This window comes from Cloacibacillus evryensis DSM 19522 (genome assembly GCF_000585335.1).
Taxonomy (GTDB): domain Bacteria; phylum Synergistota; class Synergistia; order Synergistales; family Synergistaceae; genus Cloacibacillus; species Cloacibacillus evryensis.
Genome location: NZ_KK073872.1, coordinates 890,687 through 948,357 on the forward strand (window position 1 = coordinate 890,687; position 57,671 = coordinate 948,357).

The 57,671-nt window shown below is 56.6% G+C and carries 51 protein-coding genes (2 of these 51 running past the window's edge); 27 read left to right on the forward strand and 24 right to left on the reverse strand.

Annotated elements, in window-relative coordinates; all coding sequences use genetic code 11:
* The 4 genes from CLOEV_RS03865 to CLOEV_RS03880 all read left to right on the forward strand — a co-directional run.
* Positions 1–442, forward strand: partial view of a 4Fe-4S dicluster domain-containing protein gene (locus CLOEV_RS03865; protein ID WP_008710680.1) — the 3' portion only. The gene continues 905 nt to the left of window position 1, outside the view; only the last 442 of its 1,347 coding nucleotides appear in the window; its start codon lies off the left edge, out of view; it ends in the stop codon at positions 440–442.
* Positions 443–988 carry a BMC domain-containing protein gene (locus CLOEV_RS03870; RefSeq protein WP_198006154.1) on the forward strand — a complete coding sequence of 182 codons (546 nt, stop codon included), beginning with the start codon at positions 443–445 and terminating at the stop codon, positions 986–988. It begins immediately after the preceding gene.
* 69 nt (positions 989–1,057) lie between these two features.
* The gene (locus tag CLOEV_RS03875; RefSeq protein WP_034442026.1) at positions 1,058–2,281 is read left to right on the forward strand and encodes an ethanolamine utilization protein EutH; all 1,224 of its coding nucleotides are present in this window, start codon (positions 1,058–1,060) and stop codon (positions 2,279–2,281) included.
* A gap of 67 nt (positions 2,282–2,348) precedes the next feature.
* Positions 2,349–2,804 carry a cupin domain-containing protein gene (locus CLOEV_RS03880; RefSeq protein WP_245591104.1) on the forward strand — a complete coding sequence of 152 codons (456 nt, stop codon included), beginning with the start codon at positions 2,349–2,351 and terminating at the stop codon, positions 2,802–2,804.
* 708 nt (positions 2,805–3,512) lie between these two features.
* Here CLOEV_RS03880 and CLOEV_RS03885 read toward each other — a convergent pair.
* Positions 3,513–4,289, reverse strand: a complete 777-nt coding sequence (locus CLOEV_RS03885) for a MetQ/NlpA family ABC transporter substrate-binding protein (protein WP_008710685.1) — start codon at positions 4,287–4,289, stop codon at positions 3,513–3,515.
* 460 nt (positions 4,290–4,749) lie between these two features.
* On the opposite strand from CLOEV_RS03885, the gene CLOEV_RS03890 reads away from it, so the two are divergent.
* Both CLOEV_RS03890 and CLOEV_RS03895 read left to right on the forward strand, forming a co-directional pair.
* The gene (locus CLOEV_RS03890) at positions 4,750–5,286 is read left to right on the forward strand and encodes a L,D-transpeptidase (RefSeq protein ID WP_008710687.1); all 537 of its coding nucleotides are present in this window, start codon (positions 4,750–4,752) and stop codon (positions 5,284–5,286) included.
* A 57-nt stretch (positions 5,287–5,343) separates the two neighbouring features.
* Positions 5,344–5,568, forward strand: a complete 225-nt coding sequence (locus CLOEV_RS03895) for a hypothetical protein (RefSeq protein ID WP_008710688.1) — start codon at positions 5,344–5,346, stop codon at positions 5,566–5,568.
* 251 nt (positions 5,569–5,819) lie between these two features.
* Here CLOEV_RS03895 and CLOEV_RS03900 read toward each other — a convergent pair whose 3' ends face one another.
* Positions 5,820–7,250: an FAD-binding oxidoreductase gene (locus CLOEV_RS03900; RefSeq protein WP_034442028.1), complete on the reverse strand. Its 1,431-nt coding sequence runs from the start codon at positions 7,248–7,250 to the stop codon at positions 5,820–5,822.
* Positions 7,251–7,312: 62 nt separating this feature from the next.
* Between CLOEV_RS03900 and glgB the strand changes: the two genes are divergently transcribed.
* The 7 genes from glgB (at position 7,313) to CLOEV_RS03935 (ending at position 18,012) form a co-directional block, all read left to right on the forward strand.
* A complete protein-coding gene (gene glgB, locus CLOEV_RS03905) occupies positions 7,313–9,229 on the forward strand; it encodes a 1,4-alpha-glucan branching protein GlgB (protein WP_008710692.1) in 1,917 nt (638 codons plus the stop codon).
* Positions 9,230–9,300: 71 nt separating this feature from the next.
* Positions 9,301–10,857, forward strand: a complete 1,557-nt coding sequence (malQ, locus tag CLOEV_RS03910) for a 4-alpha-glucanotransferase (RefSeq protein WP_034442029.1) — start codon at positions 9,301–9,303, stop codon at positions 10,855–10,857.
* The gene (locus tag CLOEV_RS03915) at positions 10,858–12,762 is read left to right on the forward strand and encodes an LTA synthase family protein (RefSeq protein WP_034442031.1); all 1,905 of its coding nucleotides are present in this window, start codon (positions 10,858–10,860) and stop codon (positions 12,760–12,762) included.
* A 14-nt stretch (positions 12,763–12,776) separates the two neighbouring features.
* Positions 12,777–14,693: an LTA synthase family protein gene (locus tag CLOEV_RS03920; RefSeq protein ID WP_051484870.1), complete on the forward strand. Its 1,917-nt coding sequence runs from the start codon at positions 12,777–12,779 to the stop codon at positions 14,691–14,693.
* 75 nt (positions 14,694–14,768) lie between these two features.
* A complete protein-coding gene (locus CLOEV_RS03925) occupies positions 14,769–16,082 on the forward strand; it encodes a glycosyltransferase family 2 protein (RefSeq protein WP_008710702.1) in 1,314 nt (437 codons plus the stop codon).
* Between the two features lie 9 nt (positions 16,083–16,091).
* Positions 16,092–17,378 carry an MFS transporter gene (locus CLOEV_RS03930; RefSeq protein WP_051484871.1) on the forward strand — a complete coding sequence of 429 codons (1,287 nt, stop codon included), beginning with the start codon at positions 16,092–16,094 and terminating at the stop codon, positions 17,376–17,378.
* Positions 17,371–18,012 carry a class II aldolase/adducin family protein gene (locus tag CLOEV_RS03935; RefSeq protein ID WP_034442032.1) on the forward strand — a complete coding sequence of 214 codons (642 nt, stop codon included), beginning with the start codon at positions 17,371–17,373 and terminating at the stop codon, positions 18,010–18,012. The genes CLOEV_RS03930 and CLOEV_RS03935 overlap by 8 nt, the downstream gene beginning before the upstream one ends.
* 92 nt (positions 18,013–18,104) lie before the next feature.
* Here the strand turns inward: CLOEV_RS03935 and CLOEV_RS16365 are convergent, their stop codons facing one another.
* Entirely contained in the window at positions 18,105–18,278 is a 174-nt protein-coding gene (locus CLOEV_RS16365) for a DUF362 domain-containing protein (protein WP_008710708.1), read from the reverse strand.
* 383 nt (positions 18,279–18,661) lie between these two features.
* On the opposite strand from CLOEV_RS16365, the gene nhaC reads away from it, so the two are divergent.
* Entirely contained in the window at positions 18,662–20,209 is a 1,548-nt protein-coding gene (gene nhaC / locus CLOEV_RS03940; RefSeq protein WP_008710710.1) for a Na+/H+ antiporter NhaC, read from the forward strand.
* 48 nt (positions 20,210–20,257) lie between these two features.
* Positions 20,258–20,722, forward strand: coding sequence for a hypothetical protein (locus CLOEV_RS15760; protein ID WP_051484872.1), 465 nt, complete (start codon positions 20,258–20,260; stop codon positions 20,720–20,722).
* A gap of 97 nt (positions 20,723–20,819) precedes the next feature.
* Here CLOEV_RS15760 and CLOEV_RS03950 read toward each other — a convergent pair whose 3' ends face one another.
* Complete coding sequence (locus CLOEV_RS03950) at positions 20,820–21,539, reverse strand: DUF3298 and DUF4163 domain-containing protein (RefSeq protein WP_008710714.1); 720 nt, start codon at positions 21,537–21,539, stop codon at positions 20,820–20,822.
* Between the two features lie 9 nt (positions 21,540–21,548).
* Positions 21,549–22,760: an FprA family A-type flavoprotein gene (locus CLOEV_RS03955; protein WP_156938360.1), complete on the reverse strand. Its 1,212-nt coding sequence runs from the start codon at positions 22,758–22,760 to the stop codon at positions 21,549–21,551.
* A gap of 280 nt (positions 22,761–23,040) precedes the next feature.
* Here CLOEV_RS03955 and CLOEV_RS03960 point away from each other — a divergent pair, with 280 nt between their 5' ends.
* The 7 genes from CLOEV_RS03960 to CLOEV_RS03990 all read left to right on the forward strand — a co-directional run bounded on the left by CLOEV_RS03960 (position 23,041) and on the right by CLOEV_RS03990 (position 29,299).
* Positions 23,041–24,720 (forward strand): acyl-CoA mutase large subunit family protein, encoded by a 1,680-nt coding sequence (locus tag CLOEV_RS03960; protein WP_008710719.1) that lies wholly within the window; start codon positions 23,041–23,043, stop codon positions 24,718–24,720.
* 32 nt (positions 24,721–24,752) lie between these two features.
* Positions 24,753–25,166: a cobalamin B12-binding domain-containing protein gene (locus tag CLOEV_RS03965; protein WP_008710722.1), complete on the forward strand. Its 414-nt coding sequence runs from the start codon at positions 24,753–24,755 to the stop codon at positions 25,164–25,166.
* Between the two features lie 7 nt (positions 25,167–25,173).
* Positions 25,174–25,578, forward strand: a complete 405-nt coding sequence (mce, locus tag CLOEV_RS03970) for a methylmalonyl-CoA epimerase (protein ID WP_008710724.1) — start codon at positions 25,174–25,176, stop codon at positions 25,576–25,578.
* Between the two features lie 155 nt (positions 25,579–25,733).
* Entirely contained in the window at positions 25,734–27,293 is a 1,560-nt protein-coding gene (locus CLOEV_RS03975) for an acyl-CoA carboxylase subunit beta (RefSeq protein WP_008710726.1), read from the forward strand.
* A gap of 18 nt (positions 27,294–27,311) precedes the next feature.
* Positions 27,312–27,704: an OadG family protein gene (locus CLOEV_RS03980; RefSeq protein WP_008710728.1), complete on the forward strand. Its 393-nt coding sequence runs from the start codon at positions 27,312–27,314 to the stop codon at positions 27,702–27,704.
* 38 nt (positions 27,705–27,742) lie between these two features.
* Positions 27,743–28,135 carry a biotin/lipoyl-containing protein gene (locus tag CLOEV_RS03985; RefSeq protein WP_008710731.1) on the forward strand — a complete coding sequence of 131 codons (393 nt, stop codon included), beginning with the start codon at positions 27,743–27,745 and terminating at the stop codon, positions 28,133–28,135.
* A gap of 39 nt (positions 28,136–28,174) precedes the next feature.
* A complete protein-coding gene (locus tag CLOEV_RS03990; protein WP_008710733.1) occupies positions 28,175–29,299 on the forward strand; it encodes a sodium ion-translocating decarboxylase subunit beta in 1,125 nt (374 codons plus the stop codon).
* Between the two features lie 410 nt (positions 29,300–29,709).
* Here CLOEV_RS03990 and CLOEV_RS03995 read toward each other — a convergent pair whose 3' ends face one another.
* From CLOEV_RS03995 to CLOEV_RS04055, 13 genes are all read right to left on the reverse strand, one after another.
* The gene (locus tag CLOEV_RS03995) at positions 29,710–30,249 is read right to left on the reverse strand and encodes a GNAT family N-acetyltransferase (RefSeq protein ID WP_051484873.1); all 540 of its coding nucleotides are present in this window, start codon (positions 30,247–30,249) and stop codon (positions 29,710–29,712) included.
* A gap of 200 nt (positions 30,250–30,449) precedes the next feature.
* Positions 30,450–31,268 carry a pyrroline-5-carboxylate reductase family protein gene (locus tag CLOEV_RS04000; protein WP_034442035.1) on the reverse strand — a complete coding sequence of 273 codons (819 nt, stop codon included), beginning with the start codon at positions 31,266–31,268 and terminating at the stop codon, positions 30,450–30,452.
* Positions 31,269–31,271: 3 nt separating this feature from the next.
* Positions 31,272–32,477 carry an MFS transporter gene (locus CLOEV_RS04005; protein ID WP_034442036.1) on the reverse strand — a complete coding sequence of 402 codons (1,206 nt, stop codon included), beginning with the start codon at positions 32,475–32,477 and terminating at the stop codon, positions 31,272–31,274.
* Positions 32,474–33,880, reverse strand: a complete 1,407-nt coding sequence (locus CLOEV_RS04010; protein ID WP_008710741.1) for a Sapep family Mn(2+)-dependent dipeptidase — start codon at positions 33,878–33,880, stop codon at positions 32,474–32,476. The genes CLOEV_RS04005 and CLOEV_RS04010 overlap by 4 nt, the downstream gene beginning before the upstream one ends.
* Before the next feature lie 9 nt (positions 33,881–33,889).
* Complete coding sequence (gene ppnP, locus CLOEV_RS04015) at positions 33,890–34,204, reverse strand: pyrimidine/purine nucleoside phosphorylase (protein WP_008710742.1); 315 nt, start codon at positions 34,202–34,204, stop codon at positions 33,890–33,892.
* A 69-nt stretch (positions 34,205–34,273) separates the two neighbouring features.
* Positions 34,274–35,776, reverse strand: coding sequence for an alanine/glycine:cation symporter family protein (locus tag CLOEV_RS04020; RefSeq protein ID WP_051484874.1), 1,503 nt, complete (start codon positions 35,774–35,776; stop codon positions 34,274–34,276).
* Between the two features lie 172 nt (positions 35,777–35,948).
* Positions 35,949–37,127, reverse strand: coding sequence for a saccharopine dehydrogenase family protein (locus CLOEV_RS04025; protein WP_008710745.1), 1,179 nt, complete (start codon positions 37,125–37,127; stop codon positions 35,949–35,951).
* Between the two features lie 411 nt (positions 37,128–37,538).
* On the reverse strand, positions 37,539–39,221 hold the full coding sequence (locus CLOEV_RS04030; RefSeq protein ID WP_034442038.1) for a peptide ABC transporter substrate-binding protein: 1,683 nt from the start codon (positions 39,219–39,221) through the stop codon (positions 37,539–37,541).
* A 130-nt stretch (positions 39,222–39,351) separates the two neighbouring features.
* On the reverse strand, positions 39,352–40,320 hold the full coding sequence (locus CLOEV_RS04035) for an ABC transporter ATP-binding protein (protein ID WP_034442040.1): 969 nt from the start codon (positions 40,318–40,320) through the stop codon (positions 39,352–39,354).
* Positions 40,310–41,347, reverse strand: a complete 1,038-nt coding sequence (locus CLOEV_RS04040) for an ABC transporter ATP-binding protein (RefSeq protein ID WP_034442041.1) — start codon at positions 41,345–41,347, stop codon at positions 40,310–40,312. Before CLOEV_RS04040 ends, CLOEV_RS04035 begins: the two co-directional genes overlap by 11 nt.
* An 8-nt stretch (positions 41,348–41,355) precedes the next feature.
* Positions 41,356–42,639 (reverse strand): ABC transporter permease, encoded by a 1,284-nt coding sequence (locus CLOEV_RS04045; protein WP_034442042.1) that lies wholly within the window; start codon positions 42,637–42,639, stop codon positions 41,356–41,358.
* A gap of 14 nt (positions 42,640–42,653) precedes the next feature.
* Entirely contained in the window at positions 42,654–43,571 is a 918-nt protein-coding gene (locus CLOEV_RS04050; protein ID WP_034442044.1) for an ABC transporter permease, read from the reverse strand.
* Positions 43,572–44,026: 455 nt separating this feature from the next.
* Positions 44,027–44,797: a FadR/GntR family transcriptional regulator gene (locus CLOEV_RS04055; protein WP_051484875.1), complete on the reverse strand. Its 771-nt coding sequence runs from the start codon at positions 44,795–44,797 to the stop codon at positions 44,027–44,029.
* Between the two features lie 170 nt (positions 44,798–44,967).
* Between CLOEV_RS04055 and CLOEV_RS04060 the strand changes: the two genes are divergently transcribed.
* The 5 genes from CLOEV_RS04060 (at position 44,968) to CLOEV_RS17125 (ending at position 52,446) form a co-directional block, all read left to right on the forward strand.
* A complete protein-coding gene (locus CLOEV_RS04060) occupies positions 44,968–45,804 on the forward strand; it encodes a DMT family transporter (protein ID WP_245591150.1) in 837 nt (278 codons plus the stop codon).
* Between the two features lie 138 nt (positions 45,805–45,942).
* Positions 45,943–46,704 carry a glycyl-radical enzyme activating protein gene (locus CLOEV_RS04065; RefSeq protein ID WP_034442048.1) on the forward strand — a complete coding sequence of 254 codons (762 nt, stop codon included), beginning with the start codon at positions 45,943–45,945 and terminating at the stop codon, positions 46,702–46,704.
* A gap of 19 nt (positions 46,705–46,723) precedes the next feature.
* Positions 46,724–49,096, forward strand: coding sequence for a glycyl radical protein (locus tag CLOEV_RS04070; protein WP_034442049.1), 2,373 nt, complete (start codon positions 46,724–46,726; stop codon positions 49,094–49,096).
* Between the two features lie 13 nt (positions 49,097–49,109).
* Positions 49,110–51,503 (forward strand): glycyl radical protein, encoded by a 2,394-nt coding sequence (locus tag CLOEV_RS04075; protein WP_034442050.1) that lies wholly within the window; start codon positions 49,110–49,112, stop codon positions 51,501–51,503.
* Positions 51,504–51,507: 4 nt separating this feature from the next.
* Positions 51,508–52,446 (forward strand): glycyl-radical enzyme activating protein, encoded by a 939-nt coding sequence (locus tag CLOEV_RS17125; RefSeq protein ID WP_034442052.1) that lies wholly within the window; start codon positions 51,508–51,510, stop codon positions 52,444–52,446.
* Positions 52,447–52,509: 63 nt separating this feature from the next.
* Here CLOEV_RS17125 and CLOEV_RS04085 read toward each other — a convergent pair whose 3' ends face one another.
* The 6 genes from CLOEV_RS04085 to CLOEV_RS17275 form a co-directional block, all read right to left on the reverse strand.
* Positions 52,510–53,679, reverse strand: a complete 1,170-nt coding sequence (locus tag CLOEV_RS04085) for an aminotransferase class I/II-fold pyridoxal phosphate-dependent enzyme (RefSeq protein ID WP_008710763.1) — start codon at positions 53,677–53,679, stop codon at positions 52,510–52,512.
* A complete protein-coding gene (locus tag CLOEV_RS04090) occupies positions 53,676–54,170 on the reverse strand; it encodes an Lrp/AsnC family transcriptional regulator (RefSeq protein ID WP_008710765.1) in 495 nt (164 codons plus the stop codon). The genes CLOEV_RS04085 and CLOEV_RS04090 overlap by 4 nt, the downstream gene beginning before the upstream one ends.
* A gap of 196 nt (positions 54,171–54,366) precedes the next feature.
* Positions 54,367–55,671: an amidohydrolase gene (locus CLOEV_RS04095; protein ID WP_034442053.1), complete on the reverse strand. Its 1,305-nt coding sequence runs from the start codon at positions 55,669–55,671 to the stop codon at positions 54,367–54,369.
* 7 nt (positions 55,672–55,678) lie between these two features.
* Complete coding sequence (locus tag CLOEV_RS04100; protein WP_034442054.1) at positions 55,679–56,032, reverse strand: arsenate reductase family protein; 354 nt, start codon at positions 56,030–56,032, stop codon at positions 55,679–55,681.
* 168 nt (positions 56,033–56,200) lie between these two features.
* Entirely contained in the window at positions 56,201–57,031 is an 831-nt protein-coding gene (locus CLOEV_RS04105; protein ID WP_008710769.1) for an Mrp/NBP35 family ATP-binding protein, read from the reverse strand.
* A gap of 247 nt (positions 57,032–57,278) precedes the next feature.
* A protein-coding gene (locus CLOEV_RS17275; protein WP_008710771.1) for a TOBE domain-containing protein crosses the window boundary here: on the reverse strand, positions 57,279–57,671 show its 3' portion. The gene runs 36 nt beyond the window's last position; the window shows 393 of its 429 coding nt (coding positions 37–429); its start codon lies beyond the right edge, outside the window; the stop codon is at positions 57,279–57,281.

The following is a 57,671-nucleotide window of genomic DNA, read 5'->3' on the forward strand; positions in this document are numbered from 1 at the left end:
GATGAACTGCTGCAGCTGCGGGATATGCGAACTCTACGCCTGTCCGATGAACCTCTCGCCGCGCCGCGTCAACGAATACTTCAAAGGAGTATTGCGCTCGCGCGGCCTTGAATCCAAAGTCGAGCCGCATCCGGCGGCGCGCGGCTCGTTCGGCGACAGGCTGATACCGACGGAGAGGCTCGTCGCGCGCCTCGGCCTCCGGGACTACTATCCGGGACACGCCGGCCGGTGTATCGAATACCGGCCGAAAGAGGTCTTCATACCATTCCGGCAGAGCATCGGCAGGGCGGCGGAGGCGGTGGCGGAGAACGGCGCGCGGGTGCGCCGCGGCGACCTTATCGCGAAGGCGGCCGAGGGCCTTTCCTCGAATATCTACGCAAGCATAGACGGGACTGTAACAGATATCGGCGTGCAGGGCGCGCGCATAGTAAGCGGGGTGTAAATGAAGATGGGAAACGCTATCGGAATGATAGAACTATCGAGCATCGCGGAGGGCGTCAACACCGCCGACGTGATGGTGAAGGCGGCGAACGTCGAACTTATCCATGCCTCGACCGTCTGCCCCGGGAAATATGTGGCCATCGTCCACGGCGAGGTCGGCGCGGTGCGCGCCTCGATGAAGGCGGGGCTGGGCGCGGCGGGGCATTACGTCGTCGACGACCTGCTGATACCGAACATCGACCCGCAGATATGCCCGGCGATCATGATGACCACCGAGCCGGGGGAGATCGAGGCCGTGGGCGTCATAGAATACTTCTCCGTAGCCTCGGCGATAATGGCGGCCGACGTCGCGGTGAAAGCGGCTAATGTGAGGCTCATCGAAATACGCATCGGCTTCGCGATCGGCGGCAAAGGCTTCGTCACCCTCACGGGGGACGTCGGCTCGGTGCGCGCCGCCGTCGCCGCGGCTGCGAAAGAGGAGGCGCTGCTGGTTTCAAAGACGGTCATACCGAAGCCGTCGCGCCAGCTCGTAGAGAAACTTATATGAACCAAAACCGGAAACGCCGGGCCACGGCAGTGCCGGCGTCTTTGTAAAACAGGAAAGAGGGAATGAAAAATGTTCGACGAACTGATCAGCAACCTTTCAAACATACAGGTATTCACGGAAAGCCTGCATGGCTGGGTCAGCGGCCTCTCTGTCAACTCGGCGATCATCTTCGTGATGATGCTGTTCATGCTCCTGGGCGCGGTCGACAAGATCCGCGGCAACAAATGGGGCTACGGAGAGGAATTTGACAACGGATTCAACGCGATGGGCCCGCTCGCCATCGCGATGGCCGGCGTCGTCGCCGCCGCGCCGGTGCTCGCGATAATCCTCAAACCGATCATCGTTCCCATCTACGGCATGGTCGGCTCCGACGCCTCGATGTTCGCGACGACGCTGCTCGCCTGCGACATGGGAGGCTATCCGCTCGCGATGAAACTTGCCGCCAACGAATCGATCGGCAACTTCTCGGGGCTGATACTCGGCACGATGATGGGGCCGACGATCGTCTTCACGATACCCGTAGCGCTGTCGATCATCAAAGTGCAGGACCGCCCCTACCTCGGCGCGGGCGTCCTCGCGGGACTCATCACCGTCCCGCTCGGCTGCATCGCGGGCGGCCTGCTGATGAACATGACGCCCTACAAGATAGACCTGGGGACGATCCTCGTGAACCTCATCCCCGTCATAATAATCGCCGGCCTCATCTGCATCGGCCTCTGGTTCAAGCCGCAGAAGATGATAAACGGCTTCAACGTCTTCGGCACGGCGGTCACGATCCTGATCACCATCCTCACCGCCGTCGCGGTATTCGAATACCAAACCGGCATCCACTTCCCCCTCTTTGATAAGATGGTAGTTCCCGCGGAAGAGGGCGGCAGCGTGCCGCTTGAAGACGGACTGCTGATATGCGGACAGATCGCGACGGTACTCATCGGGGCCTTCCCGATGGTCAAGTGGATCACGCGCACCTTCGGCGGCGCGCTTGAGACGGTAGGACGCCATCTCGGAATGAACGAGGACGCGGCGGCCGGCATGGTGGCCAACCTCGCCAACAACATTGCGATGTTCAACATCTTTGAGAAGATGGACCCGAAGGGCAAACTGCTCAACGTCGCCTTCACCGTCTCCGCGGCCTTCGTCTTCGGCGACCACCTCGGCTTCACCGCCGGCGCGAACCCCGAGATGATATTCCCCGTCGTCGTCGGTAAACTCGTCGCCGGCATCACGGCGGTCATCCTCGCGAACTTCCTCGCGCCGATGCTGCTCGCGAAAATAAAGGAAGCAAAGGCCTGATGAAATGCCGGCCCTTTGCGAAGGCGGCTGCGCGGGCTGCCCGATAGCGAAACAGGAGGCGAAAAAAATGGAAAATACCAGCGGAATGAACGTAAGCGAAAAAATGCTGCGCGAGATCGTGACCGAGGTCGTGCAGAGCATGGCCGCCCGCCAACCGGCCACAGGCGGCTTCACGAAGATCGTGGACCCGAGCGGCATAATCCTCATAAAAAGCGAAACGGTCAAGTGCGAGCCCTTTCACGGCGAGGCGGGAGTGAAACTCAAAGACGTCGTGACGCTCGAAGAGGCGCCGCGCATCGGCGCCGGGATCATGGAGCTGGACAGGACGAGCTTTGAGTGGACCCTCACCTACGACGAATACGACGTCGTATTCGAGGGCGTTCTCGAAATAGAGATAGACGGCCGCGTAGTCACGGGCAAGCCGGGAGACATCATCTACATCCCGAAGGGGAGCCACATCCACTTCCGGACGCCCGACAAGGCGAGGTATGCGTACTTCGTTTATCCCGCCAACTGGCAGTAACACTGTAAATCGGCGTTTATAAGCACGATTTGCGTCATAACTTAGGGCTCTGGCGTCCTCGCCGTATTAATATACGGCTCCGGTTCCAGAGCCCTAAGTTATTTAGCAACTCGCACTTCTAAACGCCGATTTACGCGATTGCGGGGGAAGAGAAACTGGGATTTAGCGGGCACCCACAAAAAACAATATGTCGATATTCAGCGATTTTAATTTATGCCTTTAAAGGCCCCCTCCCCGAGGCGGCCAGGGAGCCAAATCAGTGTTTTTCTGATTTGTGCGAATCGGCTGGTAGTTACACCAGGGCTGGCTCGGCGGTGTTTTTCCGCCGAGACTGGAGGAGTTTTGACCTTGGGTTTTGTTTTAATTCAGACCAGAAAAACAAAACTCAAAGTCAACCCTCCTCCACCGGCTTCGCTGGAGCTAAGCGACTCGCACAAAACGAAAAAACATCGTTTTGGCTCCCTGCTTATCGGAGAGGGAGCCAAAGGTCTTAGATAAATCGCAGTTTATCTTTCTCCTCTCCCAAAGGAAATCAACAATAGCAGTTTTGCATAATAACAAAAAATCGGCGCGAAGAAGTGCCGTAGGCTAAATAAGCCGGTCTCTGAGTACCGGAGCCGTATTCTCCATACGGCGAGGACACTCAGGGGCCGGCTTATGACGCATACGGTGCTTATTCGCGCCGATTTTTATAAACGCCGATTTACATTAGAAGGCGGGAATGACCCCCTTGGAGCCCAGCTTTTCGGTGATGAACTTTTTCACTTCGGGCGAATTTAACGCCTTGGCGAGCGCCTTTATCTTCGCGCTGTTCTTGTCGCCGCTGCGGCAGGCGAGCACCACCGCGTAGGGGGAATCCTTCGATTCGAGCGCGAGGGCGTCTTTTGAGGGATCAAGTCCCGCGTCTACGGCGAAGTTCATGTTGATGACGGAGATGGTCGTGTCGGGGAGCGTGCGCGGGAGCTGCGGCGCTTCGAGCTCTCTTATTTTAAGCTTTTTGGGGTTCTCGACGATGTCGGCGGCGGTCAGCTTGTTGCCGGGCTTCATCTTCAGCAGTCCCTCGCGTTCAAGCAGCTTATAGGCGCGGAAGCCGTTGGTCGGATCGTTGGGGACCGCGACGACCGCCTTTTCTTTGACATCCTTCAGCGACTTTATCTTCTGCGAATAGATGCCGATGGGCAGGAGGTGGACCTTCACGAGCGGCACGATGTCGAGCTTCTTTTCGCTCTTCATGTTCTCAAGGTAGGGGATGTGCTGGAAGAAGTTGGCGTCGAGGCTTTTGTCCTCCAGCGCGTAATTCGGCTGCACAAAGTCGGTGAATTCTTTGATGTCCAGTTCGTAGCCCTGTTTCGCGAGCACCTCTTTGGCGACGTCGGCGATCTCCTTCGCGGGGAAGGGGGTGACGCCGAGGACGATCTTTTCCGCCGCGCAGGCCGACGACGATATTACCAGCAACGCTAAAACCGCGAGAAAAACTTTTTTCACAATGATACCTCCAGTAAGATTTAATATATTTATCTGCGTATTTATATTGAAAACCGCTTCACCGTCTTTTGAACCGCAAAGTCCCCCTTCCGCCAAGACTTCAAAAGACATAAAAAAGGACCGGCCCCGCAGCGGCGGACCCGGTCCTGTAACGACAACGCGTGCTTAAGCGCCGGCCATTTCAGGAGAGGACCCGCAGTGAGCGCACATCATCATGTACATTATCGAAGAACAGTTTATCAAATACACGGCGTTTCCTCCTTTCCTCCAAAATGGACGCTGAAAAATCATTGGGGATGATTTTATACTCAACGGTCTGGAAATGTCAAGCACGTCGATCATTATTTTGGCGGGCCGGTGTTAAAAGTCTTTAGCAGAAGAGACTGAGCATGCAGTGCTATGCCTGAAAAGCGGATTTGTATTATAATAGAAAAAGTTATAAAAAATTAGGAGTGTTCTTATGAAAAAGATATTCATCATCGCGTTGTTTTTACTTTTTGCCTGCGCGGCGGCCGCTTCCGCCGCCTCTCCGTGGTCGCCGAAGGCGGGGGAGTATTGGATCAAGGTCAACAAGCAGCAGCTGCGGCTCACGCTCTTTAAGGGCGGGGAGGTCGTCAAGAGCTGGCCTGTCTCCATCGGCAAGGGGCGCGGCAAGGTCAAGAGCTCGCGCCTGGATCTGATCACGCCGACGGGGACTTTTACCATTTACAGGGTCATTCCCGACGCCACAAAGCTTGTATTTGACCCCGCGTGGTTCGATGAACCGGGAAAGGCCGCCCCGGGAGCCTATGGCTCAAAGCTGATCTCTTTTTACAACAAGTGGGAGATCGCGATCCACGGGACCAACAATCCCGGCTCTGTGGGGCGATGGGCGACGCACGGCTGCATCAGGCTCAAAAATCCCGATATCGAGGACCTCGTAAACTATGTCAAGCCGAAGATGAAGATCGTGATCGTCGAAAACAACGATATACCGTTTTTGAAGGAGACGATATAATCAGCGGATGGATCGGCGTCGCTTATGAAATAAAAATTGAAAGGAGGCGGTACGCCCATGAGTCGCGCATTTGTGAAAGAGGATGACGGAGAACGCGGAAACGCCGTCGCCGACATACAGTTCCGCGAGGAGAAGGTCGAGTGGCTCCGGATACAGGAGAAGAAGCTAGACACGTTGCTGAACGACCCGAAATCAAAAAAGATAAAGCCGGAGACGCTCGCCCGCTGGATAAAGGAGACCGAGGCCGACATTACTAAGACGAAAAAAGAGCTAGGTTACTAGTGAACCACTGATTATATGCACCATCCGCGTCACAAGCAGCCCCCGACCGAGGCTCCAACGTATTAATATACGCCTCCGCCCCGCTCGGGGGCTGCCTGTTTAGCGGCTGGTACATCTAATCAGCGGACGATACGTCAGGTTTTATATGGCAAAGAGAATTAATCAATAGTTCTATAGGGATAAATAACTATCTGACAAATAAAGGCTCCCGCCCGCAAAACTGCGGCGGGAGCCTTTCGCTTTTCGCGCGTTTATCTCTCCCAGTCCACGAGTTTGCCGGGGTTCAGGATGTTTTGAGGGTCGAAGGCGAGTTTTACGCGCTTTATCAGCTCCAACTGCGCCTCGTTGAGGAAGAATTTCATGTAGCCTTTGCGTTTGAAACCGATGCCGTGTTCGCCGGAGAGGGTGCCGCCCATTTTGAGCAGCTCCGCGTATATCCGTTCCTGTACCGCGTGCAGCCGTTCGTGCCAGTCCTCGCAGTCGGGGGAGATTATCGTGCAGTGCATGTTGCCGTCGCCCGCGTGGCCGTAGGCGATCCATTCGAGGCCGTCCGCCTCGGCTTTTTCGCGGATCATTTCCAGCAGCTGCGGCACCAGCGCGGTGGGGACGACGAGGTCTTCTTTCGTGTAGCGGCTGTAGAAGAAGGAGACCGCCTCCGGCACGGCTTTGCGCGCCTGCCAGATGCGATCTTTGGTAGTGCGGGTGTCGGCGACGTAGACTTCGCTGGCCCCGTGTTTCTGCGACAGTTTGCCGATCTCCTCGAATTCTTTCTCAATGAGGCCGGCGTCGTTGTTTTCCAGTTGGATGATGAGGGCCGCGCCCGCGTCTCCCGCCGGTACCTGGGTGTTGAGGTATCTCTCCGTGAGTTTCAGAGCTTTTTGATCGAGGAATTCTATGGATGCGGGGATGAGGCCGCCCTCGGTGATGATGCGCGGCACGAAGTCGATCGCGCTGCGCGCGTCGGGGAAGGCGGCAAGCAGGTCCACGGAATGGCGCGGCAGCGGCATCAGCTTGAGCACCGCCTTGGTGATTATCCCGAGTATCCCCTCGGAGCCGGCCATCAGATGGACGAAGTCCAGCCCAGTGACGTCCTTGCGGCGTTTGCCGCCGAACCAGGTGACCGAGCCGTCGGCGAGCACGACTTCCAGGGCGAGCAGCTGCGCGCCGGTCGCGCCGTATTTTATGACTTTGTTGCCGCCGGCGTTTTCGGCGATGTTGCCTCCGATGAAGGAGGCGTCGCCGCTGCAGGGGTCTCCGGCGTAGAGCAGGCCGTGCTGCGCCGCCGTGCGGCTGATCTCCGCCGTCACGACGCCGGGCTCGGCGGTGATCGTGAGGTTTTCCTCGTCAAGTTCGAGGATGCGGTTCATCTTCTCAAAGCTCATGACGATGCCGCCCCAGGCCGGGAGCGCGCCGCCGGAGAGGCCGGTGCCGGCCCCGCGCGGCGTGACCGGTATCTTGCGTTCGTGGGCGATTTTCATTATTTCGGAGACATGCGCGGTGCTTTCGGGGAAGAGAAGCAGCTCCGCGGTATATTTTTTCTCGTAGGCGCTCTGCGGCACTTCGTCGTGCGAGTAGGTTTCGAGCTTTTCCTCGTCGGCGCAGACGTTGTTCGCGCCTATTTTTTCCTTGAGGGCCTCTATGATTTCCACTGTGATTTTATTGTAAGAAAAGAGATCGTTCATTGACATACCTCCGAACCTAATATCAGGATATAATAACATAAATATGGCTGGAGGCGATGTGTATGCAAAACGAGATAATTTATGGCCCGACGCTTGCAGGCGAGGAAGACGTTTATCTCTTCCGTGAGGGGACCCACAGACGGATATATGATTTTCTCGGCGCGCATCCGCTGGAGCACGAGGGGCGTCCGGGCGTCCTCTTCGCTCTCTGGGCTCCCGGCGCGAAAGACGTCTATGTCATGGGCGATTTCAATTCATGGGACCGCGAGGGCTGCCCGCTCTCGCCTCGGTGGGATTCGTCCGGCATCTGGGAGGGGTTCGTCCCCGACGCGGCCCCCGGGCACCGTTATAAATACCTGATAAGGACCGCCGGCGGCGGGATGCTTGAAAAGAGCGACCCCCTGGCGTTTGGTACCGAGCTGCCGCCCGCCTCGGCCTCCGTGGTCTGCGACCCCGCGCATGAGTGGCTGGACGCGGAGTGGATGGCGAAGCGCGCGGGGCGGAACGCCGTGGACGCGCCGCAGTCGATATATGAGATGCACGCCGGTTCGTGGCGGCGCGGCGACGGCGACGGCATCCTCTCATGGCGCGACCTCGCGGGGGAGCTGCCGCCCTATCTTGAGGCGAACGGCTTCACTCACGTTGAATTCATGCCCGTCATGGAGCATCCCTTTTACGGCTCATGGGGCTATCAGACGACGGGATATTTCGCGCCGACCTCGCGCTACGGTTCGCCGGAGGATTTCATGGCGCTTGTAGACGCGCTGCACGCGCGCGGCATCGGCGTCATCCTCGACTGGGTGCCGTCGCATTTCCCGACGGACTCATACGGCCTCTCGCGCTTCGACGGCACGGCGCTCTACGAACACGAGGACCCGCGCCAGGGTTTCCACCCGGACTGGAAGAGCGCTATCTTCAACTACGGACGCAACGAGGTGCGGAGCTTCCTCATCTCTTCGGCGCATTACTGGCTCGACCGCTATCACGCGGACGGACTGCGCGTCGACGCCGTGGCCTCGATGCTCTATCTCGATTATTCGCGCCGCGGCGGCGAGTGGATACCGAATAAGTACGGCGGCAAAGAGAATATAGAGGCGATCGCCTTCCTGCGCGAGATGAACGGCGCGCTCTACGCGGATTTCCCCGGCATCTCGGTGACGGCGGAGGAGTCGACCTCGTGGCCGATGGTGACGAAGCCGGTCTGGCTGGGCGGCCTGGGCTTCGGCTATAAGTGGAATATGGGCTGGATGAACGACTTTATCTCCTATATGTCGCAGGACCCCGTCTACCGCAAGTACCGCCACGACCAGCTCACCTTCGGCATGTGGTACGCCTACTCGGAGAATTTCGTGCTGCCTTTCTCGCACGACGAGGTCGTATACGGCAAATGTTCGCTGCTGGAGAAGATGCCCGGAGACGGCTGGCAGAAGGCGGCCAATCTGCGCCTGATGTTCGGCTGGATGTTCGGCCACCCCGGCAAGAAGCTTGTTTTTATGGGAGGGGAGTTTGGGCAGAGCCGCGAATGGAACCACGACCGCAGCCTCGACTGGCATGAGCTTGGCGACCCCCGGCACGCCGGGATCGCGCGCTGGTTTGCCGACGTCAATAATTTTTATCGGAGCAGGCCGGAATTGTGGGAGCTCGATTCGTCTCCTGACGGTTTTGAGTGGATAGACTGCAGCGACCGCGACGCGGGGGTCGTCTCATTCATACGCCGCGACAGGGAGGGGCGCTCCGTCGTCTTTGCCGCGAATTTCACGCCGGTAGTGCGTTACGGCTACCGCGTCGGCCTACCCGCCGGCGGACGCTGGGACGAGGCGCTTAACAGCGACGCGGAGATCTACGGCGGCTCGGGAGTCGGCAACATGGGCGGCGTCGAGGCAGAAGAGGTCCCGTTTCACGGGCAGGATTTTTCCGCGGCGCTGACGCTGCCGCCGCTTGGAATAATAATTTTGCGCGCTCCGGCGCTATGTTTATAATGTTGGTCTTCCCTTAATGTTTCAGTGTATAATATGTTCCAGCAATTTTGTGTAATACGGAGGGCGCTTTTTTGGAAAAAGGACGCAGAAGCGGAGTGTTGCTGCATATATCGTCGCTGCCGGGGGCTTTCGGCGTTGGGGACTTCGGCCCGGAGGCGTTTGCTTTCGCAGATTATCTTCACGGCGCGGGCTTTTCCGTCTGGCAGATACTCCCGCTTTCTCCGGCGATTTCGATATTCGGTTATTCGCCCTACAGCAGTCCCTCCGCCTTTGCCGGCAATATGCTTTTTATCAGCCCCCGCCGACTGTGCGCGGAAGGGCTCATAACGGAGGCGGAGCTTTCTTCTCACATGCTGCCCGCGGCTTCCGCGGCGGATTTCGACGCGGCGGGGCGCTGCCGCCGGGATCTGCTCTCCCTAAGCTGGAAAAGATTCAACGGCGACCCCGAAGCCTTCTCCGGCCTCCGCGGGCCGTTTGAGGATTTTCGCGGGAGAGAATCCTTCTGGCTCCGCGATTACGCCCTCTTTACACTGCTGAAAGAAAGATATGGGGACCGCTGCTGGCCCGAGTGGCCACGGGAGTTTGCGTCCCGGGACGAGGGGGCGCTGGCCGCGTTCGCCGCGAAAAATGAAGAGGCGCTCTCCTTCATCGAATTCACTCAGTTTATCTTTTATCGGCAGCTTGAGGCCCTCTCTGAATATTGTGCCGCGCGCGGCGTGACGCTGATGGGGGACCTGCCGATATATGTCGCCTGGGACAGCGCCGACGTATGGTCGCACCCCGGCGCTTTCGATCTTGACGCCGAAGGACGGCCGCGCTGCGTGGCCGGCGTGCCCCCGGACTATTTCAGCGCTACCGGGCAGCGCTGGGGCAATCCTCTGTATAACTGGGAGGCGATGCGCGCCGACGGCTTCGCCTGGTGGAGGGGAAGGCTGGCGCACAGCCTTAAATACTGCGGGCTGATGCGCATAGACCATTTCCGGGGATTATGCGCCTATTGGGAGATCCCCGCCTCCGAGCGCACGGCGCAGAACGGATGCTGGCGTCCCGCGCCGGGGCGCGAGATGCTCGAGGCCTTTTGTTCCGACCTCGGCGCGGGCGCGGGAGAGCTGCCGTTTATCGCCGAAGATCTCGGGGTCATAACGGACGATGTGCGCGCGCTGATGGAGGAGTTTTCTCTTCCGGGCATGAAGGTGCTGATGTTCGCTTTCGGAGACGGCGTCGCGGACAACCCCTACGCGCCGCACAACATCAGGCCGCGCAGCGCCGTCTACACCGGGACTCATGACAACGATACGGCGGTCGGCTGGTGGCGCGGCAGCTCCACCGTGCGCGAGCGCGTCAACTTCGCCGCCTACGCGGGGCGGGAGGTGACGCGTGAGAATGTCAGCCGCGTCATGATACAGATGGCGCTCTCTTCAGTCGCCGATCTCGCCGTCATCCCCGCGCAGGACCTTCTCGGCCTCGACGGCTCGTGCCGCATGAACAGGCCGGCGGCGGCGCGGGGAAACTGGAGCTGGCGGCTGCTCCCCGCGGAGTTTTGTTCGCTCCTGCCCGGCGGCCATGATTTCTCTGAAAGGCTCAGAGAGCTGAATATATTATACGGGCGTTTTAAAGAGGCTGATTAAATGAACCATCTTCTGAATTCAAGGGCCGTCTACCGGGCGGCCGGACGTGATTACCGCGAGCTGATATTTTTCTCCTTTATGATCCTGGCCATCTTCCTCAAGTTTTATTTTCTTGAGTATGAGGTCTCAAGGGCGGTCACGCGCGTGCCGTTTTCCGTCGCCGCCTCTTTGGCGATCGCGGCGGCGCTGGTCCTTCCCGCGTCGCTCTTCTGGCACAGGGGACGCCTCGCGCTTTCGCTGCTGCTGGATTTCATGCTGACGGCGCTGGTGATAACCGACATTCTGCACATGCGCTACTATTCTGACCTCTTTACCTTTCACAACCTTGGGCTTTCCGCGCAGGTGGGAGAGGTCTCGGAGTCTGTATTCGCCCTTTTTTCGGCGAAGGACCTGCTTTACTTTTTTGACATTCCGGTGCTGTTCGGTTATTTCCGGATATTCCGGCACATTTCCGTGCATCCCTTTTTCCACCGGATCACCCGCCGGCGATTTTTCCGGACATGCCTGCTGTTCGCGGCGGCGGTCGCCGTCGTCGCCTTTCATATCAGCGGCTATAATAAAAAAGTGCCAGGCGTTCTGCGTTCTATGTGGGACCGCCCCGCCGTCTGCAACAACGTCGGCGCGCTGACCTATCACCTGGCGGACAGTTGGAATACGCTGACCGACAGGGCCGCCCGCCCGAAATTGTCGGCGTCGGAGCTTGAAGGCGTGCGGGAATGGTTTGAGGGGCATCTCTCCCGGCAGCGCCGCCCGCAGGGTGTATTCGGCATAGCCAGGGGCAAAAACCTCATCGTGATCCAGGTGGAGTCGCTTCAGAGCTTCGCCGTCGGCCTCAAGGTCGGCGGGCGTGAGGTGACGCCGAACCTCAACGCCTTTGTAAGGGAGGCTTCGCTGGCTTCCAACGTCTATAACCAGACCGGCTCCGGCAACAGTTCCGACGCGGAGTTCCTCGCGAACGCGGCGCTCTACCCGGCGGCCTCTGGCGTAGCCTATACCCGCTTTGCCGGCAATCATTACGCGGCTCTTCCCGGAGTGCTGCGGGAGAACGGCTATCGCGCGGTCGCGATGCACGGAGACCGCGCCGGCTTCTGGAACCGCGGGCATATGTATCCAGCGCTCGGCTTTGAGAGGTTTATCAGTAAGAAGGATTACGTGAACGACGAATCGATCGGCATGGGGCTAAGCGACAGAAGCTTTTTCCGCCAGTCGCTCGCAATGCTTTCGCGGGAGCGACAGCCCTTCTACGCCTTTATGATAACGCTCACCAGCCACTATCCCTATAGTTTCCCGAAACTTCTCGAGCAGGCCGCGTTTGACGCCGGCGAATATAAAGGTACGGTCGTCGGCAGCTACCTCGCGGCGATCCATTATCTGGACCGGGAGTTCGGCGCTTTTATCAAGGGGCTGAAAAAGTCGGGACTTTACGATAAGAGCGTCATCGCCCTTTACGGCGACCATAACGCGATCCCGCGCTGGGATTCCCCGACGCTCTCCAAGCTGCTGGGGATAGACTTCACAAAGGATCATAACTGGCGCTATGTGCAGCGCGTGCCGCTGGTGATAAACGTTCCCGGCGTAAAAAAGCTTGGCTGGAATCATAAGATGGCGCTGGGACTTGTCAACCTTCCCCGCTCTCTGGCGCTGCTGCTGGGAATAGATTTTGAGAGCGGCCTCGGAACCGACATCTTCGACGGGAGTGATGCCCCCGTGATCTTCCGCAACGGCTCCTACGTCACGGGCGAGATATTTGTCGAACCGGCGAAGAAGAGCGCCGTCAACGTCAGGAGCGGCGAGCCCCGGGACTATTCGGTGTATGCGGAGATGACGGAGAGGGTCAAAAAGACGCTCGATATAAGTGACAAGATATTGGAATATGACCTGATGCCTCAAATTTACAATAAATAGGTGATCGTTGACTGATGTTTTTCCCGCATAAGGATAAACCGGTTTCCATAAGCGGATATCTGTTCGCGGCCGTCGTCGCCGCGGCGGTCTGGCTCAAGTTCCTCTCGGTGGACTATGCCGTCGCCGACGTGCTCAACTGGCCCACCTTCGGCGTGCTGACGATGCACGCGCTGCGCCATACGGCGCGCGCGCTCGCCGTCTCGCCGTCCTCGCTCGGGGCCATCCTCTGCCTGCTGCTGCCGCTGATGTTCTTCCCGCCGCGCCGGCGGGCGGCTGCGCTCGTAGTCATGGACCTGCTGCTTTCGGCGCTCGTGCTCACCGACAGGCTCTTTATACGCTATTACGCCGATATCTTTATCTTCCACGACCTGATGCTCGTGCCGCAGACCGGGCTCATCGCGAAGTCGATCTGGGCGCTGCTGAAACCGTGGGACCTGCTGATCTTTGCCGATATCCCCCTTATCGTCTGGCTGATGCGCGGCGGCAGGCTTCGCGTCGTCTTCAAACGGGAGCGGAGGCGAGACGCGGCCCTGCTGCTCGCCCTCTTCCTCTGTGCGGCGGCGGTTCAGGGAGCCGCCGTATGGCACATCATAAAGTTCCGTCCGAACATCATCGACGCGATGTACGACCGCCTCTCCGTCTGCGCCTGGGTCGGCACCGCCACCTTCCACTGGTGGGACTTCTTTTCTCTGACGCGCAAGGCGCTGAAGCCGCAGAATGTTTCGCCGGAGACGGTGGACGAGATACGCGGATGGTTCGCGGCGCACCGCACCGTGCCGCACGGGGGCACGAGCGCGAAAAACCTGATCCTCGTGCAGTGCGAGGCGCTGCAGTATTTTGCCGTTGATCTGGAGATAGGCGGCGTGCCCGTGACTCCGAACCTCAACCGGTTCAAAAACGAGTGCCTCTATTTTCCCAACACCTGGAGCCAGGCCGCGGGAGGCAACAGCTCGGACGCGGAGTTTATGGCCAATACCGGCCTTTTCCCCGCCGCCTTCGGAGCCGCCTATACGCTCTACGCGGACAACGATTATAATTCCCTCGCGCGCGCGATGCGCCGGCGCGGGGCGCGCGCCGTCGTCGTGCAGGGCACGCGCAGCGCCTTCTGGAACTGCCACCGGATGCACCCGAAGCTCTGGTTCCACCGGCAGTACAGCCAGAATACCTTTCCCAACGACGAGGCGATCGGCCTCGGCCTGAGCGACGAGGCGATCTTCTCACGGGCGCTTCAGATATTCAGAGAAATGAAAGGCCCGTTCTATGGCTTCATCGTCACCCTCTCGAGCCACCACCCCTTCGACTTCGCGGAGCTGCCGCGGGATACGCTGCCGCTGCCGCCCGAGCTGCGGGGAACGCTCATCGGCAGCTATCTGCTGTCGATAAACTATTTTGACCGGCAGTTCGGAATGTTCATCGACGGGCTTCGGAGCTCAGGGTTGCTCGATAAGAGCCTTGTCGTGGTCTACGGTGACCATCCGGCCATTCCGATCGCCTATAAAGAGGACATGGAAAAACTTCTCGGGAGAAAGATAGAAGAGGCGGTCGACTGGAAGGCTACGCGGCGCATCCCGCTCCTCTTCCGCACGCCGGAGACGGCGAAAGCTCCGCGCGTCGATGAGAGAAACGTCGGGCAGATGGATATTCTGCCGACCGTTTCGGGGCTGATGCGGCTCGATATCGGCACCGCTTTCGGAAATGACCTGCTGGGCAAGGATGCCGTCGGCCCGGTCATCTTCCGCAACGGCAGTTATATCGAGGGGAACGTCTATGTCGAACCAGCCGCGGGGCGCGCCACCGATCTGAATACCGGCGAACGCCTCGACTGCTCCGCCTATGACGGACTGACGGACGAGGCGGAACGCCGCCTCCGATACAACGACCTGATCCTTGAAAAGAACCTGATCGAAAAAATTATCGGGAAACAACAGTAGCTTTTAAGTTGTCATCCGCCCATTCTGAGGGTATGATTACTTCATGTGTGAAAAATAGACAGAGGTGGCCTTATTATGGATAAGACGGAACTTTTTTATTGGCTGATATGGTGGGGCTGGTGGCTGGTCCAGTTCGTCCTCTACATATTGCTGGGAGCTCTGATGTGCGACGGCGTATATCAGATAATAGTCAGCCTGCGCGGTTTCTGGAGCCAGAAAAAAATGCCCCAGGCAAAGCGTTACCGCCGCTTTGCGGTGCTGGTCCCCGCCCACAACGAGGCGATGGTCATCGTGCCGCTTCTCAAAAGCCTGGCGGGACAGAATTACCCGAAGAACTGTTACAAGGTCTACGCCTCCTGCGACAACTGCACCGACAACACCGCGGAGCTTGCGCGCGAGAACGGCGCCGTGGCGCTGGAACGCTTCGACGACGAACACAACGGCAAGACCTGGAACGTGCGCTGGGCGCTGACGAAGATACCGTTTGAGGAATACGACGCCCTCGCGATGTTCGACGCCGACAACCTCGCCGAGCACAACTTCCTGATGGCGATGAACAACTACATGGAGCTGCACCCGGAGGCCGAGGCCATCCAGGGCGTGCTGGACGTGAAAAACCCTGACGATAACTGGCTGACGCGCTCCTACGCGCTCGCCTACTGGTTCACGAACCGTTTCTGGCAGCTCGCGCGCGGCCTTTGGGGGCTCTCCTGCACGCTCGGCGGCACGGGGCTCGTCATCCGCACGGCGACGCTCGAACGTATCGGCTGGAACCTCCAGAGCCTCACGGAGGACCTTGAAATGTCGACGCGCCTCATCCTTTCCGGCAGCCGCGTCCACTGGAACGACGCCGCGGTCATCTACGACGAAAAGCCGCAGGACATGGCCGTCTCCAAGCGCCAGCGCACGCGCTGGATGCAGGGGCACTACTGGGTCTTCTGGACTTACGGCTGGGATTCTTTGAAGGCTTTCTTTGTAACGCGCAGGCTGCAGTACCTCGACCTCTTCCTCTATCTGCTCGCGCCCGCGAAGTCCTGTCTCGGCATCATCATCATGATCGCCGGCATGGCCTTTACCCTCGTGAACAACATGGTGCTCTATCCCTCGTCGGATATCCCGCAGTCGATGCTTGAATGGACGCTCTTCTTCGGACTGCCGATCTTTTCGATCATCGCCTTCTGCCTGCTCTGCGCCATCGCGGGGCCCTCGATGCATGAAAAAAAATTTACTCTGCGCTACGTGAAGGATACCTTCGCCTACTTCTGGTTCGGCCTCACCTGGATACCGATCCTCTTCAAGGCGGCCTTCCTCGCGAAGGATCAGGGCAAGTGGGTGAAGACGGAACACACGCGCGGCATCTCGCTTGACGATGTAAAGCCCAAGAGTTAAGGGGGGATCGTGATAGAAACACAATTCTCCCTCCTTGCGAAGCGCCGCTTTCTGCCGCTCTTCCTGACGCAGTTTCTCGGGGCCTTCAACGACAACCTCTTTAAGAGCGCGCTTGTGATCCTCATCACCTTCCGCCTTGCGGAGACCTACAACGTCAACGCGCAGATCATGATCACGGCGGTGGCGGGACTGTTCATCCTGCCGTTCTTTCTCTTCTCGTCCCTCGCCGGGCAGATCGCCGACAAATACGAGAAGTCGTTCCTCATCCGCATAATAAAGCTTGTAGAGATAATCCTCATGTGCCTTACGGCGGCGGCCTTTGAGACGATGCACCTGTGGTGGCTGATCTTCCTGCTATTCTGTATGGGGACGCAGTCTACCTTTTTCGGCCCGCTGAAGTTCAGCATCCTGCCCCAGCTTCTTAATGACGATGAACTGGTGGCCGGCAACGGCCTGGTAAACGCGGGAACTAATATCGCGATACTGACGGGGACGCTTTGCGGCGGCCTCTTTATCCTCTCCCCGCTTGGGCGGCACTACATATCGGCCGGCGTCGTCGGCGTGGCCGTCGCCGGATATGCCGCGAGCCGCTTCATACCGACGGCGGAGCCCTCCTCCCCCGGGCTGCGGATCGACCGCAACCTCTTCCGCTCCACCTGGGAGATGCTCGTCTATCCGTTCTGCAACAGGGACGTCTTTCGTTCGATAATCGGCATCAGTTGGTTCTGGTTCCTCGGTTCGGTCTTCCTCGCGCAGTTTCCCTCCTTCGCCAAAGACGCGCTCGGCGGCGACGAACAGGTCTCGACCCTCTTTCTCGTCCTCTTCTCCGTCGGCGTCGGCGCGGGCGCGACCTTCTGCAACAAGCTGCTCAAGGGACGCGTCTCCGGAAAGTACCTCTCCTGCAGCCTTATCGGAATGAGCCTGTTCATAGTGATGCTCTATATATTCAGCGCAGCCGCGCCCGCGGGAGGCGAATTGATCTCGGCCCTGCAGTTCATACGCGGGCCGCGGGCCGCGGGCATCGTCTTCGCGATGTTTATGATCGCCGCCTGCGGCGGTCTCTACAGCGTGCCGATGTACGCGATGATGCAGAGGATGACGCCGGAGTCGCACATGGCGCGTGTCATCGCCTCCCTCAATATAATTGATTCTCTCGGGATGGTGGCGGCCGCCATGCTTACGGCGCTGATGATTTCCGCCGGCGTGTCCATATCGGGGATATTTCTTTCCATGGCCTTTCTCAACCTGCTGATGCTGCCGCTGACGATAAAATTATCGAGGATAAGCTATGACTGATCTTGAAATAAGAAAAGATATCATCGAAACCGCCCGCCGGATGCTGGAAAAGGGCCTTGTGCAGGGGACCGGAGGCAATTTCAGCGTCCGCTGCGAAGAGGGGTTCATAATAACGCCCAGCGGGATGGATTACGCGACGCTCACGTCCGGAGATCTGCCGAAGCTGTCGCCAGGCGGAGCCGTGCTTGAGGGCGAACGCCGCCCCTCTATTGAAAAAGAGCTCCACCGGGAGGTCTACCTCGCGCGCCGTGACGTATGCGCCGTCGTCCATACCCATTCCGTCTACGCGACCGCCGCCGCCGCGATGCGCCTCCCGCTTCCGGTCCTGACCGACAACCAGGCCGTGCTGTTCGGAGGTCCCGTCCCCGTTGCGGAATACGCGCCGATCGGCACGCCGGAGCTCGCGCGCGGCACGGCAAGGGCGCTGGGAGATGGAGCCGGCGTGCTGATGGCCAACCACGGAGCGCTCTGTGTCGGAGCGACGCTCCGCGAGGCGGCCCAGAGATGCGAGATGCTGGAAATATTCGCGAAGATATTCTTCCTCACGAAGAGCTGCGGCGGGGGAGTCTGCCTCACCGCGGAGCAGGCCGGCAGCGAGGCGGCCGACCTGGCGGAACGTTACGGCCAGCGCTGAACCGCCGGATTTGCCGGACCGACATAAAAAAACAGGCCGAAGAAATCTCTCTTCGGTCTGTTTTTTATTTTTTTCCGTAAGATAAATATAACTTACTGGGAAATCGCGCTTACCGGGCAGGTAGCTACGCAGGCACCGCACTCCACGCATGTATCGCCGTCAACGTGAGCCTTGCCGTCTTCCATCGATATCGCCGATGTGGGGCATACGCCTACGCAAGCCTCGCAGCCTACGCAAACCGACTGATCAACTGATGCTTTAGCCATAGTAAGAAGTCCTCCTTCAATTTTATACTCCCTTGATAATGCGGGACTGTTTCCCGCATACCGTCCTATTCTAGCGTGAAACCCCAGAACCTTCAACTATTTTTTGACATATTTGAAAGATGAACATAATCAGACAAATAGTAAAGATATATCAGATGTATTTGCTGTATTCATTGTACGAAGTATAGACAAACTAGATAAAAGAGTTATAAAATATTCACATAGGTTGAGTCAAAGTTTTTTAATTCTCAGTTTTCTGTTTTTTCAGTTACAAATTCTTACATCTTTCTCTTTGAGGAGGTGGTAATTGAAGGTGTAAGGGTCCTGTATTTTTGTTTTGCTTTTGCGTTATCTTCACAAAACGAAAGGAGAGTTGCTTTATTATGGAACAGGTCAAGGAACCGAAAATACCATCGTTGGGTTTATCTATTCTGGTTTTTCTCGCAGTTGCGGTTATGATTGCGGCGGCTGTTCTGGTATGGGAGACTGATATTCATATCGTTCTCATCTTCGGCGCGCTTCTCGCCGGTCTTGTCGGAGTATTTTATCTCGGAAATCCCTATTCAAAGATCGAGAAGGGAATCATTGACGGCATCATGGTCGGCATGCAGGCCTGCCTTATCCTTTATACGGTCGGCCCGCTCGTCGGTACCTGGATCTGCAGCGGCGTCGTGCCGAGCATGATCTACTACGGGCTGTCGATACTCTCGCCGTCGATCTTCCTTCTCGCGACGCTCATCATTTGCTCCATCGTCTCGCTTGCCACAGGAACCTCGTGGGGCACGGCGGGAACGGTAGGCATCGCCCTTCTCGGCATTGCTCTCGGCCTCGGAGTCCCGGCGCCGCTGACGGTCGGCATCATCATTTCCGGCGGTTATTTCGGCGACAAGATGTCCCCCCTCTCCGACACGACGAACCTCGCCCCGGGCGTGGCCGGCACCGACCTCTTCCAGCATATCCGCGCGATGTGCTGGACCTCGGGCCCGACATACGCCATCGTCGTCTGCATCACGCTCTTCCTCGGGTTCCAGTATTCGCAGGGAGATTTGGATTATACGAAGATCGAGGCGCTTAAAACCATCCTCGCCAGTGAATTCTGGATCAGCCCGATATCGCTGATCGCCCCGCTCGCGGTCATCGTCCTCTCGGCGATGCGCAAGCCCGCCCTGCCCGCACTCTGGGTCGGCGTTTTCATCGCCGTCGTTTTTGCCCTTGTACAGGGAACGAACTTCGGCGATATCCTCAATATCATGCAGAACGGCTATGTCCCGATGCTCTCGGCGGAGATCGCCGGGACCGGCGAAGACGCTGCGGCGCTTGCGAAGATACTCGCCGACAACAGCATCAGCCTTGACCCGAAGATCGCCCTCGAGGCGGCCAACGACATCGTCTCCCTTATGGAACGCGGCGGCCTCCAGTCGATGAACTGGACGATCTCCCTCATCCTCTGCGCCTTCACCTTCGGTTCGACGATGGATGTCTGCGGATTCCTCAAGGTCATGCTCCAGGCGATCATGAAGCCGATCAAGTCCGTCGGCGGAATGATCACGGCGGTCATCCTCTCCTGCTTCGTCTGCGACATCTTCCTCGGCGACCAGTACCTTGCGATCGCGATGCCGGGAACGATGTTCAAGAGTGAATTCGATAAATCCGGACTTCACCCGAGGATGCTCTCCCGCTCGCTCGAAGACGCCGGCACGCTCCTCTCCGTCCTCGTTCCGTGGAACACCTGCGGAGCCTACCACGCCGGAGTTCTCGGAGTGCCGACCTTTGAATATCTGCCTTACGCTTTCTTCAACTACCTGAACCCGATCGTGGCCATCGTGATGACCTTCATGGGCATAGGCATCTTCTGGCGCGGCAAGAACGGCGAACCTGTGAAGGGCGGAAAGACGCGTCCCGCGGAGCTTGGCCCGAAGGTCGATCTTTAGTATAATATCCGTATGATCCGTCGATATTAGATTGAAAGAAGAATGTAATTGGCAGAAAAACTGGCACCTTTAGAGAGCCTTCTGGTCTCGGCCTCCGGCAGAGAGGCGGGAAAATGGAAATCGATCACCTTCGCGATGATCGCCGCCTATTTGTTGCTTACGGCTGTGTGGCAATTTTCGCACGAAGAAGTGACCCAGAGGGCTCTGCTCAACCTTTTTCTCGGCTGCTGCAGCGTGGTGGTGATCAAGTACGAGAAGCTGATCTATGTCTCTCCGCTCGGTTTTGTGAAGGAGACGCATACTTGGGTATCGCACCATCGTGAACTCCTCCCCTGGAACGAGGTGAAGTATGTCACCCTGACCACGAGGGGCAGCCGCCTGATGGCTCTTATTGAGAAGGATGAAATAGGCTGGAAGCTCTTCTTTAAGAAGGATGACCTGCCGGAGCTCAAGGAGATCCTCAAGAAGCACGCGCCCAAGGTTCCCGTTAACGATATAAGCCCCAGGTTCTGAAGAGGCCCGGAAGCTTAAAAACACATAAAAATGGCTGCCGTTCCGGTGAACCGGAGGGCAGCCGTTTTTATATCCGGTCGACGGAATGGGCCCGGATCTATTTTGCGAGATAGGGCCCGACGACCTTTCGCGGCAGCTCAAACTCCGGGCTGCCCGCGGCTCCCGGGGCGACCTCGTATTTATCGAAGCAGATGACGATGTTGCCCTTGTCGTTTATGAAAAAGTTCTGCTTAGGCTTTATCGAGCGGAACCCCTGTTCGTCCTGCGGCGCTATCCAGAAGATGCCCTTTTCCTTTTTGTTGCGGCGGCGCATCTCGCCGATGATATAGTTGTTGATCACCTTTGTGTAATCGGCTTTGCCGTTGAAAAGTTCGCCGAGCTCGATCAGCTTGCCGCTCCTCTTGTCGAAGTTGTAAAAGGAATGCACCGTAGATGATGAACCGGCGATATTCATCTCATAGAGATCGACCGCGAGCACTTTCCCGTTGTCCGTGCGGACTTTGTAGTCGAGCACGACGCCCATGTGTCCCTGAAACTCTGGGTCGTCCTTCATCATCTCGCCGACGTCATTCTCGTAATCGGCTGTCAGCTTGCGGGCCCGCTGCATGAAGGAATCGTTCAGCTCGTTCTGTACGGCGGAGACGGCCAGGCCTGTGACGACGGGAGTGACGATCTTTGCCTCAAACCCGCGAAATTCGGAGCTGTAGGTGCTCAGCGTCTCGAAACGCACATCGGCCTCCTTGGCGGAGGCCGTCATGGCCGCTCCCAGCAGAAGCGCCGCCGCAAACGCCGCCGCGGTCCCTCTGAGATATTTCATGCCCGCCACCTATTTAGCCTCGGCGGCTTTTACGGCCTCGGCCATATTCCTGCCGAGCTCGCGGCAGAGTTCGAGATCGGCCTCGGTCGGGGAGGATTTGACCTCTATCGTCGGTTCTACGAGTTTCCAGTCGCCGCCCTGTTCCGCAAAGACCTGCAGCTCGGCGAGGGCCCCCTTGCTCCAACTGTAGGAACCGCAGATGCCGAGAACGCGGTTTTTCATCATCTTGTTTTTCAGCGCGCGGCAGAGCGTCGCCATCGGCGGGTAGAGCTCTGTGTTGTATGTGCAGCTGCCGAGGACGAGGCCGCGGTATTTCCAGATGTCGCGCACGATATACGAGAGGTTGGAGCGCGAGGCGTCGTGTACGATGACGTCCTTCACTCCGGCCTCGCAGGCGGCGCGCGCGATGGTGTCCGTCATGAATTTCGTATTGCCGTACATCGAACCGTATACGACGACGATGCCCTCGTCGGTATTGTGGCTGCTCCACTTGTCGTAGAGATCGACGATGTGCCTAGGGTTCGAGCGGAGGATCGGGCCGTGCGCCGGGCATATTATTTTCAGGTCGAGCGCGCGGACCTTCGCGATCGCCTTCTGCGCCGGACCGGAGTAGCGGCCGACGATGTTTGCGAAGTAGCGCAGCGTCTCGTCCTCGTAGAGCGCCATATCGAGCTCGTCGTCGAAGATGCCGCCCTCAAGCGCGCAGAAGCCGCCGAAAGCGTCGGTGGAAAAGAGCACCTTTTCCGTCGTCTCATAGGCCACCATGCTCTCCGGCCAGTGGACCATCGGTATCATCGCGAAGGTCAGCTTATGGCGTCCGAGGTCGATAACGTCGCCCTCTTTTACCTCCACCAGCCCCTCTGTGATGCCGTAAAAGGCGCCTATCATCTCAAGTGTCTTTTTGTTGCCGAGGATCTTCATCTCCGGATAGAGCTTGCGGAGGATGCTGATCGATCCGGAATGGTCGGGCTCCATGTGGTTGACGACGAGGTAGTCGATGGAACGCCCCTCCGGCATGATCGAGACGAGCCGCTCCATATAGGCGGAGAGCTTGTCGGCCTTGATCGTGTCGATGATCGCGCACTTTTCGTCGTTGATGAAATAGGCGTTGTAAGCCACGCCTCTGGGAAGTTCCCAAAGCCCCTCGAAGAGGTCGGTCTCGCGGTCGTTGCCGCCTATCCAATATATAGAATCCGTTACCTTGATTGCCTGCTGCATCATTTTTACGGTTACCTCCTTAATGATATTGCCTATGCGTCTCATATTATATAACAATGAGTTCAGTCTGCATGATGTAAAATCATCTCAAGATTTGAGTAAACGAAGCTTGATAACTTTGATAAAAATAGAATGGATTGACTTGTCTGAAATTAACGGTCAAATGTTGCAATTTCGGCGGAGTTGGGCAATAATATTACGGTGTGGTTTTTTGTAATATCTACTAGTGTGCTGACGGTCATTCATACGATGACCTCATATGTTTCGCAAGGAGGCGGAGTAATTGTTCGAACCAACACAGCTCCAGGAAGTAGCAGAAGGAAAGAAGGCCTACGAGGCGGCTGTCGCCAAGGCGCTCGCCAAGGGTCCCGAGAGAAAAGAAAACTTCACCACAAGCGGCGGTATTCCTCTCAAGAGGACATACACTCCCGAAGATGTCAACGGCGTCGACTACGCCAAAGACCTTGGATTCCCGGGCGCTTATCCCTATACCCGCGGCGTCCAGCCCACCATGTACAGGGGCCGTTTCTGGACGATGCGCCAGTATGCGGGCTTTGCCACGGCGGAGGATTCCAACAAGCGTTATCGTTACCTGCTGAGCCAGGGAACGACGGGACTTTCTGTCGCGTTTGACCTTCCGACGCAGATCGGCTACGACTCGGACGACCCCATGGCGGTGGGTGAGTGCGGTAAAGTCGGCGTCGCCGTCGACAGCCTTGCCGATGCGGAGATCCTCTTCGGCGGCATCCCCCTCGACAAAGTTTCGACCTCGATGACGATCAACGCTCCCGCGTCGGTGCTTCTTTCAATGTACATCGCCGTCGCTGAAAAGCAGGGCGTGCCGATGAACGCGCTTTCGGGAACGATCCAGAACGACATCCTCAAGGAATACATCGCGCGCGGCACATATATCTTCCCTCCCAAGCCGTCGATGCGTCTCATCACCGACATTTTTGACTTCTGCTCGAGAAACATCCCGAAGTGGAACACCATCTCGATCTCCGGCTACCACATCCGTGAAGCCGGCTCCACCGCGATCCAGGAAGTGGCCTTCACGCTCGCCGACGGCATCGCCTACATCGAAGCGGCCATCAAGGCCGGACAGGACCCGAACGTATTCGGAAAGCGCCTCTCCTTCTTCTTCAACGCGCACAACGACTTTATCGAAGAGGTCGCGAAGTTCCGCGCGGCGCGCAAGGTTTGGGCACGCATCATGAAGGAGCGCTTCGGAGTCACCGAAAAGGGAGCCCAGATGCTCCGCTTCCACACGCAGACGGCCGGATGCACGCTTACCGCGCAGCAGGCGGAGAACAATATCGTCCGCGTCGCCGTTCAGACGATGGCGGCGGTATGCGGCGGCACGCAGTCGCTGCACACCAACAGCCTTGACGAAGCCCTCGCCCTGCCGACGGACAAGAGCGTCCGCATCGCCCTTCGCACGCAGCAGATCGTTGCTTACGAATCGGGCGTCACGAACATCGTCGACCCGCTTGCGGGCAGCTACGCCATCGAATCCCTTACCAAAGAGATCGAAGAGGGCGCGTGGGAATACATCAAGAAGATCGACGAGCTTGGCGGCATGATGACGGCCATCGAAAAGGGCTATCCGCAGAAGAACATCCAGGACTCGGCGTATCAGTATCAGAAATCGATCGAATCAGGCGACCGTATCATCGTCGGCGTCAACAAGTTCCATATCGAAGAGGACATGTCAGAGCGCAAACTCCTGAAGGTCGACGCAAGCGTAGGCGTAAACCAGATTAAGAAGCTCCGTGAGATGAAAGAGAACCGCGACAACGTCAAAGTCAAGTCGACACTCGACGCGATCCGCGACGGCGCGAAGGGCGACGCCAACCTCATGCCGCTCATCCTCGACGCCGTACACGCGTACGCGACAGAGGGCGAGATCTGCGGCGTGCTCCGCGAGGTCTTTGGCGAGTACCAGGAGAACGTGGTTCTTTAGAATCGCGTGTGCTTTTTAAGGAGGAAGAAAAAATGGACCGTAAAATTCGCGTAGTTGTTGCGAAACCCGGACTTGACGGCCACGATCGTGGCGCGAAGGTCATAGCAAGAGCATTCAGAGACGCCGGCATGGAGGTCATTTACACCGGACTCCGCCAGACGCCGGAACAGATAGTTGCCACAGCGATCCAGGAAGACGCTGACGCGATCGGCATCAGCATCCTTTCGGGAGCGCATGAGTACTGCTTTAAAGCCATCATCGATCTTCTCAAAGAGAAGAACGCGGAAGACATCATCGTCTTCGGCGGCGGAGTCATCCCCGAGACCGACTATCCTACGCTTCTCGGCTTCGGCGCGGGCGCGATCTTCGGCCCCGGAACGCCGACCTCGGAGACGATCGAGTGGCTCGAAAAGGCAGTAGCCGAAAAGAGAGCGAAAGAGGCGTAAATAAACTATGGAAATCAAAAACGTAGACCATATCGGAGTCGCCGTAAAGAGTATCGACGAAGCCCTTAAATTCTGGGAAGATACTCTCGGCGTGAAGTGCCACGGAATAGAGGAAGTCGCCGAACAGAGAGTCAAGACGGCCTTCCTGCCCATCGACGACACGGAGTTCGAGCTCCTTGAGGGGACGACCGAGGACAGCCCGGTATCAAAATTCATCGAAAAGAACGGACAGGGCATCCAGCATGTCGCGGTCAGAGTCGCCGATATCGAAGCGGCGCTCGCCGAGCTCAAGGAAAAGGGCGTCCGCCTCATCGATGAAAAACCGCGTATCGGCGCGGGCGGCGCGAAGATCGCCTTCGTTCACCCGAAGGCCAGCGGCGGAGTGCTTCTCGAACTCTGCCAGCGCGATTAACTAAGGAAAAAGGCTCCCGTGCCAGGGCGGCACGGGACGCCTTATACCATAGCACTGCAAGTGGGACAGAATCCTGACGGCGTTTTCCCGAGGCAGGGCGCCGAGGGAAGGCAGTCAGGCGTTCCATCTGAGAGATTATGAGGAGGTAAGAAGTAATGGCGGACAAAACGATCGACGAACTGTGCGCTGCTCTGGTTGCCAAACGCGAAAAAGCGGCTCTTGGCGGCGGAGAAAAGGCCATCGCCAAACAGCACGACAAAGGTAAGATGACCGCACGCGAGCGCATCGACGCAGTTCTTGACCCCGGCAGCTTCGTGGAAATCGATGAATTTGTTGAGCACCGCTGCACCAACTTCGGGCTCGAAAAAACAACATTCCTCGGCGACGGCGTTGTAACCGGCTACGGCACGATAGACGGACGCATAGTCTACGTATTCAGCCAGGATTTCACGGTAATGGGCGGTTCGCTTGGCGAAATGCACGCCAAGAAGATATGCAAAGTTCTTGACCTTGCCCTTACGAACGGCGCTCCCTGCATCGGCATCAACGATTCGGGCGGAGCACGTATTCAGGAGGCGGTCGACGCCCTTTCAGGTTACGGACAGATATTCTTCCGCAACGTCAAAGCCAGCGGCGTCATCCCGCAGTTTTCAATAATCGCCGGCCCCTGCGCGGGCGGAGCCGTTTACAGCCCCGCGCTGACAGACTTTATCTTCATGGTCGACAAGGTCGGCATCATGCACATCACCGGCCCCGCCGTCATCAAGTCCGTGACCGGCGAAGACGTGACCTCCGAGCAGATCGGCGGAGCCCGCGCCCACAACGCGACCTCCGGCTGCGCCCATTTCTTCGCGGCCAGCGAAGCCGAATGCTACGCTCAGGCCCGCAAAGTGATGAGCTACCTCCCCAGCAACAACATGGAAGAGCCTCCCTTTATGGAGACCGGCGACGATCCTTCGCGCACGGAAGCCGAGCTTCGCGAAATAGTCCCGACAAACCCGAACAAAGGCTACGACGTCCGCGACGTCATCAAGAAGGTCGTTGACAACGGAGACTTCTGCGAGGTACAGGAACTCTATGCCAAGAACATCGTCACCGGCTTCGCGAGAGTCGGCGGACGCGTCATCGGCATCATCGCGAATCAGGCGAAGTTCATGGCCGGATGCCTCGATATCGACGCCTCCGACAAGGCGAGCCGCCATATCCGCATCTGCGATGCCTTCAACATCCCCATCGTAACATTTGAAGACGTGCCCGGATACCTCCCCGGACTCAACCAGGAGATGGGCGGCATCATCCGCCACGGCGCGAAACTCCTCTACGCCTACAGCGAAGCGACCGCTCCGAAGATCACCATCGTCATGCGCAAAGCATACGGCGGATCATACCTCGGCATGTGCAGCAAAGACCTTGGCGCGGACGTAGTCCTTGCCTGGCCGCAGGCTCAGATCGCGGTCATGGGCGCCGAGGGCGCGGCGAACATCATCTTCCGCAAGGAGATCGACGCCGCCGAGGATAAGGTAGCCAAGCGCGCCGAAAAGATAGAGGAATACAAAGAGTCATTTGCGAACCCCTACCGCGCGGCGCAGCGCGGATTCGTCGACCGCGTCATCCTCCCCGAGGAGACGCGTCCAGCCCTCTATCAGGCGCTTCTTATGACAGAGAGCAAGAGCGAACTTCGTCCGAAGCGCAAGCATGGCATTCTGCCCAACTAAGGCAGGGGGAAGCCAATTATGACAACAGGATCGATCAGCTCATACTTTGTCGGCGTCCCTGGCGGGCTCATAATGTCCTTCATCGCCTTCAGCATCGTCTTCATCGTCATCGTCGGGCTTATGCTCGTAATGATGGGGATGAAGCACGTCTGCTCCGCGATAGACAACATGAACAAGCCGAAGCCGGCCGCTCCGGCGCAGTCCTCCGCAGCTCCGGCGTCTGCGCCCTCCGCACCGGCGGCTCCCGCCGCGGCGGTCTCCGCCGACGACGAACTGCTCGCCGTAATATCGGCCGCCATCATGGCAGCTTGCGGATCAACAGCGCGCGTAGTTGCCTTCAGTCCGGTAAAAGCCCCCGCATCCTCCGCATGGAAAAATGTGGGCAGGCTCCAGAACACAGAAGGCTACTAAGCCTCTGATAACAACAAAACTTTAGGAGGTTTTTTCTGATGTCACGCAAATACAGAGTCACCGTTAACGGAAAAGCATACGACGTAGATGTTGAAGAGATGGGTGCAGGCGCAGCTCCTGCTCCCGTAGCCGCCCCCGCCCCCGTGGCGGCGCCTGCCCCTGTGGCGGCTCCCGCTCCCGCCCCTGCGGCGGCCCCGGCACCCGCGGTTCCCGCCGGCGCCGGTTCGATCACCGCTCCGATGCCCGGCAAGGTCCTCAAGATACTTGTCGCCCAGGGCGCGGCGGTAACGGCAGGGCAGCTCGTCATCATCCTCGAAGCTATGAAGATGGAAAACGAGATCTTCACAACCGTAGCGGGCTCGGTATCACAGATCTGCTGCAAAGAAGGAGATACAGTCAGCACTGGCGACACACTCCTGGTCGTAGCGTAGTCTGCGTTCGTGCAGTCTTTTCCTAGGGAGGAAAACTGAATGGAACTTTATATGACCGCGCTAAGGGGTGTGGTGGAGCAGTCGGGATTTGTGGCGCTGAACGGGCCGACGCTCGTGATGCTTCTCGTCTCCTTCATCCTGCTCTACCTCGCCATCGCGAAGGGCTTCGAGCCTTTGCTCCTCATGCCCATCGCCTTTGGATGCCTTCTCGTCAACCTGCCGCTTTCAGGCATAGTTGATCCGGGCGGCTTCCTTTACTTTGTAAAAATCGGTATAGACCATGAGCTCTACCCCGTCATCATCTTCATGGGGATCGGCGCTCTGACGGACTTTGGACCGCTGCTTGCGAACCCCATCACCTTCCTTCTCGGTGCGGCGGCGCAGATAGGCGTATTCTTCGCCGTCATCGGCGCGATGTTCATGGGCTTCACGATCCAGGAAGCGGCCGGTATCGGAATCATCGGCGGCGCTGACGGCCCGACGGCCATTTACCTCTGCGCGAAGCTTGCCAAGGGCATCCTTCCCGCCGTCGCCGTCGCCGCCTACAGCTACATGTCGCTCGTTCCGCTCATCCAGCCGCCCGTCATCAAGCTTCTGACGACGAAAAAGGACCGTTCGATCAAGATGGAACAGCTCCGCCCCGTCACGCGCACAGAGCGCATCCTCTTCCCGATCGTTTCGACGATCGCCTGCGGACTCGTTCTGCCCGCCTCCGTTCCCCTCGTGGGAATGCTGATGTTCGGGAACCTCATGCGCGAGTGCGGCTGCACAGAGCGTCTTTCGCTCGCGGCGCAGAATGAAGTGCTCAACGCGACGACGATCTTCCTCGGCATCTCTGTCGGTGCTACGATGAGCGCCGACTCGTTCCTCACCGTGGCGACGATCAAGATCATTGCCCTCGGGCTTATCGCCTTCGTCTTCAGCACGGCCGGCGGCGTATGCTTCGGTCAGATCATGAAGGTCGTCTCCGGCGGCAAGATCAACCCGATCATCGGCGCGGCCGGCGTATCCGCCGTCCCGATGGCGGCGCGCGTCTGCCAGAAAGTGGTATCGAAGGAGTTCCCGGGAAGCTATATCCTGATGCACGCGATGGGCCCGAACGTAGCCGGCGTTATCGGCACGGCCGTCGCGGCGGGGGCTATGCTCACCCTCCTCTCCAAATAGGTAAATCGGCGTTTATACGCACGACTAACTTCATAACCGAGGGCCTGCCAATGCTCACCGCACACTAGTGCGCCTCCGCTTGGCAGGCCCTCGGTTATTTCGTTATTCGCACGTCTAAACGCCGATTTACGCGATTGCGAGGGAAAAGATAAATAGCAATTTAGCGCCCTTCCGTCGCTCCGGCCTCCGAGCCGGAGCCGAGTGGCGTTGGTTTTTGCTTTACAATCGATGTTGGAACAAACCTGAAGCCACTGGATGCCGGGTCAAGCCCGGCATGACAAGATAAATCGCAGTTTACCGTTCACTTCCAATCGCGTAAATCGGCGTTTAGAAGTGCCGGATGCTAAATAACTTGCCCTCTGAGTACCGGAGCCGTATTGGTCATACGGCGAGGACACTCAGGGGGCAAGTTATGACGCAGACGGCGCGTATAAACGCCGATTTACAGGGAGGTTGTATCGGCCCATCACCAGCAGGTCCTCGTACTTGCCGTCCTTCATGAAGGCGTATTTCAGGCGGCCTTCGTGCTGAAAGCCGAGAGATTCATAGAGGTGGATCGCCCCTTCGTTGCAGGCGGCCACTTCGAGTTCGACGCGGACCAGCATCAGCCATTTGTCGGCGATCTCCAGCAGCTGCGAGAGGATCGCGCGGCCGACTCCCATGTTGTGATAACCGGCGTGGACGATGAGCGCGACGGAGGCGGTGTGGCGCAGCCTGGCCTTTTCCGTGAGCCTCAGCACGCCGTTGCCGATGACCTTTTCGCCCTCCGGCGTATCGATGACTGCCGAGAGCGCCGGGTCATTTGGCCCGACAGACTTCATCACCTTTTCCGTGAATGCGACGCTCTCCGAAAAAAGCGTCGGGATCGTCTCCATAACTCCGCGCATGGAACGTATCTCATTGATGTCAGCGATATCGCTGTCCCTGAATGGTCTGATCCTGAATTCCATCTCTCCGCCCCCTCTTACTCTATCGCATAGTATAGTTCATGCGTGCAGGTTAGTCTTTACCGTGCCCGCAAAAAGCGCGGATTCCGCGGCGGATGGCGATTCACGTTTCGGGAGTTTCGCTGCGCATACGGCAAAGCGGCCCCGCTCGCTTCGCCGTGGAGGCGAAGGAGCGGGGCCGCTTTCTGTGATTTCTGCGTGCCTTAATCCCTGTTAAGCATCTCCAATATCCCGTCGCTGTAAGCCTTTGTGCGCAGGTATCCTTCTTCATAGCACTCTTTTACCGTGGCCTTGAAGGCGTTCTGTTCGAGGTTATAGAGCTGGCGCACAGAAATGCCTCCCGGCGTGCTGGTCTCGGCGAGCAGGCCGCCGATGTTGTCGATGTTGTTCTCCCAGACTTTGAGGCAGCCCTCAACGGTGCCGAAGGCCATCTTCGCCGCCGTTTTATGGTCGATGCCGAGCAGCAGCGCCGATTCCACGATTCCCTGGAAGAAGGCGTAGACCGGGGCGGGACCGGTGAGCGAGGTGATCGCGTTGATCTTTTCCTCTCCGAGGGCGAGGCAGGTGCCCATCGCGCCGAATATCTTCATCAGGTCGGCCTTCTGCGGTTCGCTTACCCTTGAGTTGAAGGCGACGGCGATGACGCCGTGGCCGATCCTGCTCGGAGGGTTGGGGAGGGCGCGCGCCACGGCCGCGCCGGGAACGTTGTTTTCATAGAGCGCCATCGGGATGCCGGAAGATATCGAGACGATAGTTTTGCTCGTGAAATCGTAGGCATTGAGCGTCTTCGCCATATCGATGGCGTTGTCCGAGCGCACGCACATAAAGACGTAGTCGGCGGCGGCGATCATATCTTTAGGCTCGCCGCAGATGGAGAGTCCGTATTTTTCGTTCATATAGGCGAGGCGTTCCACGCTTACGTCATAGATGAAAATGTCCGACGGTTTGGCGGTACCGCTTGCCGTTATTTTCTGGCTCAATATCTCCGCGATCGCACCGGAACCCATAAATCCTATTTTCATTGTCTACCACTCCTGTATCGTATTAGTTTTTCTATATACTTTAGCGCTCGCCGGCACAATGACGGCGGTCGCCAATAATACACTTCCGTAAATTATCCTGTAAGCCAGCGCGGCGCTTCCGGTAATGCCGATAAAAAATTCCATGATGACCGGCGTCAGGAAAAAGAAGCCAGAATATATCAGGCCGAAGACCACCGCGAGGCGTGTGACGTACCTTTTGCCTCCAAGGTCCAGTATGAGGCACATAAAGGCGGGGTAGCCGAAGCCCATGCCGATGCCGAAGAGGAAGCCGCAGAGCATGAGCGCCAAAGGCGAAGAGACGGCGGTCATCGTCAGCATCATCGCCGCCGTAACGGAGGTCGCTCCCGCGGCGCAGATCTTGCGGGGCAGAAGGTCTATGAGTTTTCCGCACAGGATGCGGAATAGCAGCGCGGTGGCGGCGGATACGCTGAAAAAGTACGAGGCGGCCAGGCCGAGCTCTCCCGCGAGCTGTACGAAGGTAAGCTGTCCCGCGTCCGTCAGTGCGAAGAGCGCTGCCGATGCGGCGAAGAGTATGATCTGCGGCTTTTTGAGCAGCGCCGTATATGAGAGGCGCGCGTCATCTTTTTCTTCCGCCTCCGCGTTTTCCCCGACGCCGGCCTTCGGCAGCCTGCGAATGGCTATCGTGCCCAAAGCGATCAGCAGGGGGAAGAAAAATATATAGCAGCGGTAAAGCTCTCTCGTGATGAGAAACTCCATCGCGGGGACGATTATCAGCGAGGGAAGGCTGTAAGCGGTAGTTATCAGCGCGATGCTGCGCCCCCTGATCTTTTCAGGGATGAACCTCCGCTCGTAGGCGGTGAGGGATACTCCCACCATACTCAATCCCAGGCCGGATATGCCCCGCCAGACGATGATAGAGCCGATCGCATCCGAAAAGAGCGCCAGGCCTGCCGCGCTCATAAAGAAGCAGGCGTAGCCTCCCCAAAGCATCTTATCGTCGCCAAAGCGCTGCTCGAAGAGAGGGACGAACGGGCGGATAAAAAATGACACGCCGTAGCATATCCCCATCGCGACGCCGCCGAGCGCCCCGATAGCGACGCCGCGCCCCTCCAGATATGGCAGCAAAAAGTAATAGCCGCTCTCCATAGAGGCGCTGATGAAGGTGATGGAAAAGAATATGAAGATATAGCCGAGTTCCGGGCTCAATATCCTCTTAGTTTCGTTCATTTCGCCATCTCTAATATCGCATACGCCATCAGTCTCGTGCTCTCCATGAGGTTGGTAATGAGAAGCCGCTCGTTCGCGCCGTGCGCCCGGTCGTCTTCATTCTCGAAGGTAGCGCCGTAAGGCACCATGTTTGGCATTCTTTTTGAATATGTACCGCCGCACATGCTGACTAAGTAGGGCTCTTTCCCGGTGGCGCCGCGGTAACCGCGCTGCAGTGTCTTTATCAGCGGGTGATCGGGGGCGTAGAACAGCGGCGCCGTTTTCGCGAATGGCTCAAAGCTGCCGCCAGCCTCGCGGAAACCGCGTTCGAGCGTGCCGCAGACCTCGTCGAAGGATATCGTCTCGGCGGGGATGTATATGCCGCAGGTGACGGTTATGGAATGTTCGTCGCCCTCGATCATCGCCATATTTACGGTGAGCGCCCCGCAGTGCCCGTGCGAAGCCTTTATCCCGAGCGAAGCCCCGTCCGCCTCCACCCCGATCTTATCCGCGAGGAATCCTGCAAACTTTCCCGCTCTTCCCGATATGCCGGCGGCGCGGATAAGGATCAGAAGCCTTCCCACGGCGTTCTCGCCAAGCTCCGGCAAGGTAGCGTGGGCCGCCTTGCCGTAAGCGGTGAGCGTTAATTGGTCGCTGCCGAGGTTTATTTTGATCTTCCAGCCGTTCCTGCTGGCCGTTTCGACGATCGCGTTCGAGGCCCTTTCCAGGTCGGCCCTTTTTCCTTTGAGCACGGCCTCCGCCTTTGCGGGTACCGAACCGACGCTCTCTCCGCCGGAAATTTTTGCCAGGGAGAGTTCTTCGGCGGACCTTTTTTCTAAGATGGCGGTGGAGGTAAATTTTATCGTTCCCTTCTCCGTATTGACCACCGGATAAGCTCCGTCAGGAGTAAAGGCGTATAGCGGCGGCCGCTCGCTCTTAAGATAGGCTTCAACGTCGCGCATTTTGCCGCTCTCCTCATCCATGCCGAAGATTATCCGCACCCTTTTTGAGAGAGGAAGGCCGAGATCGGCCACGGCCCTCAAAGCATAGAGCGAGCTGAATAGCGGCCCCTTGTCGTCCTGCGTGCCGCGTCCCAGGATAGCCCCGTTTTTAACGCTGCCGCAAAACGGTTCGAAATCCCAGCCTTCGCCCGGCGATACCACGTCGAGATGGCCCATTACCGCCACCGTCTCGTCGCCGCTGCCGTATTCGGCCCAGCATACCTTGCCGTCCAGATCGACGACTTTGAAATCAAGCTGCCTGGCGCAGGCCATCGCGTGATCGGCGGCGCGGGCTATCTCAAGTCCGTAGGGAAAGCCGCTGGCATCTTCCGTATAGAGGCTGGGGATGCGCACGCTCTCGCATACGCTCTGTACCAGCCTCGGAAGATATGACTTTACGATCCTGTCGAGCTTTTCATTCATTACGAGATCCTACAGGAAATCGCAGATATATTCCGAGATCACGCCGCAGCGGACTTTGAACATGGTATCGGCCGGCACGTCGTAGCATTCGCCGGTCTCAACGCGCCGCCAGTCGTTGTCTTCAGGGAACAAAACTTCCACCGCGCCCGCCGTCATTATTACCTTCTCCGGCCCCTCCGAGTGGAATTCAAACTCTCCGGGCAGATATACTCCGAGCGTCTGCAGCTTCCCGTCAGGATAACGGAGGGTGCGGCTCTGCACCTTGCCGTCACAGTAAATATTCACGAGTGTTTTTACGTCGACTGAATTTATGAAATCTGCCATTATGATTTGCTCCTTAATTTATGTGGGAGGGGGTCTTCCTCCTCCCACATCTTCAGATTGATTTTTTATCTATTTTACAGCGTCTTCTTCCGCAGTGTTCTTTGCCTTATTGAGCGCCAATGCCTTTCTCGCCGCCTTTTCGGGATCGAGGAATTTATCCTCGAACTCCCTGACCAGCTTGAATATCACCGGTGAGAGCAGCGTCAGCGCGATGACGTTGACGTACACCGGCAGGGCCGATTGTATGTCGAGCATCATCCAGACGATCGAGGGGACGGTGCCGTGATAGAAGAAGAACATCGATACGCAGAGCGGGACCATCGGGCCTGTGTAGCGGACGAACTTGACATATTTCATGCGCTGTTCGTGCGTCTTATCGGATACACAGTAGACGATGATCGATTCAAGGTACGAGAACCAGCCTGTAGTCGTCGTCAGCGAGAAGATTATCATGAAGAAGGCCAGCGCGTGCGGGGCATATCCGCCGAACACTATCCCCAAAGCCTCGCCGACGGAGCCGGCGCCGCCGCGCCCGGTCTGCCACGCGCCGGTGATGATGACCATCAATCCGGTGATCGTGCAGACTACCATCGTGTCCATAAAGACCTCCATCGCTCCCCAAAGTCCCTGGCGTCCGGGGTGATCGACATCGACCGCGGCGTGGATGATCGGCGAGCTTCCCCAACCGGCTTCATTGCTGTAAACGCTTCTCGCGACTCCGACCTGGACGACCTTCATCACGGTGACGCCGGCAAAGCCGCCGACCGCCGCATAGGGCTGGAATGCGTAGTAGAATATTGATTTTATCGCCGCGGCGGTCGCGGGGATGTCTTTGATGATGATAAAGATACCGGCCGCGAGGTAGCAGAGGACCATCGTCGGGACCGCTCTCTCGGCAAACTTAACGATACGCGGAATACCGCCGAGAACGATCACATAACACACTCCCGTGTAGGCGACGGCGCACATGATCGCCACCGAGCCGGGGAGTTTGAAAGCGCTTTGCAGAGCTTCGACAATTGTGTACGGTCCGGGCGCAAAGTAGAATGATCCGATCATCGTCACTGTGAACAGCATTGAAAGTATCTTGCACCACTTCCACCCCTTGCCCTCCACGAGCGCTTTGTGGATATAGAAGGCTGCGCTTCCGTAGGAGGTCCCGTCCTCATAGCGCTGCTTGTACTGCTGCGCGAGTACGATTTCGCTCATCTTAGTGATCATCCCGACGATAGCGGCCATCCACATCCAGAAGAGGGCCCCGGGGCCGCCGATCGCTATCGCGCTCGCGACTCCCGCGATGTTTCCGTTGCCGACCGTTCCGCCTAACGCCGTGGCGAAAGCTCCGAATGAAGTTACTTTACTGTCTGGTACGTTGGGACCCTTTTTGCGGAAGAGCCCGCCAAGCGTGTTATAAAAAATGTCCCCAAAACGGCGGAACTGAAAGAATCTGGTGCCGATGGTGAGATAGAGTCCGAGAAGAAGGAACATGACCGCGAAATATTTATTCCAGAGAACTGTCCATGCTATATATTCGAGTGCTGCTTCAACCTGTTTTGCTACTGTTGCCTCCATGCTGATACCTCCGTAATTTGTATAATCAATAAATAAGTGTTATTATTAAATGAAAGGTGTTCAAGGGCAGTAGAGCTATATATTTGCCGGAACTCTGACAGATCCGTCTGTCAGTTATTACGTGAACAGGCAGGAAGGGACAACTTCCTGCCTGCATTTATTACCTATAAACTTATTTTTCCCAGAGATTTACGTTCTTCTCAACTTCTACCTTTTCTTTGTAGAAAATGCCGCGCTTTGCCTGTTCGGCCATTACCCAGTTGTAGAAATCGTCGTCCTTAGCGAGCTTTTCCGCGGCCAGCATCCCCTTGCCGGTGAGCATTCCGTTCGTCATCGCGCGCGCGAAAATACCGCAGGTACAGGCCGTCGTCCAGGCCATTGAGGTGTATCCGGTCCCCGGGATCTCTTTCTGTGCGATCTCCCACGTATATGTCACTCGATCGCTGCCCTTGATGCCCTTGACGACGATCTTGAGCACAGACATATCGACCTCTCCCGGGAGCCTCTCGTACTTCTTTGAGAAGATGTCGATGAGGATGTCGCGCGGGACCTGCTTTACCTTGCCGAGCATCCTCTCTTCCTTATCGAATAGGTCAAGCTCGTTGAGGAAGCGCATCTGAGCGGCGAGGCCGGGCCAGCGAACGGTGAAAGCTGCCATCTCCGGCACGTCCTTGAAGCTGCGGAAAAGGCCGCCGAGGCCGTTGCTGGTGAAGCATTCGAGATTTTTGAATTCCTCTATCTCAAAGTGCATGACCTCGCTGAGCGCCGGGATGACCATTTCTTTGCCGCCGCGGACGACCGTAGTCGGCTGGTTGAACTGATTGATATTGTCCGATATTGACCAGGTCGTAAAATAATTGAAGGGAGGACGCGGATTCACGGGGAGGCCGCCGCCGACATAGACGTACATCTCTTCGCACTTGTCGAGCTTATAGTAGCCGCGTCCGCCGAAGAAGTTGCTCATGCCGGGTTCAAAGCCGATCATCGAGATGCCGAGGCCGCCGGTCTCCTGTCCGATCTTGTCATAGGGTTCATCGGAACGGCCGTGCATACTGGAGACGTTGGATATCTTTTTGCCGAGCTCCATCGCGATCTGAGTTACCAGATATCCGACCGTGCCGGGCATCGCCGCCGTGATAATGTCACAGTCCGCGGAAAGCTTCGCAATAAGGTCTTTGTCGGTTGCCGATCCGATCACCGTTTCCACGCTTGGATAGAGGCGTTTGGTCTCGGCGAGGTTCTCTTCGCTCATGTCGAGCACGACAAAATCAAAATCACTGATCATGTCATGCACTATGCAACGGCCAACCATGCCCGCTCCGATTTGTAGAGCCTTTTTCTTTGTTGCCATCTTCGTTCCTCCTAATTAATATGAATTTGTTTGGTAAACAATAAAAATTAAGAACATTATGGATACGCTGTATACCCTAAACCTAGTGTTGGTACTACCATAGGTTCATCCACCAGTACAATGTGAATATATCATGTCTTTAATATATCGTCAAGCACCGATTTTGCGTGGCGTTTACACGACAAGACGACTTACAGCCTTTAAAAAATATCTATGCGGGGCGTTGTTTTGTTAATGAACGGCAGGAAAACAGGCGGCAGCGCCGATGTCCTGCATATGGCAAACCTGAGATCGAATTGCCTCAAAACTTCTATTTATGACGTGACATCGCATGAAGCTTAACGGATACAGACGCCGCGCGCATAGGTAAGCACGCGGCGCCTGTATATGGTTTCAATTTAGGTATTTGTGTTAGCGCACCATTTCGGCGTCCCAGAATTTATATTCTCCGACTTTGTTCATCCATACGTCGCGTACCTTGTCCTGATTGACCAGGTAACAAAAGTTGCCATAGTAGAGCGGGGATACAGGGGCAGCGTCCATGAGTATTTTTTCCGCGTTCTTTAGGTGTTCGTCCCGCGTTTTGCCTGATGTTTTCTGTGCCATCAAGATTTCCTGTTCAAACGCCTTATGTTCGGGGTTGAGGACGGTGTCGTTGGGCGCCACCTTTGACCTCTTCCACCTCCACTGGCATTCGTTCCAGCTGCTGTCGACTGCATATGCGTCAAAGAAGGTCATCGGGTCGGCATAATCTCCGGTCCAGTTGCCGCCGCTGATTATAAAATCTCCTCTTTTTCTCTTGTCCACGAGTACCTGCCATTCCATATTGTCAAGCTCAACTTTAATATTAAGATTGTTTTTCAGCATTTCCTGGATGGCTTCGGACATCTTTTTGAGGGATTCTCTTGTTACATAGGTGTAGGTTACCTTTGGGAACCCTTTCCCATTGGGGTATCCGGCCTCGGCAAGTAATTTCTGTGCCTCTTTCACGCGCGCCGCATTTGGATCGATACCGTATTCCGCCGCGGGTTTGCCATTTTTGCCGAGCGTCCTGAAGCTTTCTCCGGTCGAGAGCGAAAGCACGGGAGGAACTACTCCCGTCGCGGGAGTCTCGCCGCCCTTAAGGGCAGACTCGCAGATCGCCTTCCTGTTCAGCGCGAGAGCGAAGGCTTTCCTGACGCGCACGTCATTGAAGGGAGGTTTATCTACGTTGAAAATGATATACGCGGTCTGCATTCTCGGAGTGAATACGAGGTTTGGTTCTTCGGCGATGAGCCTTGGGATCTCTGCCGGCGGTATCTCCGGGTTCACGTGGATATCTCCTGCGTTAAAGGCGTTGAGCGCGGTGGTCTGATCGGATACGAATACCATTTTTACCTTGTCTATCTTTACATTCTTACTGCCATAATATTTCGGGTTTTTGGCAATGGTGAGGTTGTCTCCTATTTTATAGGATTCCAGTACGAACGGTCCGTTAGAGATACAGGTCTTTGGGTTCTTTTCCCATCCGTCGCCGTGTTTTTCCACTATATCTTTCCTTACCGGCATGAAGGAGAAGAACGTCGTAAGGTTGAGGAAGTATGGTACCTTTGATTCCAGGATGACCTGAAACGTCTTTTCATCCAAGGCCTTTACGCCGACTTTGTCTGCCGTTGCCTTTCCGTCAAAGAATGCTTTCGCATTTTTTATATATGAAGTTCCCATATATGAATACTCTGAACCGGCTTTGGGGTCAAGCAGTCTCAGCCAGGCATATTCAAAGTCTTTAGCTGTGACGGGTTTTCCGTCAGACCAGGTGATATTCGGCTTCAGATAGAAGGTATAGGTAAGCCCGTCCGGGGAAATGGTATACTTCTCAGCCTGTCCGGGGACCAGCTTGCCGTCTTTTGTGTCCTTCATCAGGCCCTCAAATATATTTCCTATCACAAAGCTTCCGCCGGAATCGTCTATCGAGGGATCCCAGGCCTTGATTTCCTTGCCGTGGTTGAAGACGAGCACTTTGGGCGCCGCGTATGACCCGGCCGCCTGTGAGAATAACGCTGCGATTGCAAGTACGATAACTACTATTGACCTGACGCTTTTTTTGATTGACATGATGATGCTCCTTTCGACTAACTCCGGTAATGCCGGTTCCATGCATTATAGGGACAACTGTTTTCCGCCTGTGTCTCAGAGTTATTTTGTGTCGTCGTTTGCACGGCATTTCTCCTCTCTGTTTACGCCGTTAAAAGAGGTGGCAGGCTACGTAATGTTCCGAGCCTAAATTTTTAAATTCAGGAGCCGCTTCCGAGCAAATCTTTTTGGCATAGCGGCAGCGTGTGCGGAATCTGCATCCTGACGGCGGGTTGAGCGGACTTGGCACGTCTCCCTCAAGGATGATATTATTTTTCTCCGCCCTCGGGTTGGGTATCGGAATCGACGAGAGCAGCGCTATCGTGTACGGATGCTGCGGATTATTGTATAGTTCGTCCGCGGTAGTTACCTCCATAAGGCCTCCAAGGTACATAACGCCGACACGATTTGAGATATGCCGGACCATGGAGAGGTCGTGTGCGATAAAAAGATAGGTGAGGCCGATCTCCTGCTGCAGGTCTTCCAGCATGTTTACTATCTGCGCCTGCACCGAGACATCAAGCGCCGATATCGGCTCGTCGCATATTATGAATTCAGGCATGACAGAGAGCGCTCTGGCGATTCCTATCCGCTGCCTCTGCCCGCCGGAAAATTCATGAGGATATCTGTTCGCGTGGTTCTTGCGCAGGCCGACCCTTTTTAGCAGCTCAAAGATTCGTTCCTGGCGTTCTTTGCCCGAGGCGATCCTGTGGATGTCAAGCGGTTCGCCGATGATGTCGGCAACGGTCATCCGGGGATCGAGTGAGGCGTAAGGGTCTTGAAAGATCATCTGTATCTTCTTACGGTAAGGCATGAAGGATCTGGCGGGGAGTTTTGCGACGTCGATGCCGTCGTAATATATCTCGCCGGCAGTCGGTTCGTATAGGCGCATGACAGTCCGGCCGACGGTCGTCTTTCCGCATCCGGATTCACCGACAAGCCCAAGCGTCTCTCCCTTTCTGATATAAAAGCTGACGTTGTCAACGGCTTTTATCTCTTGTATTTTTTTTGAGATCAATCCTTCATCTTTATAGAAGTATTTTCTAAGGTTTCTGACGTCAAGAAGAATATTATCGTTCAATAGAGCTGATGCCTCCCTTCATCGCATCGTAGCGGCCGCAGCGCGGCGCATGTTCGTCAAGCAGCCAGCAGGCGGCCTTATGTCCCTCTCCGACCTGGTAGTACCCGGGACAGTGTCTCGTACATATATTCATCGTGAAGCTGCATCTGGGCGAGAATGGACAGCCTTGCGGCGGATTTAGGAGATCAGGAGGCGTTCCCGGTATCGGAATGAGCCTATGACGCGCACCTGTGGCCACATTGGGTATCGATCTCAGCAATCCCATCGTATACGGATGCGCGGGATTGAAGAAGACATCGTCGGTTTTCCCCTCCTCCATAACCAATCCGGCGTACATGACGTCTATTCGGGAACAGATGTCCGCCACTACGCCCAGATCGTGCGTAATCAGGATCGTAGAGGTCCCTGTGCTTTGTCCAAGTTCTTTTATGAGCCGGATGATCTGCGCCTGTATCGTTACGTCAAGCGCCGTCGTCGGCTCGTCGGCGATAAGAAGCTCCGGACGGCAGGAAAGCGCCATCGCTATCATCGCGCGCTGCCTCATTCCGCCTGAAAACTCATGAGGGTAACAGGCGGCGCGCCTCTTGGCATCGGGAATGCCGACTGTCTCCAGCATTTCGATAGCTTTTACCGCGGCCTCCTTTTTTGTGAGGCGCTGGTGCTGCAACAGTGCTTCCTCGATCTGAAAACCGACCCGCAGCACAGGGTTAAGGGAGGTCATGGGGTCTTGAAAGATCATGGCGATGTTGTTCCCGCGTATTTTTGTCATTTCGTGCTCCGCTTTTTTCAGAAGGTCTTCACCTTTGAAGAGGATCTCTCCTTTCACGACCCGTCCCGGGTGCAGCAGAAGACGCATTACGGAAAGAGACGTGACGCTTTTCCCGCTTCCAGACTCCCCGACAATGCCGAGAGTTTCCCCGCTGCCTATGCGGAGGTCGATGCCACGTATTGCCTTTACCTCGCCGAGGTGTGTGAAGAAAGAGGTATGCAGATCCCGTATTTCAAGTACGCTTTTATTCTCAGCCATGATCCAACCTACTTTCTCAACTTGGGGTCAAGCGCATCTCTCATTCCGTCGCCAAGCAGATTGAATGTGAGTATCGTAAGAGAGATAGCGGCCGCGGGGAAGAGCAGTTGCTGCGGATAGGTATATAATCCCTCAAGGGCGTCGTTGCAAAGCGTCCCCCATGAGGCTACGGGGGCGGAGACGCCGAGCCCTACGAAGCTCAAAAAAGCTTCGGTAAAAATCGCGTTGGGAATCATCATTGTGATGGTGACCATGATCGGTCCCATTATATTTGGCAGTAGGTGGCGTAAAAGTATATACCCGGTCGGCGCGCCCAATGATTTGGCGGCGAGGACGAACTCCTGTTTTTTCAGAGAAAGCACTTCTCCGCGTACCAGCCTTGCCATGCTCACCCAATAGGTAAGCCCGATCGTCAAAATTATCGTGAAAAGGCCGCCGCTGTCGAAGAGAACGCGAAGCAGGATCACATAAAGCAGCGTCGGGATAGTATTTATTATATCGACGACTCTCATCATCGCATCATCCACCCTTCCTCCGCAATAGCCGGAGACGCCTCCAAACAACACCCCGATCACGAAACACACGAGAGCCGTTGCAAACCCGACGGCGAGCGATATGCGCGCGCCGTATACAATCCTGATAAAGATGTCTCTGCCGAGCGCGTCGTTGCCAAAGATATGACTCTTATTCCATACCCGAAGCGAGGGCTCCACCTCTTTACCGTCTACGGTGACAATGTATCTCTTCATATTTTCAAAAGCGCGCTCTTCTGAGGGCAGATCGACGTCATCACCGCGTTCGGCGGATCTCCTCAACGAATAGAGTTTTTTCTTGGCGGCAAAATATTGGCTGTAATCCACCTTTATATCCTTGCCGTCAAGTACGAAGCTTTTCTGACGCGCCATTAGATCGTCGCCGGTGTTTTCCGCCATTTTCCCAAGAGTGCCGTTACGTGACACCTGAAGGACGTTGTAATCGTTAGTGACATAAAAAGATACGCCTGTGCCAGGTATCTCGTATAGTTCAAGCCGGCAGGGAACGTTGGAGTATTCCAGATTCTGGTCTGAATAGGTATATTTCCAAAAATATGGAAGGAATATCGCCGTGATAGTCAGAAGCACAATAAAGACGAGAGAGAACATCGCCGTCTTATTTTCCCGGAATCGCCTCCAGACGTCCTGATAGAAGGTGAGGCTTTTGCGCTTGATATCCTCGGATTTTGTAAAATCATGTTCCGTTTCTTTCCATAGATCGATGTCATTGAGATCCAGTCTTTCTTCTATATTTGCCATCACGTTTCCCCCTCTTAGTCAAATTTGATCCTGGGGTCAATAAGGACATAAAGGATATCGACCAAAAGGACCATCAGAACAAGGAGTACGCCATAAAATACTGTGACCCCAAGTATCAGGGAATAATCGCGGTTAAGGATGCTTGTCGTGAAAAGACAACCTATGCCCGGTATGCCGAAAACCTTTTCGACGACGAATGATCCGGTGACGATGCTTGCCACACAGGGGCCCATATAAGTGGCTACGGGGATCAGCGCGTTGCGCAGCGCATGGCGCGTCATAACGACAAAACTGGTGAGCCCCTTGGCTTTGGCGGTACGAATGTAATCCTGCTGGAGCACTTCGAGCATCGACGTACGTGTGAGGCGGGTTATAAATGCGATGGAGAAAGCTCCTATCGCAAAGGCCGGGCCGATGTAGTCTTTGAAGTTCTCCGCTCCGTAGGACGGCACGAGCCCCAGCTTTTTATTGAAGACATAAAGATATAGTGTCGCAACGACAAAACTCGGTATCGTAGTCCCGAGTGTCGCCAGCAGCATCGACACCCTGTCCGACATTCTGTTATGCCTCAGTGCCGCGTAGACGCCGAAAAATATGCCGAAGGCAAGGATAAAAGCGACGGCAAGCAGGCCGATCTTTGCCGAGTATGGGAAACCGCTCTCAATAATGGCGCGTGTAGTTACGCCTCTTTTATGATAGGAGACGCCGAAATCTCCTTTGACGAAATTTAACAGGTAAGTGAGGTACTGGACTCCCAATGGTTTGTCAAGTCCGTATTTTGCTTCAAGCGCAGCCCGCGTCTCATCCGGCAGTCCCCGCGCGCTTGTAAAAGGGCTTCCAGGCAGATTATGCATTATCAAAAACGTAATGGTAATAACGAACCAAATGGTAATAACCGCGGATATAATGCGCCTTAGAGTATATTTCAGCATCTCTGCACATCCTTTGTATTAAGAGTATCTATGTGTTCTCTTATAAGGAGGCCATTCCATTTCGTATGGAAAAACCCTCTCTTTGCGCCGTGCTTTAGATACCTCCCATCTCCGTTTACAGAGCCTGCATGGGATCATAGGAATACGTTAAATACGCTGTATACATTAAAATCTGGTAATACCACTGGTCCTTTTACGAGCTGCGATAAATATATCATGTATAAATATCCACGTCAAGTAAATTAAAGTTAAGGAAATGCTTAGATTTATTTATAAAAAAGGAAAATTATGAATCTGCCGCAAGAAACAGATCAACCGTGCAGAAGCTCTGTGTGATCTTCTTTTAAATATAGTTCGGACCGTTTTGAGATAGTTTTACAGCAGGAGCGGCATGGCCCGTGAACGGATCATGCCGCTTATGTAAGCTTTTCGGGGCTTGAGGTTACTGCCGCATTTTAATTATTCATCTTCCAGTACGGGGACGGTATGTCGGTGATCAATTCGGGGTGCGTTCTGCGCATGACTTCCGCGGTTTCGAGCAGGTGAGTCTTCAGCGTTTCGCCGGCCTCCTCGGGATTTTTTTCTTCGATGGCCCGGATAATTGCCGCATGCCGTGATTTAATGAGTTCGATCCATCCCTTTTCCATCAGCATGTCGGGGTGGACGAGGATGTTGTTGCGTTCGACAAGGCTGTTGATGCTCTCATTCAACCTTGAAAGTATCGGGTTGTGCGCAGATTCCGTCACGAGATGGTGCAGGAGCGCCTCCCATTTCCCATTCTGGGCCTGCTCTTCCGGCGTTACATAGGGGCAGGCGATAAAGCTTTCATAACATTCGCGGAGCTTTCTGATGTCGTTATCCGTCCGGCGCATCGCGGCGATCTTTGCCGCCGGCACCTCGATAATGAGGCGTACCTCTAATTGGTATGACACGAAATCCGCCGGGAGCATCTGCAGGCTTTTCAGGGAGTCGTGCATCCCAAAGCTGTCAAGGCTTTTTATAAAGGTGCCCTGGCGTTCGCGCACCTCGAGAGATCCCTCGGCCACCATCGATATTACCGCCTCACGCAGGACGTTTCTGCTGACGTCGAGCATCTGCGCCAACTCCCGTTCGGAAGGGAGCTTGTCTCCCTCGTTGAAGGGGCCGGACGACACCAGCTCTCTGAGTTTATCCTGGACTATTTTTTTCTTGCTCTCCTTTTTTTCAAAAGGTATGCCGATTTTCATGAGGGTTCCTCCAGCGCGAAAAATTTTTATTTACCCTTCTGAGCGTTAATGTGGTAAAGGTCTCCATAGGCAACAGCACTAGGTAGTATAATACCAACTATAGACCAGAGGCAATACCAGGAATTTTACCTAACGGGAGAAACTTGATGAACTCACGAAACAGAGGTTTGATGAATATACACATCGCGGTATTGTTGTTCGGCCTTACCGCTCTTTTTGGCAGGTATGTTAGTTTGCCGGCTCCATATATCGTACTGGGACGTGTTTTTTTCGCCTCATTGTCTATGGGGATCTATTTTTTGATAAAGGGGCATAATATCTGCCTGTCCAAAAAGGCTGATTATATCGTCATTTGCTCGATCGGAGCTCTGCTGGCGTTTCACTGGACGGCCTTTTATACTTCCGTGCAGGTCTCTACGGTGGCGATCGCGCTGATTACCTTTTCCGCCTATCCGATCTTCGTAACTTTTTTTGAGCCGCTGATGTTTCGCGAAAGGCTGAAAAAAGCCGACGCGTTTTTTGCCCTCATTATGTTTATGGGCGTGCTTATTATAGTGCCCGAACTTAACATTGAAAATAATTTGACCGTCGGGTTGTTGTGGGGACTGGCGGGCAGCGTCAGCTTTGCCGTGATGTCGCTGCTGAACCGCAAGTTTGCCTCCAGTTACGACGGCAGCGTGATCGCCTTTTACGAGCAGGGCGTCGCGGCGCTGGTGCTGATGCCGATGATCTTCTTTCACCGCCCTGCCGTTGACGCGCGGGACTGGGGGCTTCTCATCCTCTTGGGCGTTGTCTTTACCGGAGTCGCCCATTCTCTGTTCATCGGGGGGATGAAGCATATACGCGCGCAGACAGCCGGAGTGATCGCGAGCCTTGAGACGGTCTACGGCATACTCTCGGCCGCGCTGGTCCTTGGAGAGGTCCCGTCTGCCCGCGAACTTGCCGGCGGCGCGCTCATTCTCGGCATGGCGGTATGTTCTACCCTTAAATCGTCAAAAGAGGGATAAGGACGGCGGCGGCGCGCGCCCTGCGCAGAAGATAATTTCATATATTTCCGCTTCTTGACAATACCTTTGATTGCCTTATAATTTTTATTATAAAATACTGGTTGGTCCTCTGGTATTACCAAAAAATTGGGTGATCATATGGCGGTCAAGGGGAGAATCTTCAATATAGCGCATTACGCGGTGCATGACGGTCCGGGGATACGGACGACGGTATTCCTCAAAGGTTGTCCGGCGCGCTGTCTGTGGTGCTGCAGCCCTCAGTCGCAGAGTTTTGAGATAGAGCGCTCTGCCGGCGGAGAAAAGATATTCGGCCGCGACGTTACAGCCGCGGAGCTTTTTGCGGAGGTACGGCGCGACGCGCCGTTCTGGCGGCGCTCAGGCGGCGGCGTCACGCTCTCTGGCGGCGAGGTGATGGCCCAGCCTGATTTTGCCGTGGAGTTCCTCGACATTTGCCGCGCCCATAATGTTCACACGGCGATCGAAAGCTGCCTCTTAGCCTCTTATGATGCGGCGATGCGTATTGCGGAGAGGACTGACTTCATACAGTTCGACCTCAAGGCTATGGATACTAAACTGCATAAGCGGCTGACCTCGCGGGGAAATGAGGATATTCTCGAAAACGCCATGGCCGTCCTGCGCGGCGGCATACCGGTGCTGGTCAGGTTCCCGCTCGTCCCGGGGCTGAATGACGCGGAGGAAAATATCCGAGCCATGGGGTCTTTTCTTGAAAGTGGTAGAGAGGGCGTCTCCCTTGAGGTATTGAGGTATCACAGAATGGGCGTCGGCCTCTACGAGGAACTGGGCCGAAGTTATCCGCTGGAGGATGTCGATCCGCCAACAGACGAAGAATACGCGAGGGTCAAAGAAATTTTAAACAATTATAGGATCAGAGTTTTATAAAAACGGAGGATGGATCACGATGGTCAGAGAAGAGAGCTTGAAGCGTATCAACGGAATGAAGGAGCGCATGATAACAAATTGTCCGACGGAGCTTCTGCCGGAGCGCGCGCTGCTCGTCACCGAGGCCTACAAACGCTACGCGTCCGAGCCGCCCGTCCTTAAACGGGCCTACGCGCTGAAGCATATTCTGGAAAACATGACGCTTTTCATTGACGACGAGGAGCTTTTCGTCGGTCATAATTCGCCCAGGCCGCGTTCGCCGATCGCCTGCCCGGAACTCGGCGCGCGCTGGATACTCTCGGATCTGGATAATTTCGCGACGCGCCCCGCCGACGCGATAGGCGTTACCGAAGAAAATAAGCGTATACTGCGCGAGTGCCTGGAAGGCTGGCAGGATGCGTCGCTTGACTCGGTGACCGCGGCCCTCGTTCCCGCCGAGGCGAAAGAGGCGATCGCCGAGGCGATGATCACCGTCGGGGCGCAGGGGACGGCGCACGGCAATATCGCGGTGAATAACAAGAAGCTGCTTGAAAAGGGGCTTCGCGGCATCATATATGAGATAGAGGCCAAGCTTGCCTCGTTTAAGCCGCAGTGCGCGGCCGACGGCAATAAGGTCGCTTTCTGGCGCGCGGCAAAGATCTCCTGCGAAGCGGTGATCGCTTTTGCCCGCCGCTATTCCGGCGAGGCTCTGAAACGTGCTGCGGAATGTCCTGATCCCGCGCGCCGCGAGGAATTGTATCGGATCGCGGAGACGCTCAAGAGGGTCCCTGAATTTCCCGCCTCAAACTTCCGCGAGGCGCTTCAGTCCGTCTGGCTGATCTACGTGGCGACCCAGATCGAGGCCGATCCCCACGCGATGCTGCTCGGGCGCTTCGACCAGTACATGTATCCGTACTATAAGAAAGATATCGCGGATGGGCGGCTCACCGATGAAGAGGCCGTGGAACTGCTGGCCCACATCTGGATAAAGTGTACCGCGATCATCAAGCTGATGGATTCGGTGACGACCCGTACCTTCGCCGGCTTCCCGCTCTTCCAGAATATAACGCTCGGCGGGCAGGGGCCGCGCGGCGAGGACGCCTGCAACGAGCTGACGACTCTGATAATGGAGGCCGCGGCGATCGCGCGCGTGCCTCAGCCGTCGCTCTCCTTCCGTTATCACAACAAGGTCGATCCCGACGCGCTGCTGAAAGCCTGCGAGACGGTCAAGCTGGGACTCGGCTATCCCGCGGTCATGAACGACAACTGCATCATACCAAAGCATCTGATACGCGGCGCGACGCTCGAAGAGGCGCGCGGCTACTGCATGAACTGTGTTGAATCAGACATCGAGGGGGCCTGTGATTCACGCTCCAACGGCGGTTACGTCAATCTGCCGAAGGCATTTCTGCTCGCGCTGAACGACGGCGCCGATCCGGCGACGGGACGGCAGGTCGGGCCGCATACCGGCAAGCTCGCCGGCTTCGCGAACTTTGGCGGGCTGATGCGCGCCTTTGAGTCGCAGGTCGCCTATTTTGTCGAACTCATCGTCCGTTCTTACGACCTCATTGACGGCGCGCACGCCGTGCACGCGCCGGAGCCGTTCACCTCCGCGCTGCTCGACGACTGCGTCGAAACGGGGCTTACGCGGCAGGAGGGCGGCGTGCGCTACAACTTCTCCGGTATCTTCGGCGTCGGCCTGGCTTCGACCGCGGACGCGATGGCCGCCGTCAGGCGCGTAGTCTTCGACGACAAGAGCGCCACGCCGGAGGAATTGCTCTCCGCCATCAAAAACGACTTCGCCGGCGCGGCCAAACTTAAAAAGCTATGCGAAGAGGCGCCGAAGTTTGGCAACGATGATGATTACGCCGATCTTATCGCGCGCGAGACGTCGCATATATTCTGTAAAGAGGTGGTGCAGTATCCCTGCATGCGCGGCGGCTTCTACATCCCGGAACTGCATTCGGTCTCTACGCACGTCTACTTTGGCGAGCTGACGGGGGCCACTCCCGACGGACGCCCCGCGGGCACGCCGTTTTCGGACGGAGCCTCGCCGGTCGGCGGCCGCGACAGAAATGGGCCGACCGCCGCGGTCCGCTCGATGAGCAAACTCGATCACATGGAGGTCCTGCAAGGGGTGCTCTACAACCAGAAATTCTCCCCCTCAGTTCTCAGCGCGCCCAATTCGGCGGCGCTGCTCGCCGATTATGTCCGCGCCTGGTGCGACCTCGGGGGACATCACATACAGTTCAATATCGTATCTTCGGATGACCTAAAGGAGGCGCAGCGCCGTCCGGACGACTACCGCGACCTCATCGTGCGCGTCGCGGGCTACAGCGCCTACTTCGCGGAATTAAACGCCAACACGCAGAACGAAATAATCGCGCGAACAGAATATGAAGAGATGAATTAAGGAGGAGACAGGCATGGAAAGACATCCGCAATACCTGGATCGTATCGACAGACTGAAAGAAAAAGTGTTCGAGACCTACCCGGAGATAGATTTGGAAGACGCGAAGCTGCTCACCCAGAGCTTTCTTGAGACCCAGGGGGAGGCGCTGGTGACGCGCAAAGCAAAGGCCTTCCTCAAACAGTGCCGTGAAAAGAGCGTCAAAATATGGGACGACGAACTCATCGTCGGCAACGCTGGCAGCAAAATACGCGGGGGCATCCTCTCCGCCGACGTCTGCTGGTCCGTCCTCGACCGCGAGCTTGAGACCATCAACACGCGCAAATACGACAAATTCAGGCTGCCGCCCGAAGACAAGAAAGATTTTGAAGAGATCATCCGCCCCTACTGGAAGGGACGCTCCAACTACGAAGAATGGCTCGCGCGCATCCCTGAAGACGTAGCGGCGCTTCGCGACAACGGCGCGCTCTACATCGACAAAAAAGCCGTCCGCGGCTGGGGCGAAGTCACCGCCGGCTACGAATGGTTCATCAAAAACGGCATAGAGGGGCTGCGCGAAAAAATACTCGAACGCAAATCCCAGCTCGACGCGACAGTCCCCGGAGACTACGAAAAAGAAGTCTACCTCGACGCCCTGCTCATAGTCTGCGAAGGCATGGAGACCTTGGCCGCGCGCTACGCGGCGGAGGCCGACCGCCTGGCGGCGCTGGAGAAAAAGGCCGAACGCGCCGCCGAACTGCGCGAAATAGCCGAAACCTGCCGCCGCGTCCCCGCGCATCCGGCGCGCACCTTCCGCGAAGCCATGCAGTCATTCTACTTCTACCAGATCTGCATCTTCATGGAACAAAACGCCGCCGCCTACAATCCCGGACGCATGGACCAATACCTCTACCCCTACTACAAAGCCGACCTCGAAGCGGGACGCCTCACGCCAGAAGAGGCGCAGGAACTATTCGACTGCCTGTGGGTCAAATTCTCCGAACCCTGCCTCTTCCAGGACGAAAAATCGGCGGAATACTCCTCAGGCTACCCCATGTTCCAGAACCTCTGCGCCGGCGGCGTCGACAAAATGGGGCGCGACGCCGTAAACGACCTCTCCTACATGATAATCCAGGCCACCATGGACACGAAACTCTACCAGCCCTCGCTCTCCGTGCGCTACAACATGGCGAAAAACCCCAACTCCTTCCTGCGCAAAATCGTTGAACTGATGGCGATGGGCACCGGATTCCCCGCCTTCCACAACGACGAAGTCGGCATCCGTATGCTCATGAACAAAGGCATCCCCCTGCGCGAAGCGCTCGACTGGAACCCCGGCGGCTGCGTCGAGACCAACCTGGCCGGCAAACTGCGCGCCTACTCCGCCCTGGCCGACATCAACCTCGGCAGCGTAATGGAATTCGTCCTCCTCAACGGCAAATGCCGCAAAACGGGAAAACTCGCGGGAGCGCAGACCGGCGATCCCCTGACATTCGCGTCCTTCGACGACCTCCTGAACGCCGTCAAACAACAGCTCCGTTACGTCATAAAAGTCGTCGTCAAAGCCAGCCACATCATCGACGACATCTGCCTAGAACGCCCGGTGCCAGCCCTCTCCCTCAGCTTTGAAGAATGCGTCGAAAACGCCAAAGACTACGCCTGGGGAGGCGCCAAATACAACACCGGCAACGGCATAATCTGCATCGGCGTCTCCGACCTCATAAACAGCGTCGCCGCCGTCAAACACCTCGTATATGACACAAAAAGCGTCACCATGAAACAGCTCCTCGACGCCCTCGCCGGTGACTTCCAGGACGCGCCGGAAATACACAAAGCCTGCAAAGAGGCCCCCAAATACGGCAACGACGATCCCCGCGCAGACGGCCTCGCGGCGGAACTCTTCGCCTACATCGCCGACGAGATCGAAAGCTACCGCAGCAAATTCGGAGTCATGACCCCCGGCATCCTGCCCGTCTCCGGCAACACCCCCTTCGGCGTCGAAGTGGGAGCCCTGCCATCGGGCCGCCGCGCGGGAAAACCTCTGGCCGACGGCGTCAGCCCCAACGGCGGCACAGACACCAACGGTCCGACCGCGGTACTCAAATCCGTCGCCAACATCCCGCACGACCGCTTCGTCCAGGGTACACTCCTCAACATGAAACTCGACCCGCAGATGATAAACAGCGAAAACGGCATCAACCAGATCATGGCGCTCCTCAAAAGCCTCTGCACCCTCGGAGTCTACCACGTACAATTCAACGTCGTAGACCAGAAAAAACTTATAGAGGCCCAGGCGCACCCGGAAGACTACCGCAGCCTGCTCGTGCGGGTCGCGGGCTACACCGCCTTCTTCGTCGAACTCGGCAAAGAAGTGCAGGACGACATCATCGCGCGCACCGTACAGACAGAAAACGGCGTCTCCTGCGGCTAAAACAATGGAAAAAGGAAACGTGGCCGGAACCGTCCTGCGCATAGAAAAAAGCTCCATCCACGACGGAGACGGACTGAGGACCGTACTCTTCCTCAAAGGCTGCCCCCTGCGCTGCCTCTGGTGCTCCACGCCGGAATCGCAGCGCGGGGCCCCCGAACGGGGCCTCGCGCGCGAAAAATGCACCCTTTGCGGGCGCTGCGTACAAGCGTGCCCGCACGGAGCGCTGAGCAAAAAAGACAATAAAATAACCCATGCCAGAGACAAATGCGCCGGCTGCCTCAAATGCGCCGCCATCTGTCCCGAATCGGCCATAACCCCCTACGGAAAAACCATGACGGCGGCGGAGGCGGTCAAAGAAATCGCCAAAGATGAAATATTCTACTTTCACTCCGGAGGGGGCCTCACCGTCAGCGGGGGAGAGCCGCTCGAACAAAGCGGCTTCGTCCTGGAGATACTTCGCGGCTGCCGCGAACGCGGCATAGACTGCGCCCTTGAAACAAGCTTCTTCGCGGCGTGGGAAAAAATAGAGCCGCTGCTGCCTTACATCAGCCTGCTCCATGTGGACATAAAACACCCCGACGCGGAAAAACACAAAAAACTGATCGGAGTCGACAACCGGCTGATACTGGAAAACATCGGACGCGCCGACGCCTTCCCGCACAACTTCGGCATCGTCGTGCGCACGCCGCTCGTCCCCGGCATAAACGACGCGGACGAAGACATAGCCAAACTCGCGGGAATAGTGAAAAGGCTCAAAAAGCTGCGATTCATGGAATTCCTCGCCTATCACCGCTTGGGAACGGAGACTTACAAAAGACTGGAGATACCTTATCCGCTTGCGGAGATAAACACGCCCGACGATTCTTATATGCGGCGCAAGGCCGCGATATTCAAAACCGCCGCGGGCGTTGAGGTGAGGATAAATGGCAGGATATTCGAATAAAGCAGATGCCCGCCTCGGTGTGAAGGCGGGCATCTTTTGACATACATGTAATCGTACTGAATCCTATTTATCCATGCGCAGCCTTTCGACGAAGCGCGCGATGCGTGCCATCGCCTCTTTCAGCTCTTCGATGGAATAGGCGTAGGATATCCTTACGTGCCTGTCGCCGCAGGCTCCGAAGGCCGAGCCGGGAACGACGGCGACATTTTCCGCTTCCAGCAGCTTTGTGCAGAACTCTTCCGAGCCCATGCCGAACTCGGAGATGTCGGGAAAGACGTAAAAGGCCCCGTAGGGTTCGAAGCAGGGGAGTCCCATCTCGCGGAAGGCCTCCATGAGGAAGCGGCGGCGCTGATTGTATGATTCCGCCATCGTGCAGATGTCCCTGTCTCCGTTTTTGAGCGCCGATATCGCGGCGTACTGGCTCATCGTCGGCGCGGACATGATGCCGAACTGGTGTATTTTCAGCATATATTCCATGATATGCGCCGGGCCGCAGGCAAAGCCCAAACGCCAGCCCGTCATCGCGTATGACTTGGAGAAGCCGTTGATCACGATCGTGCGTTCGAGCATTCCCGGCAGCGAGGCGATGCTGACGTGCCGGTCTTTGTATGAGAGTTCGCTGTATATCTCGTCGGAGATGACGAGCAGGTCGTGCTTGACGATGATCGGCACGAGCTTTTCAAGATCTTCCCGCTCCATGATCGCTCCCGTGGGATTGTTCGGGTAGGAGATGAGCAGAGCCTTGGTCTTCGGCGTGATTGCCGCTTCGAGCTGTTCCGGCTGGAGGCGGAACTCCGTTGCGGCCGAGAGTTCGATCGAAACAGGCACTCCGTCGGAGAGCAGGATGCAGGGTTCGTAGGAGACGAAGCAGGGTTCCGGATAAATGACCTCGTCGCCGGGGTTCAGTATCGCGCGCAGCGCGATGTCGATCGCTTCGCTGCCGCCGACTGTGAGGATCATCTCGTGTTTTGGGTCGTATGTCAGGTCGTACTTGCGCTTCATGAAGCGGCCTATCTCTTCGCGCAGCTCGATGAGTCCGGCGTTCGAGGTATAGAAGGTCCGCCCCTTGTGCAGCGAATAGATGCCCTCTTCGCGGATATGCCAGGGCGTGTCGAAGTCAGGTTCGCCGACGCCGAGCGAGATGACGTCCGGTATCTCGTTGGCGATGTCGAACAGGCGGCGGATGCCGGAGGGCTTGATTTTCTTTATTTTGTCGCAGATGAAATCTCTCACGGCGTGACCACCATCCTCATATCTTTTTTCGGAGCCGCGAGCAGTATCCCGTGGTCCTTGTAGCGTACGAGCACGATGTGCGTCGCCGTGCTCTGCACCTCTTCGATCACCGCCAGGCGTGACGATACGAAGTTGGCGATCTCCTTCATCGTCGCCTTTTTGAGGATCACCGAGAAGTCATAGCCGCCCGACATGAGGTAGAGGGACTCGACCTCCGGGTACTGATATATTTTCTCGGCGATGCGGTCAAAGCCCTCGCCGCGCTGCGGTGTAACTTTAAGTTCGATCAGGGCGGAGATCTTATCGTCGTCGGTCTTGTCCCAGTCGACGAGCGCGTGATAGCCGCAGATGGTGCGCTCCCTCTCCATTATTTCGATCTCGTTCTTTACCTCTATCACATCCATGCCGAGCATGACGGCGATATCCTTCGCCGTGTATCTGGCGTTCTGCTCAAGAAGCCGAAGTATCTCTTCCCTATGCCTGCTGTCCATCCCAAAATCCTCCGAAAATAAAATTTAACAAAAGCAACAGCGAGGTATCGCCATGAAAGGCCGAAGTCCGGGCTGCGCCTGCGTGCGATATGGATGGCGGCTTTGTTTTTGCCTCTCCAAACTACGCAATATAAGAGATAATTTTGAGTCTTTTGGCCGTAAGAGTCAAGCGCGGATTTAAAAAACCGCGCCGCCGTCAATTATCAAGAACGGCTGGCGTTCCGCCCGTGCCGTTGAGCAGCGTCGCGCTGTTTAACAACACCTCGAGGGCGATCGGCATCGCCTCTTCGTCGAAGTCGAAGCGGTTGTTGTGGTGTCCCGCGGCGGTCGACGCGCCGATCCCCACGTAGGCGGCGAGGCCGCCGTGTTCCTGGACGCGCCGCATGAGCCAGCAGGCGTCGTCGCTTCCGGCCATCGATCTGTATTCCTCCCGCAGAGTTACGCCCTCGGCTCCTTCCGCGGCACTCATTATCAGCGCGGCGAGCTTCCGGTCGCTCTCGGCCGTTATCGTCTCACCCTGTTTGGAGATGGAGACGTCGACGTCGTACATCTGGGCGGCGCCGTAGATCACCTCTTTAGCCTTCGCGTAGACATAGGCCGCCAGCTCCGCGCTCTCTCCGCGCGTCTCTATCTTCATGTGGGCGTTGGGCGGAACGACGTTGCGTCCCTCGCCGGCGTTGAGGACGCCGACATTGACGCGCGTGGCGCCGCCGGAATGGGGCGATATGGCGTGCATGTTGACCGCCGCGGCCGCGGCCGCGAGCAGCGCGTTTTTCCCGCGCTCCGGTTCTCCCCCCGCGTGGGCGCCGACGCCGCGGAAGTCTGCGTCGAACTTGGTGGAGCAGAGGAAGCCTCCCGTGCCGCCGGAGACGCTGCCGGTGGGCTTTCCAAGGCCGAGGTGCATGGCGATAAAGTAATCCGCGTCGTCGGCGACGCCCGCCATGGCCATCGCGTAACCGCCCCGCACCCCTTCCTCCGCCGGCTGGAAGAGGAGCCGTATCTTTCCGCGCAGGCCGTCTTTTTTCCGCATAAGCATCTCCGCGAGGGCAAGCCCAACCGCGGCGTGTCCGTCGTGCCCGCAGGCGTGCATCCAGCCGGGGTTCACGGATGAGAAGCCCTCACGCTCGGGAAGGTGCTCCGCGTCGTGCGCCTCTTCAGTCTCGACGCAGTCTATGTCGAACCGGAAGACTGTGACGGGGCCCTTTCTGCCGGTGTCGAGCGTGGCCGCGAGTCCGGTGTAAGCTCCGATTTTGGCCAATGTCTTCTTGTCCGCACCCTGCGAAATGGCGCGCGTCCGCTCCTTTTGGGGAACGACGTTATAACCCATGACCTCGTCAGGATCGATAAAATCTTTAGCGAAGCGCACCTTCCATCCGATCTTTTCAAGGATCTCCGCCGCTATCGCGGTCGTTCTGAATTCCGCCCAGCCGCTTTCGGGATATTTGTGGAAGTCGCGGCGGCGCGCCCTCATTTCGTCTTTTATATTCTGCGGTATTGCCATTGTGTCTCTACCGTGCGAGCTCCTTTTCCCATTCTTCCGCTTTGAAGCCGATCAGCACTTTATCCTCCGTGACGGCGATCGGACGTTTGACGAGCATGCCGTCCGCCGCCAGCAGCGTTATCTGTTCGTCTTCGGACAATTCCGGCAGCCTCTTGCTGAGGCCGAGCTCTTTATAGGAGCTGCCGCTGGTATTGAAGAATTTTTTCAGCGCCTGCGCCGAAAGCTTCCGCCAGCTATTTATCTCCCCGGCGGAAGGGTTTTCGGTCTTGATGTTGCGTTCCGTGTATTCGACGCCGTGCTCCTCGAGCCAGTTTTTGGCTTTCCGGCAGGTCGTGCACTGCGGATAACAGAGTAATAGCATGAGATCATCTCCAATTGTTCATAATATTTAAATTATAATATAACCCGGCTGTTTTTTTGATCGAGACGCAGCGTTTCGTAGGCGATTTTGCCGATATGTGCTGCCCGCGGATGGCAAAAAGAGGCTCCCATAGGGGAGCCCCTGGAAGTTTTTAAAGAAGGATGCCGTCTATTTGAGAGACTCGAGCTTTGCCGCCGCCCTGTCGAGGCAGGCGTCCGAGAAATATTCGATGTTTCCCGCGTCGCACAGCGCCGCGATCTCAGGGGCGAGCGGTATCTCGCCCAGAAAATCTATCCCGTATTTTGCCGCCGTCTCGGCGGTCCTGCCCTCTCCGAATATCTTTATCTTTTTGCCGCAGTCGGGGCATTCGATGTAGCTCATGTTCTCAATGATGCCGAGGATGGGGATATCCATCTCTTTCGCCATGCGCAGCGCTTTTTCCACGATCATCGAGACCAGTTCCTGCGGTGATGAGACGATGATTATCCCGTCCACGGGCAATGACTGGAATACTGTAAGCGGCACGTCGCCCGTTCCCGGAGGCATGTCCACAAAGAGAAAATCTTCGTAACTCCAGATGACGTCGCTCCAGAACTGCTTGACGACGCCGGCGATGGCCGGGCCGCGCCAGATGACCGGCGTAGCCTTATCCTCAACGAGAAGGTTGACCGACATCATGTCGATGCCGCCCTTTGACTGCTGCGGCAGTAGCCCCGATTCGTTGGCGGAGGCAAGCGTTTCCACGCCAAACATCTTAGGTATCGAGGGCCCCGTTATGTCCGCGTCGAGTATGCCGCACTGATTGCCCCTCTTCTGCATCGCGGAAGCCAGAAGCGAAGTGACGAGCGATTTCCCGACTCCGCCTTTGCCGCTGACGATGCCGATCACCCTTCTGACATTGCTCAGCGGGTTTGCCGGCACGCTGAAATCCGGTTTCTCCGCCTCCGCACACTTCTGCTCGCAGCTGCCGCAGTCGTGTGAACAGCTTTCCTGAGTCATATTGCGCATCTCCTTTAGCGATTTTTGGAAGAGCCGCCACCGTCCCGCATCTTCCAGCGAGGGAGGCCGCCTCTTTTTTCTACTGAATATTAGTGATAAACGGGAAAAATGTCAAATATAGTCAGAAAACGGAGAAGGCAGCCGCGCCTATTTACCGGGCCGCTCTAAAAGGGGCTCCTTTGAACGACAAAAAAGCGCGGCTTTGCGCCGCGCTTTCATGGTAATGATTATCTTTGCCGGGGTACGGTTACTCTTTGACGCCTACCATTACGTCCGATGCCTTCACAATGGCGGACACGGCCTTGCCGGGCGCGAGCGCGAGCTTCTTCGCGCTGGCCATGGTGATGATCGAGGTGACCTCTTCGCCGCCCTCGAGCGTAACTTCGACTTCACAGTTGACGGCTCCTTCGATCACGGCTTTAACTACGCCCTTGAGCTGGTTGCGGGCCGAGAGTCTGAGTCCGCCGCCGCATTCGCCGATCATGACGTTTGAAGCCTTAATGACCGCGTAGGCCTCGCCGCCCTCTTTGAGGCCGAGGTTCTCGCAGCTGGTGCTTGTTATGATCGAAGTCAGCATCGTGCCCTTTTCGAGGCGAAGCGAAACTTCGTTATTGACCGCGCCCTGCTTGACGGATGCCAC

Bases quoted from the DNA above. Each gene is read 5' to 3' on its own strand.
- CLOEV_RS03965 (WP_008710722.1), top strand. From the start codon at position 24,753: ATGGACCGTAAAATTCGCGTAGTTGTTGCGAAACCCGGACTTGACGGC.
- CLOEV_RS03955 (WP_156938360.1), bottom strand. From the start codon at position 22,760: ATGATGCAGCAGGCAATCAAGGTAACGGATTCTATATATTGGATAGGC.
- CLOEV_RS04045 (WP_034442042.1), bottom strand. From the start codon at position 42,639: ATGGCAAATATAGAAGAAAGACTGGATCTCAATGACATCGATCTATGG.
- CLOEV_RS03980 (WP_008710728.1), top strand. From the start codon at position 27,312: ATGACAACAGGATCGATCAGCTCATACTTTGTCGGCGTCCCTGGCGGG.
- CLOEV_RS03915 (WP_034442031.1), top strand. From the start codon at position 10,858: ATGAACCATCTTCTGAATTCAAGGGCCGTCTACCGGGCGGCCGGACGT.
- CLOEV_RS03880 (WP_245591104.1), top strand. From the start codon at position 2,349: ATGGAAAATACCAGCGGAATGAACGTAAGCGAAAAAATGCTGCGCGAG.
- CLOEV_RS04100 (WP_034442054.1), bottom strand. From the start codon at position 56,032: ATGCTATTACTCTGTTATCCGCAGTGCACGACCTGCCGGAAAGCCAAA.
- CLOEV_RS03985 (WP_008710731.1), top strand. From the start codon at position 27,743: ATGTCACGCAAATACAGAGTCACCGTTAACGGAAAAGCATACGACGTA.
- CLOEV_RS04105 (WP_008710769.1), bottom strand. From the start codon at position 57,031: ATGACTCAGGAAAGCTGTTCACACGACTGCGGCAGCTGCGAGCAGAAG.
- CLOEV_RS04030 (WP_034442038.1), bottom strand. From the start codon at position 39,221: ATGTCAATCAAAAAAAGCGTCAGGTCAATAGTAGTTATCGTACTTGCA.
- glgB (WP_008710692.1), top strand. From the start codon at position 7,313: ATGCAAAACGAGATAATTTATGGCCCGACGCTTGCAGGCGAGGAAGAC.
- CLOEV_RS03950 (WP_008710714.1), bottom strand. From the start codon at position 21,539: ATGAAATATCTCAGAGGGACCGCGGCGGCGTTTGCGGCGGCGCTTCTG.
- CLOEV_RS04095 (WP_034442053.1), bottom strand. From the start codon at position 55,671: ATGGCAATACCGCAGAATATAAAAGACGAAATGAGGGCGCGCCGCCGC.
- nhaC (WP_008710710.1), top strand. From the start codon at position 18,662: ATGGAACAGGTCAAGGAACCGAAAATACCATCGTTGGGTTTATCTATT.
- CLOEV_RS03895 (WP_008710688.1), top strand. From the start codon at position 5,344: ATGAGTCGCGCATTTGTGAAAGAGGATGACGGAGAACGCGGAAACGCC.
- CLOEV_RS04005 (WP_034442036.1), bottom strand. From the start codon at position 32,477: ATGAACGAAACTAAGAGGATATTGAGCCCGGAACTCGGCTATATCTTC.
- CLOEV_RS04065 (WP_034442048.1), top strand. From the start codon at position 45,943: ATGGCGGTCAAGGGGAGAATCTTCAATATAGCGCATTACGCGGTGCAT.
- CLOEV_RS04090 (WP_008710765.1), bottom strand. From the start codon at position 54,170: ATGGACAGCAGGCATAGGGAAGAGATACTTCGGCTTCTTGAGCAGAAC.
- ppnP (WP_008710742.1), bottom strand. From the start codon at position 34,204: ATGGCAGATTTCATAAATTCAGTCGACGTAAAAACACTCGTGAATATT.
- CLOEV_RS04040 (WP_034442041.1), bottom strand. From the start codon at position 41,347: ATGGCTGAGAATAAAAGCGTACTTGAAATACGGGATCTGCATACCTCT.
- CLOEV_RS04000 (WP_034442035.1), bottom strand. From the start codon at position 31,268: ATGAAAATAGGATTTATGGGTTCCGGTGCGATCGCGGAGATATTGAGC.
- CLOEV_RS04055 (WP_051484875.1), bottom strand. From the start codon at position 44,797: ATGAAAATCGGCATACCTTTTGAAAAAAAGGAGAGCAAGAAAAAAATA.
- CLOEV_RS04070 (WP_034442049.1), top strand. From the start codon at position 46,724: ATGGTCAGAGAAGAGAGCTTGAAGCGTATCAACGGAATGAAGGAGCGC.
- CLOEV_RS04075 (WP_034442050.1), top strand. From the start codon at position 49,110: ATGGAAAGACATCCGCAATACCTGGATCGTATCGACAGACTGAAAGAA.
- CLOEV_RS17125 (WP_034442052.1), top strand. From the start codon at position 51,508: ATGGAAAAAGGAAACGTGGCCGGAACCGTCCTGCGCATAGAAAAAAGC.
- CLOEV_RS03925 (WP_008710702.1), top strand. From the start codon at position 14,769: ATGGATAAGACGGAACTTTTTTATTGGCTGATATGGTGGGGCTGGTGG.
- CLOEV_RS04060 (WP_245591150.1), top strand. From the start codon at position 44,968: ATGAATATACACATCGCGGTATTGTTGTTCGGCCTTACCGCTCTTTTT.
- CLOEV_RS03900 (WP_034442028.1), bottom strand. From the start codon at position 7,250: ATGAACGATCTCTTTTCTTACAATAAAATCACAGTGGAAATCATAGAG.
- CLOEV_RS03990 (WP_008710733.1), top strand. From the start codon at position 28,175: ATGGAACTTTATATGACCGCGCTAAGGGGTGTGGTGGAGCAGTCGGGA.
- CLOEV_RS04010 (WP_008710741.1), bottom strand. From the start codon at position 33,880: ATGAATGAAAAGCTCGACAGGATCGTAAAGTCATATCTTCCGAGGCTG.
- CLOEV_RS04050 (WP_034442044.1), bottom strand. From the start codon at position 43,571: ATGCTGAAATATACTCTAAGGCGCATTATATCCGCGGTTATTACCATT.
- CLOEV_RS03975 (WP_008710726.1), top strand. From the start codon at position 25,734: ATGGCGGACAAAACGATCGACGAACTGTGCGCTGCTCTGGTTGCCAAA.
- CLOEV_RS03875 (WP_034442026.1), top strand. From the start codon at position 1,058: ATGTTCGACGAACTGATCAGCAACCTTTCAAACATACAGGTATTCACG.
- CLOEV_RS03890 (WP_008710687.1), top strand. From the start codon at position 4,750: ATGAAAAAGATATTCATCATCGCGTTGTTTTTACTTTTTGCCTGCGCG.
- CLOEV_RS04025 (WP_008710745.1), bottom strand. From the start codon at position 37,127: ATGGCAACAAAGAAAAAGGCTCTACAAATCGGAGCGGGCATGGTTGGC.
- CLOEV_RS03920 (WP_051484870.1), top strand. From the start codon at position 12,777: ATGTTTTTCCCGCATAAGGATAAACCGGTTTCCATAAGCGGATATCTG.
- CLOEV_RS03935 (WP_034442032.1), top strand. From the start codon at position 17,371: ATGACTGATCTTGAAATAAGAAAAGATATCATCGAAACCGCCCGCCGG.
- CLOEV_RS03870 (WP_198006154.1), top strand. From the start codon at position 443: ATGAAGATGGGAAACGCTATCGGAATGATAGAACTATCGAGCATCGCG.
- mce (WP_008710724.1), top strand. From the start codon at position 25,174: ATGGAAATCAAAAACGTAGACCATATCGGAGTCGCCGTAAAGAGTATC.
- CLOEV_RS03995 (WP_051484873.1), bottom strand. From the start codon at position 30,249: ATGGAATTCAGGATCAGACCATTCAGGGACAGCGATATCGCTGACATC.
- CLOEV_RS16365 (WP_008710708.1), bottom strand. From the start codon at position 18,278: ATGGCTAAAGCATCAGTTGATCAGTCGGTTTGCGTAGGCTGCGAGGCT.
- CLOEV_RS04020 (WP_051484874.1), bottom strand. From the start codon at position 35,776: ATGGAGGCAACAGTAGCAAAACAGGTTGAAGCAGCACTCGAATATATA.